The following is a 56841-nucleotide window of genomic DNA, read 5'->3' as shown; positions in this document are numbered from 1 at the left end:
TGGCGCTGCTGTTGCTTGCCGTTTCCGCCACAGCCCATGCGACGGAAGCCGGCTGGGCGCTGCTCCGCGACGGCGGGCATGTGGTCCTGCTTCGCCATGCCATGGTCACCGGCACCACCGATGCCGCCAATTTCGACCTCGGCAAATGCGCGACCCAGGTCAATCTCTCTGAGCGCGGCAAGCAACAGGCGCGCAAGATCGGCGCGCTGTTTGGCGCCCGCGCCGCACCGGTCGAGCGCGTGCTGTCCAGCCGCTATTGCCGCTGCCTCGAGACCGCCCGCATCGCTTTCGAAAGCGAGCCGGAGCCGTTCGCACCGCTTGACCTGCTGAAGACCGACGAAAAGGAAAAGGCCGACCAGATTGCCGCGATCCTTGCCGAGATCCGCGGCTATTCCGGCTCCGACAATCTGGTCATGGTCACGCATCTCGAAAACATCAAGGAATTGACCGGGATCTCGCCGCGTGAAGGCGAGGCCGTGGTCGTCGAGCCGCAGGGCGACGGCCTGCGGGTACTCGGCCGCGTTACTTTCTGATCTGCGCCGGAGCTGGTTGAAACGTTCGCTAGTGGTGAAATCTAGCGTTTGGTACCTTAAGCGGAATACCGGTTCCGACCCGCGATGAGGTCTGATCGAGTCCAAGGTCGACATTGACCCTTAGTCAGGACCAACGAGCGCTTTCAACGAAAGCCAATGCAATGGTACCGTCTCATCAGGACTTCCGAGCCGTGACAACGGGCGAGGTTTTCGTCCTTTACTTTGCCGGCCGGAGCCTCAGCGGCCGAAAAAACGCCCGGATGTCCTCGACCAGGAGTTCGGGTTGCTCAATCGCCGCGAAATGTCCTCCTTTCGGCATGTCGGTCCAGCGCTCGACACGGAAGACTCGTTCGACCCAGGAGCGAGGTGGCATAGGAAGCTCTCGAGGGAAGACTGCAACGCCGAGGGGCGGTGTTATTCGCTCCCTTGGCCCGAAGGTCAGGGGGCAGAGCCGGTTCTCTTTGTAAATCCGGAGCGAGGCCTCGATCGTGTTACCGAACCAGTAAAGCGAGATGTCGGTAAGCAGCGTGTCTAGAGGGATGGCGCGTTCGAGTTCGCCTTCGCAGTCGCTCCAACTGCGGAACTTCTCGGCAATCCATGCGGCTAGCCCGATTGGGGAATCTGTCAGTGCAAAGGCTAGCGTCTGGGGCTTGGTCCCCTGCAGAAAAGCGTAGGCCCCCTCCGTCGCGGCGAAATTCGCCGCACTGTCGAGGAATGCCTTCTCCTCCGGCGTGACAGGTGGGTCGCCGCGACCGAGGGTCGGGCGGAAACTGCCTGGAATGTAATTCAGGTGCAATCCGATAAGGTCCTCCGGGTAAAGCCGAGCGAGCCAGGTCGAGACTCCGGCGCCGATGTCGCCACCTTGTGCGGCGAAGCGATCATATCCCAGTTCGCGCATCAGCCCCCGCCACAGCTTCGCGACATGCTTTGAGCTAACGCCGGCCTGACGCGGCGGGGACGAGAAGCCGAAACCCGGAAGCGACGGTGCGACGACATCGAAGGCGTCCTCGGCATCCCCGCCGTATTTGGCAGGATCCGTGAGCAGCGGAATGACATGCTCGAACTCGGCGAAGGAGCCGGGCCAGCCATGAGTGAGGATCAACGGCAAGGGCGCTGACCCCTTTCCTTTCTGGTGAACGAAATGGATGTCGCACCCGTCTATCGTGACCCTAAACTGAGGCAACAGGTTCAGACGTTTTTCGTGATCGCGCCACCTGAAATCGTATTGCCAGTAACGTGAAAGCTTACTGAGGAAATCAACGTCAGTACCGTCCTCCCATCCGTATGCGAAGATCGACGACGGCCATCTTGTCGCTTGGATACGACGCTGTAGGTACTCGATCTGTTCATCCGGGATGTTAATGTGGAAGGAATGAATGGCCACGGGTGTTGCTCCGATCAGCGGCGAGGAATTGTCCCATCAAGGCACAGAACGAAGGAAAACTCACTGAGCGACAGCTTTGTCCGCTACTTGCTGGTTCCCATCTACGAGACGAAGGTAACATTCCACCCTTGGTGGCAATTCGTTTAAGTTACCTGGCGTCAGATTTTCACCGCTACCAGCCAAGCGTCGACACGGAGCTTCCATCCCTCGATCATGTCCGCGAACGCGTCCTCCGTCAGTTCGGACAGATTCGATGCTCCTGCCGGGCTCAAGGCCGTGAACGCATAGGTAATCGACGCCTCCGTGCCTCCGTTAGTGTCGGTCGGCAGGCCACCTCGACAAATCCGAAACGCGAATCCGGCGTAACGCGAACATAGCGGATGCGATGCGCCAGCCGTCCACCCAGGCTCATGTCGCGATGCTCAGCCAAGGCCTTGAGCACCTTCGCCAATCGTTTTTCCAGGCGCACCCGGTCTGCACGCGTTTCTGTAGTCATAGATCTTCGTGGTACATTGGTACACGCAATGACCAGAGATGGGACGGTTTGGGCATATCGCCGGGAGGGGTTGCCAGCGACCCCTATTGCTCTGCCAGAACATCAATCCCAGCTGCCGTCGGCGCATCAGGCCTTTTCCTGCCCGGAAAAACCGATTAGACAGCGCCAAACACATGCGGACAGATTCCGCCCGCAATCGAAGGAAAAGCCCTTGTCCACCACGTTCGACAAAGTCGCCAAGATCATCGCCGACACCAGCGAGATCGATATCGAGACGATCACGCCCGAAAGCCACACCATCGACGATCTCGGCATCGACAGCCTCGACTTCCTCGACATCGTCTTTGCCATCGACAAGGAATTCGGCATCAAGGTGCCGCTGGAAAAGTGGACGCAGGAGGTCAACGACGGCAAGGCTTCGACCGACGACTATTTCGTCATGAAGAACCTGTGCGCCAAGATCGACGCGCTCGTCGCCGCCAAGAACGCCGCGTGAACACAGCGCCTGACGCGCCCGACCCACAACAGCCCCCAATGAACCCCCACGACGTCGTCATATCAGGCATCGGCCTTGTCTCGTCGCTGGGCGAGGGTCCGGATGCGCATTGGCAAAAGCTTGTCCAGCCGCGCCTTGAGCCGGTTCTGGAGGCCTCGCGCTTCTCGCCCTATACGGTCCATCCGCTGCCGGAGATCGACTGGAACCTGCAGATCGCCAAGCGCGGCGACCAGCGGCAGATGGAGACCTGGCAGAGGCTCGGCACCTATGCGGCCGGCCTTGCGCTCGACGATGCCGGCATCAAGGGCAATGACGAACTCTGCGCGACCATGGACATGGTGGTGGCCGCCGGCGGCGGCGAGCGCGACGAGGCGGTCGATGCGGCCATTCTCGCGGCATCGGAAAGCCGCAATGACCGCGACGTGCTGCTTAACGAGAAGCTGACCACGGAATTGCGCCCGACGCTGTTTCTGGCACAGCTTTCCAACCTGCTCGCCGGCAACATCTCGATCGTCCACAAGGTGACGGGGTCGTCGCGCACCTTCATGGGCGAGGAAGGTGCGGGCGTTGCCGCGGTCGAGACGGCGACCGCGCGCATCCGCTCCGGCCAGTCGACGCATATACTGGTCGGCGGCGCTTTTCAGACCGAACATTCCGACATGCTGCTCGGCTATGAACTGGCCGGCTACCTGCATCGCGGCGCGTGGCGGCCGGTCTGGCAGAGGCAAGGCGCCGAAGGCGGCGGTGTGGTGACCGGATCCGGCGGCGCGTTTCTCGTCCTGGAGCAGCGCGAGCACGCGGAACGCCGTGGCCGGAAGATCTACGCGGAACTCGGCCCGGTCCTGTCCGGTCGTGCCAGGCGCCGACGGGGCGAACTCGACGGTGAGATCGCCGCGCTGTTGAAGCAAGCCGCATTGCCGGACGGCGAACTGCTGGCGATCTCCGGCGCTTCGGGCGCCCATGCCGCGACCGCCGCCGAGAAATCGGCACTCGAGGCCAATCCGGCGATCGCCGCACGCGGCTTTTCGACGCTGACCGGCCACATGAAGGAAGCGCAGTTCCCCTTTGCCGTTGCGCTGGCAGCCCTGGCTGTCGACCGCAAGGCGGCCTACCCTGTCTTCGACGCCACAGTCGAAAAACCGTTTGCCGGCGTCCCGAAGACCGTCCTTGCAACGGCGATCGGCTATCACCAATTCGAGGGCATGGCGCTGATCAAAGCCGCCTAGAGCATCGGACCGAAAGTGTGATGCGGTTTTCGGGCGATCCGATTGCTCCAAGAGAAACAGGTTTTTGGACAACAAATGGCCAATCTGAACGACCATATGGGCAGGCCTATCGTAGCGGTCACCGGCATCGGCGTGGTGACGTCGCTCGGTGTCGGCAAAGCCGAAAATTGGGCGGCACTTACGTCGGGCAAATCCGGCATCCATCCGATCACCCGCTTCCCGGTCGATCATCTCAACACCCGCATCTCCGGCATGGTCGATTTCCTGCCGTCGAGTTCCAAGGGCGCCAGTCTCCTCACCTATGAGCTTGCCGAAACCGCCGCCCAGGAAGCGATGTCGGAGGCCGGCCTCGATGCCGGCGATTTCGGCGGACCGCTCTTCCTCGCTTCGCCGCCGGTCGAGCTCGACTGGAGCGAGCGCTTTTCGCTCTACAATTCCGACACGCACGACACCGGTGCAGAAAGGCTGCTGCGGGTAGCGCGCGGCCTCAGGGAACTCGACATCTTCGAGACCACCCAGTTCGGCTCGATCGCCGACCGGCTTGCCGACCGTTTCGGCACGCGTGGCCTGCCGATCACGCTGTCGACCGCCTGCGCTTCGGGCGCCACGGCGATCCAGCTCGGTGTCGAAGCGATCCGCCGCGGCGAATGCGACAGGGCGCTGTCGATCGGCGCCGACGGCTCGGCGACCGCCGAGGCGCTGATCCGCTTCTCGCTTCTGTCCGCGCTCTCCACCCATAACGACATCCCCGAAAAGGCCTCAAAACCCTTCTCCAAGGACCGCGACGGCTTCGTGCTGGCCGAGGGCGCGGGCGCCCTTGTACTGGAATCGCTGGAGGCAGCACTTGCCCGCGGCGCCACCGTTCTCGGCATATTGCGCGGCTGCGGCGAAAAGGCCGACGACTTCCATCGCACCCGCTCCAAGCCGGACGGTTCGCCGGCGATCGCGGCGGTGCGCGCCGCTCTTGCCGATGCCGGCTTGAGCGAGGACGGGATCGATTATGTCAATGCCCATGGCACCTCGACGCCTGAAAACGACAAGATGGAGCACTTGTCGCTGTCGACGGTATTCGGCGAGCGGATCTCATCAATGCCGGTCTCGTCGAACAAGTCGATGATCGGCCATACCCTATCGGCTGCCGGTGCCGTCGAGGCCGCATTTTCGCTGATGACGATGCGCGAAAGCGTCATTCCGCCGACCATCAACTATGACAATCCCGACCCGGCGATCGTGCTCGACGTGGTGCCGAACGCCAAGCGCAACGCCGAGGTCGGCACGGTCCTGTCGAACTCCTTCGGCTTCGGCGGCCAGAACACCTGCCTTGTCATGGCGCGGGAACCGGTCTAAGCGACCTTTTTCAGCCGGACTGAACCGACAGGCACCATGCGCGCATTGCAACTTATCGAGGATCGCCGGCTTGAAACGGTGGACCTGCCGCCACCGCCGCCGCCGTCGCTCGGCGAGGTGACACTGCGCATCAAGGCCGTGGCGCTGAACCACATCGATGTCTGGGGCTGGCGCGGCATGGCCTTCGCCAAGCGCAAGCTGCCGCTGGTCGTCGGCGCCGAGGCCTCCGGCGAGGTCGAGGCGGTCGGCCCCGGCGTTTCCAGCCTCCTGCCCGGACAGTTGGTGTCGATCTATGGCGCCCGCACCTGCGGGCTTTGCCGCGCCTGCCGCGAAGGCCGTGACAATCTCTGCGAGCATGTTTCGGGCGTTCACGGCTTCCATCTCGACGGCTTTGCGCAGGAAAAGATCAACCTGCCGGCGCGCCTTCTGGTCCCCGCCCCGCCAGGCGTGAGCGAAATCGGCGCGGCGGTGGCGCCTGTCACCTTCGGCACGGTCGAGCACATGCTGTTCGACAACGCCCGGCTGCAGCCCGGCGAGACGATACTGGTTCATGCCGGCGGCTCCGGCATCGGCTCCGCCGCTATTCAGCTGGCCAAGAAGATGGGCTGCACGGTCATCACCACCGTCGGCTCGAACGACAAGATCGACAAGGCCAAGGCGCTCGGCGCCGACCACGTCATCAATTACCGCGACGACCGCTTCGAGGGCGTCGTGCGCAAGCTGACCAAGAAGAAGGGCGTCGACGTGGTGTTCGAGCATGTCGGCGCCGACACCTTTGCCGCGTCCATGCTGTGCCTCAAACGCGGCGGCCGGCTGGTCACCTGCGGCTCGACCTCCGGCGTGTCGACGCAGATCAATTTGATGCAGTTGTTCCAGCAGCAGCTGAAGCTGCTCGGCTCGTTCGGCTGCCGCATGGAAAACATGGCCGACGCCATGCAGAAGATGGCAGCGGGCCTGGTCGCGCCGGTGATCGACACCGAGGTCGGCTTCGACGGCATCGATGCGGCGCTGAAACGCATGGAAGGCCGCGACGTCTTCGGCAAGATCATCCTGCGCGTCGGCTGAGAATGATCGGCAACGCCTTCAAGAAGATCCGCAGGGACCTGGGATTCCGCTATGGCAGGCGGCTTCGCCAGTTCAACTACTGGCTGGTCGCGCGGGTCGCGATGATCATCATCTCCGCGCTGCGCCTGCTGCCGCCCGACAGCGCGCTCAATTTTGCCGACCGCGCCGCCCGCCGCATCGGCCCTTGGGTGGCGCGCCATCAGGTTGCGGTCGACAATCTGCGCCAGGCCTATCCGGAAAAAAGCGATGCCGAGATCGAAGCGATCGCTTCCGACATGTGGGGCAACATGGCCCGCCTGGCCGCCGAATACATCTTTCTCGATGCTTTGTTCGACTACGATCCCGCTGCGACGAAGCCGGGCCGTGTCGAGGTCAAGGGCGTGGAGCATTTCGTGCGCATCGCGAGCGAGGACAAGCCGCATATCGTCTTCACCGGGCATCTCGGCAATTTCGAGCTGCTGCCGGTGGCGGCGGCGACTTTCGGCATGAACATCACGGCGCTGTTTCGCCCGCCCAACAACCCTTACCTCGCCGACTACATCCTCTCGACCCGCCGCTCGAGCATGGGATCGCTGCTGCCGTCTTCGACCGGTGCCTCGTTCGCGCTTGCGGCCGTCCTGGAGAAGGGCGGCAATATCGGCGTGCTGGTCGACCAGAAATTCACCGGCGGGCTCGAGACGACATTCTTCGGCCGCCCCTGCGAGAGCAACCGGGTCCTCGGCACCCTGGCGCGGCACTACGATTGCGATGTCTACCCGGCGCGCTGCGTGCGCTTGCCGAACAATCGTTTCCGGCTCGAGATCGAGGACAAGCTCACCTTGCCGCGCACCGTCGGCGGCAGTGTCGACGTCCCCGCCACCACCCAGCTTCTCAACGACGTGGTCGAGCGCTGGGTGCGCGAAGACCCCGGCCAGTGGATGTGGTTCCACAAGCGCTGGGAGATCAGCGGCCGCAAAAAGCGTCGGCCGGCGACAATGCCCCACAAAGCCGCTTGAGCGCACCATCTTTTTTGGGCACAAGCCTTATTTTGTTCTTGCTTTGTGCCGGCAGCTATGCTAGAAATTTCGCTATGGTGCTATTTGGCTCCGACGAACCCGCCGCTCCGGCGGGTTTTTTGTTGCGGGCCGAGGAGCAGACCCTAATTCGTCACGAGGATCCGCGTATTGCCGAAGCCGGCTTTGCGCACCATCGAATAGAATGCGGCCGCGTTGCTGGGGTGAAGACGCACACAGCCATGCGATGCCGGGCGCCCCAATTGCCGGATCGCGCCGGTGCCGTGGATGGCATAGCCGCCGCGGAAGAACACCGAATAGGGCATCGGCGACATGTCGTATTTGCGCGAATACCACATCCGGGCCGTCCGCTGTGGACGATAGCTGCCGCGTGGCGTGATGTAGCCTTTGCGGGCGGTGGAAACGCTCCACCGGTAATACGATAGCCCGTATCTTACCGTCATCGTCTGCGAGGAAATATCGATGTTCGCGACCAGGCTGGCCGCACGGCTCTCGAACGACGAACCGAACAGCATCGCTACTAATGCCGCTGCCATGAGAACAGTGTTTTTCATGCAATCAAACCCCTTTGATGCCCCTTGCCTGCCTGCCCTCACGCTGTTCTCCAGCGTTTTGATGGCAAGCCAGCGAGCTAACACTTACTCCCTGACGATTTCACCAATCCCAAGCAGCGAATTTGAACGATTTCCCGCAATAGTTGCCGTAACGACACGCAATCGCCTGGCAATTCGCCATCGGGCTTGCAAAACCCCCTCATCCGCTGCTCAATTCGCCGAATGAACGAACCGAACGAACGGCTCCTCAAGGCTATCGATGACCGAGCCGATGATCTGGTTGCACTGACTGCGGATCTGATCCGCTTTCCGACCATCAATCCGCCCGGCGAAGCCTATCGGCCATGTGCCGAATATATCGGCGCGCGGCTGAAGAAGCGTGGTTTTGAGACCGAATTCATCCGTGCCGAGGGCACGCCTGGCGACACTGACCGTTACCCGCGCGTCAACGTCGTCGCCCGCTTCGATGGCCGGGCGCCGGGTGCTTGCGTGCACTTCAATTCGCATATCGACGTCGTCGAGCCCGGCGACGGCTGGAGCCTCGATCCGTTCGCCGGCATCGTCAGGGATGGCAAGGTCTATGGCCGCGGCGCTTGCGACATGAAAGGCGGGCTTGCCGCCTCGATCATCGCCGCTGAAGCCTTCATGGAGGTCTTTCCCGATTTTCCCGGCGCCATCGAGATTTCAGGCACGGTCGACGAGGAGTCCGGCGGCTTTGGCGGCGTCGCGCATCTGGCCAAGCTCGGCTATTTCTCCAGGCCGAAGGTCGACCACGTCATCATTCCCGAGCCGCTCAACAAGGATCGCATCTGCCTTGGCCATCGCGGCGTCTGGTGGGCGGAGATCGAGACCAGGGGCGAGATCGCGCACGGCTCGATGCCGTTCCTCGGCGACAATGCGGTGCGCCATATGGGCGCCGTGCTGCGCGCCTTCGAGGACGAATTGTTTCCGGCGCTCGACCGCAAGATGACGCGCATGCCGGTCGTGCCCGAAGGCGCAAAACGCTCAACCATGAACATCAACTCGGTCCATGGCGGCCAGACGGAGGATTTCCGGCCCGGCCTGCCCTCGCCCAACGTGCCCGATTCCTGCCGGCTGACCATCGACCGCCGCTTCCTGCTCGAAGAGGATCTCGCTACGGTCAAGAGCGAGGTGACCGATATCCTCGAACGGCTGAAGCGCGAGCGCAAAAAGTTCGACTACGAAATCCGCGATCTGATGGAGGTGCTGCCGCTGATGACCGAGCGCGACGCGCCGGTGGTTAAGGCGGTCGCGCAAGGCATCATGGAGATATTCGACCGCGAACCGGATTACGTGATTTCGCCCGGCACTTACGACCAGAAGCACATCGCCCGTATCGGCCACATCTATGACTGCATCGCCTATGGCCCGGGCATCCTCGATCTCGCCCACCGGCCCGATGAATGGGTCGGCATTGCCGATATGCTGGACTCGGCAAAGGTGATGGCGATCGGCCTCGACGTTCTGCTGAGGGACGCCGGCCCGCGATGATCCGGCCATGGGCGAAAAAACATTCCTCCCGGCGACCGCCGACGGGACGAAACGCAATTTACTCGGCGGCGAATTCACGCTTCTATCCGGCCGGGTTTGAGCACGTGTTTTAGACATGGGGAGTTGCACGATGAAATTGTGGAAAACCATTCTGGCCGCCGCGGCGCTGGTGTTGGGCGCCGGAACCTCGGCGATGGCCGCGCGCACCGACCTTGTCATCGGCATTACGCTCGAACCCCCGCATCTCGACCCGACCGCGGGTGCCGCCGCGGCAATCGACGAGGTACTCTATGCCAATGTCTTCGAGGGCCTGACCCGCATCGGCCCGAACGGCGAGGTGCTGCCCGATCTCGCGGAAAGCTGGAGCATTTCCGACGACGGCAAGGTCTACATTTTCAAGCTGCATACCGGCGTGAAATTCCATGACGGCACCGACTTCAACGCCGACGACGTGAAATTCTCGCTCGACCGTGCCCGCGCCGAAAATTCCGTCAACGCGCAAAAGGGCCTGTTTGCCGCCATCGACAAGGTCGAGGTTGTCGATCCCGCGACGGTAAAGGTCACGCTGAAGAACCCGCAAGGCTCGTTCCTCTACAATATGGGCTGGGGCGACGCGGTTATCGTGGCGCCTGAGACAGCCGACACCAACAAGGAAAAGCCTGTTGGCACCGGCCCATTCAAGTTCCAGAACTGGGCCAAGGGCTCATCGATCACGCTGGTCAAGTCGGACAATTACTGGGGCGCCCCGGTATTCCTCGACAAGGCCGAGTTCCGCATCATTCCGGATGCCGCCGCCGCCGTTCCGGCGCTGCTTTCCGGCGACGTTCAGGCCTTTCCGTTCTTCGACCCCGACAGCGTCGCCCAGGTCAAGGACGACCCACGCTTCAAGGTGGTGATCGGCTCGACCGAGGGTGAAACCATCCTGTCGATCAACAACAAGAAGCCGCCGTTCGACAAGCTACAGGTCAGGCAGGCGATTTCCTTTGCGCTCGATCGCAAGGCGATCATCGACGGCGCCTCGGCCGGCCTCGGCGTGCCGATCGGCTCGCACATGTCGCCCGCCAGCAAGGCCTATGTCGACCTCACCGGCCTCTATCCGCACAATGTGGAGAAGGCCAAGGAATTGCTGAAGGAAGCCGGCCTGGAGAATGGCTTCAAGGCGACGCTCAAGCTGCCGCCGCCCTCCTACGCGCGGCTCGGTGGCGAGATCATCGCCTCCGAGCTTCGCGAAATCGGCGTCGATCTCGAGATCATACCGGTTGAATGGGCGCAATGGCTGGACCAGGTCTTCACCAAGAAGGATTACGACCTGACCATCGTTTCCCATACCGAGCCCAACGACATCGATATCTATTCGCGTAAGGACTATTACTTCAATTACGACAATCCGGCCTTCGACAAGATCATCGAGGAGCTGAACCTTACCTCCGATGAGGCCAAGCGCACGACGCTGCTCGGCGAGGCGCAGAAGGTCCTGGCAGATGACGCCGTGGTCGGCTTCCTGTACGAATTGCCGAAGGTCGGCGTCTGGGACGCCAAACTGCAGGGCCTGTGGGAAAACGCCCCGATCCAGGCCAACGACCTGACCAAGGTGAAGTGGACGGATTGAGGCGCTGACAGAAGGGGCGAAAGTTGCACTCCGTCATACCCCCCTCTGTCCTGCCGGACATCTCCCCCTCAAGCGGGGAGACTGGCCGTTTCCACGCTGCCACTGCCCTTGCAACGCCAGTGGTTAGCGAAGAGGGCTCAATCTCCCCGCTTGAGGGGGAGATGTCCGGCACAGAGGGTGGGCGGGAACGCAAGCTTCGCCCGGTTTCTGCGTTCGCCAACACAGCGGTTCCTCAACGTCCATGACCGCCTACCTCCTCAAGCGGCTCGCCATCGCCGTCGTCACGCTGGTTCTGGCCTCGATGGTGGTCTTTGCCGTGCTGGAAATCATTCCCGGCGACCCGGCGCGGCTGATGCTTGGCCTGAACGCCAGCGCCGACCAGATCGAATTGCTGCGCAACCAGATGGGTCTCAACGCTCCCGTCGTGCTGCGCTATCTGCATTGGGCCGGCGGCTTGCTGAGCCTCGATTTCGGCCGTTCCTACACCTATTCGGTGCCGGTCATCGATCTGGTCCGTGAGCGCCTCGTCGTCTCGCTGCCGCTGGCACTGATGGCGCTGGCGCTGTCCACCATCATTGCCATTCCGGTCGGACTGTTTTCCGCCAGCCGGCACGGCCGGGCCGGCGACACGATCGCGATGGGTGCCGCCCAGCTTGGCGTCGCCGTGCCCAATTTCTGGTTTGCGCTCATGCTGATTTATCTGTTCGCCGTCTGGCTGCGGCTGGTGCCGGGCGGCGGCTTTCCCGGCTGGAGCGCCGGCGTCTGGCCGGCACTGAAATCGCTGCTTCTGCCGGCGGTCGCCCTCGCTCTGCCACAGGCGGCGATCCTCGCCCGGGTCACCCGCTCGGCGCTGATCGAAGTGCTGAACGAGGACTACATCCGAACCGCCCGCGCCAAGGGCCTGCCCTATCGCCTTGTCTTGTGGCGGCATGCGCTGCGCAACGCCATGATCCCGGTGGTCACCATTCTAGGCCTGCAATTCGCTTTCCTGCTTGCCGGCACCATCATCATCGAGAACGTCTTCTACTTGCCCGGCCTCGGCCGGCTGGTGTTCCAGGCGATCAATCAGCGTGACCTGATCGTGGTCGAGAGCGTCGTCATGTTGCTGGTCGCGGCGGTCATCATCGTCAATTTCGTTGTCGATCTCTCCTATGCGGTGGTCGATCCGCGCCTGAGAGGCCGGCAATGACGCTGCACATCGACATCCCCGACGAGAACCTTGCCGGCATCCTGGCCAAGGCGTTTCGAAACCGTTCGTTCCTCGCCGGCTTCGTCGTCACCGCACTGGTGGCGGCGGTCGCGATCTTGTCCTTCTTCTGGACGCCTTACGATGTCACCAATCTGGTCATTTCCGACAAGACCCAGGCGCCGTCGCTGGCGCACTGGTTCGGCACCGACCATTTCGGTCGCGACATCCTGTCGATGATCATGGTTGGCGCCCGCAACTCGATTGCCGTGGCGCTGGTGGCGGTCGGCATCGGCATGGGCGTCGGCGTACCGCTCGGCGCCTTTGCCGCGGCGCGCGGCGGCTTCGCCGACGACGTGCTGATGCGGTTGAACGATTTGGTCTTCGCCTTTCCGGCGCTGCTTTCGGCAATTATGATCACCGCCATCTTCGGGCCGGGCGCGTTCAACGCCATCATTGCCATTGGCATCTTCAACATCCCGGTGTTCGCGCGCGTCGCCCGGGCCGGCGCCCTGGCGATCTGGCCGCGCGAATTCATCCTCGCCGCCCGCGCCGCCGGCAAGAGCAGGACGCTGATCAGCATCGAACATGTGCTGCCCAACATCGCCACGCTGCTGCTGGTACAAGGCACCATCCAGTTCGCGCTGGGCATATTGGCCGAAGCCGGGCTTTCCTATGTCGGGCTGGGCACCCAGCCGCCGATGCCGAGCTGGGGCCGCATGCTGTTCGACGCCCAGACTCGCATGGTGGTGGCGCCCTGGATGGCGATCTTTCCGGGCATGGCGATCGTCGTCACCGTGCTTGGCCTGAACCTGCTTGGCGACGGCATTGCCGACATTCTCGATCCGAAATCGCGGCGGCAGCGATGAGCCTGCTCGAAATCGAGAAGCTGTCGCTGACCATCGGCAGCACCCGTATCCTCAGAGACATCGAACTTTCCGTCGCGCCGGGCGAAGTGATGGGGCTGGTCGGCGAATCCGGCTCCGGCAAGTCGATGACGGCGCTCACCGTCATGCAGCTTCTGCCCTGGGCAGCGCATACCAGCGGACGCATCACCTTCGACGGCATCGACATCCTTGCCGCCAGCGAGGACCAGATGTGCGCGCTGCGCGGCGACGACATCGGCATGGTGTTCCAGGAGCCAATGACGGCGCTCAATCCGGTCAAAACCATCGGCGAGCAGGTCGCCGAGGGTATTCGCTGGCACACCAGGGCGAGCCGCGCCGACGCCGAGGAACGGGCGCGAAAAATGCTGGACCGGGTCGGCCTGCCGGCAGCACAATTCCCGCTCTCGCGTTATCCGCACGAACTCTCCGGCGGCCAGCGCCAGCGCGTCGTCATCGCCATCGCCTGTGCGCTGAAGCCCAAGCTGCTGATCGCCGACGAGCCGACGACCGCGCTCGACGTGGTGCTGCAGGCGCAGATTCTCGACCTGCTGCGCGACCTCGTAGCGGAAAACCGCATGGGTCTTCTGCTGATCTCGCACGACCTCGCAGTGGTGACCGAGATGGCGGACCGCATCATCATCCTGCGCCATGGCGAGGTGATGGAGGCCGGCGATACCGCGCGCACGCTGTCCGAACAACTTCATCCCTACACGCGACAGCTGGCGCAGGCCTCCATGCATGTGCCGGCGCGGGCCCGCACACATGACAGCGGATCGGCCAAACCGCTGCTTCAGGTAGAGAACGTAACGCGGGATTATCCGGGACGGCGCACCTCCCTGTTGAAACGCGCGGCTCCAATCCGCGCCGTCGACGATGTCTCCTTTGCGATGGCGCCCGGCCAGTCGGTGGCGCTCGTCGGCCGTTCCGGCTGCGGCAAGTCGACGCTCGCCCGCATGGTCCTGGCGCTGGACGGGCCGACATCGGGAGCGATCCGCTTCCGCGGCGATACCCTCACCGGCAAGAGCGAGGCGGAGCTGAAGCCGGCACGGCGCAACATGCAGGTCGTGTTCCAGGACCCGTATGGTTCGTTCGACCCACGCCAGAAGGTCGAAAGATTGGTGGCCGAGCCGCTGCATGTGCTGGAGAAGAAGCCGGCGCCCGCCGCACGGCGCGAGATGGTGGCGCATGCGCTACACGAGGTCGGCCTCTCGCCAGGCGACATGGACAAATATCCGCACGAGTTTTCGGGCGGCCAGCGTCAGCGCCTGTCGATCGCCCGCGCCATCATCACCCGGCCGAAGCTGGTCGTCGCCGATGAGCCGGTCTCGGCGCTCGACGTCTCGATCCGCGCCCAGATCCTCGATTTGTTCGCGGAGCTCAACCAGAAGCTTGGTATCGCCTATCTGTTCATCACCCATGATCTGACCGTCGCCCGCGCCATCACCGACGAAGTGATGGTCATGCATGACGGCAAGATCGTCGAGCGCGGCAGGACAAGCGAAGTGCTCGACCACCCGCAATCCGCAGCGGCCAAGGCGTTGGTCGCCGCCGCTCCAGATTTGCACCGGGCAATCGCGAAAAGGCTGCAGGAACAGGGGTGAGCGGCGACCGTTAGCCTTGCGGCTTCACCACATCGGCAGGGCTGATTTCAAGCAGGTCGAGGGTGCGGCGTAGCAGCTGCATCTCACTCCCGGCAAGTTGCGAATCGGCCTTGGCGATCTCGGCCATATGGCGGGCGAGCAGCTTGCGCCGTTCGACATCGAGGTCGCGGAACTGCGCGATGGCCTGCGAGCCGTTGGTCTCGTAGCCGAATTCGTTGAGGTATTCGATGACGCTGTCGACGCTGGTTTCGGGAATGCCGAAGGCGTCCCTGCAGATACGCCTGAAGGCGGTCATTTCGCTTTCGCTGACCGACCCATCGGCCAGTATCATGCGGAACAGCATCAGTAGCTCCGCCGACAGCACCGGATCGTCCGCCACCTTGCGCACGCCGGGGCCGCCGTCGAAAATCGAGCGTATCTGGTCCAGCAATCCCATCGCCATCAGCCCCTTCCGATTCGTTCGGAAGGTAGCGCGGAATCGGCCTGGCGCAAACGGGGATGCGCGTGCTGGAGCCGCATGTTTTCTCGCCGGAAAGCTGCAAGCCGCTGCGCTCATTGGTGTGTGACCGTGCGACTGATACTATGCCGCTGTACGAATCATGTTGAGGAGGGACGGACATGAATCTCAGTGCACCTACCCAGCTTATTTTTATCATATCCCTTGTCATCGCCATCATCGGCGTTCTCGCCGCGCTTGGCGTTCTTGCGTTTATCCCTTTGGCTTCCGTGTGGATTGTCGTCATCGCCTACATCGTGCTGGCCGCCGGCTGTCTGATGCGCGGCGCTTAACACGTCCAGACAATTCGGAATCTCAGGCAACTCGCAATCTCAGGCAACTCGGGGCGCCCGGCCAAAAGCCGGGCGCTTTTGATTCTGCAGGATGGTCTGTTAGAATTCCTGGACCAGGGAAAGCACAATGCCCACCAGCGAAGACGGCAGCCGCCACGACGGCCCGGAGCTCGATCGGTTCGAGATGGTGCGGCGCGCGCCGAGCCATCGGCTTCAGGGCGCCGTCACTGACATGTGCGGCTTTCGCGAAACCATGCCAGGCCATTTCCGCGCGATCGAATATGCCTCGCTGACCGTGCCGCTGGTCATCAGCTTTGCCGAACCCTTTGCCATCGGGCTCGGCAGGAACCCCAGCGACAATGACCGCTTCGCCAGTTTTGCCGCCGGCCTTTATGCCGGGCCGGTGGTGATCGAATCCTTCGGCGGCGCCTGCTGTGTGCAGATCAATTTCACTCCGCTCGGCGCTCGTCGCTTCTTCGGCCGCCCGATGAGCGAACTGACCGACCGCATGGTCGGCCTGGATGACGTGCTCGGCGTCGAAGGCATCGCGCTTCGCGAAAGGCTTGGCAATGCGCCGGATTGGAGCTCACGCTTTGCCATCGCCGAGGCCTTCGTCGGCGATCGGTTGGCAACCGCAGACCGCACTCAGGCCGAAATGGTCTGGGCCCATGAGAAGATCGTCTCGACGCGTGGGCGGACCCGCATCTCGACGCTGGCCGAAAAGCTTGGCTGGAGCCGCAAGCATCTTGCCGGAAAATTTTCGGACGCAGTCGGCACCGGCCCAAAAACGCTGTCGCGCATCGTCCGTTTCAACCATGCGCTTGGCCTGTCGAGACAGGCCAACAGTGATTGGGCCGACATCGCCGCCGACTGCGGCTATGCCGACCAGGCGCATCTGGTGCGCGAGTTCCGCGACCTCGCAGGCGTCACGCCGACCACTGTCGCCGCGAGGTAACATTTCTTCAAGACGCGCAACCAGCCTTCGCCCAGACTGGGTTGATCGACCAACCCGCTGAAGGAGATCAGTCATGCCGAACATCACCGAGCCACCGCGGTTTTATCCGGCGCTGCGCTACAGGAATGCCGGCAGGATGATCGATTGGCTGTGCGAGGCCTTCGGCTTTAGCGTTCGCGCCCGCTATGGCGAAGGCGACGTGGTGCACCATGCCGAACTCGCTTTCGGCTGCTCGATCATCATGCTCGGCACGGCCCGCGACGATGCCTATGGCAAGATGGTCGGCGCGCCCGGTTCGGGCGGTGGCAAGTCGATCTACGTTGCGGTCGCTGACGCAGATGCGGCATACGCGCGGGCAAAGACCGCTGGCGCCCAGATTCTGGAAGAACTCACCGACCGCGACTATGGCAGCCGCGAATTCATCTGCCGCGATCCGGAAGGCAATGTCTGGTCGTTCGGCACCTACTGGCCGAAGGCTGACGAGCCCGCCAGCTAACGCGCCAGCCCAAAGATGGCGTCGCAGTCGAGGTGGGTTTCCAGCTCGGCGGCGATCTCGTCCAGTGCCCGTTCGACCTCGGCGCGGTAGTCGATGCCGCCGCCCTTGACGCCGAGGCTTTCGAGGAATTTCGCCCGGAAGGAATCGGCGGAAAACAGCCCGTGCATATAGGTGCCCAGCACCTTGCCGTCGGCCGAGATAGCGCCGTCATCGATGCCGTTGATAACGGCGGACGGCCGCAGCGTGTCCGGACCGGTGGTGCGGCCGAGATGGATTTCGTAGCCCTCGAGCGGCAGATCGAACGGCACCGAGCGCGCGCTGACATTGCGCACCGTCTTTTCCGGCTCCATCACCGTTTCGACGTCGAGCAGCCCGAGGCCTTGCGTCTCGGTAACGCTGCCCTCGATACCATCGGGATCGCGCACGACATGGCCGAGCATCTGGAAGCCGCCGCAGATGCCCACGATATGGCCACCGCGTTTCCTGTGCGCGGCAAGGTCGCGGTCCCAGCCGTTCTCGCGGAATTTCAGGAGATCGCCGATCGTCGACTTCGAGCCGGGAATGACCACCAGCCCTGCATCCTGCGGCAGGCGCTGGCCAGGCGGCACGAACACCACCTCGACCTGCGGTTCGGCCTTGAGCGGGTCGAGATCGTCGAAATTGGCGATGCGCGAGAGCACCGGCACGGCGATCTTCAGCGCGCGCTTCTCACCGGACGCCAACCGTTCGAGCACGACGGAGTCTTCCGACGGCAGCCGCGCCGCCGCCTTCAGCCACGGCACCACGCCAAAGCAGCGCCAGCCGGTGAATTTTTCGATCGCCTCGATGCCATCGTCGAACAGCGAGACATCGCCGCGGAACTTGTTGATGAGATAGCCGACGATCATGCGCCGGTCCTCGTCCGGCAGGATCAGGTGGGTGCCGGCGACCGAGGCGATGACGCCGCCGCGATCGATATCGCCGACCAGGATCACCGGCACGCCGGCGCGCGTCGCAAAGCCCATATTGGCAATGTCGCGGCTCCTGAGGTTGATCTCGGCCGGCGATCCCGCGCCCTCGACAATGACCAGGTCCGCGCCCTCGCCGACCGTCGCCCAGGAGTCCAGCACCGCATCCATCAGCCGGCCCTTCAGCGCCTGATAGTCGCGCGCCCGCGCCTCGCCGAACACCTTGCCCTGCACCACGACTTGGGCGCCGACATCGGTCTGCGGCTTGAGGAGCACCGGGTTCATGTGGATGGTCGGCGGCACGCCGCAGGCGATCGCCTGCAGCCATTGGGCGCGGCCGATTTCACCGCCGCCTGAAGCGCCTGGGATATCGGCGACAGCGGCGTTGTTCGACATGTTCTGCGGCTTGAACGGCCGAACTTTCAAGCCGCGCTTCTTCGCCGCGCGGCAGAGGCCGGCGACGAGCACCGTCTTGCCGACATCGGAACCCGTGCCCTGCAGCATGATCGCCTTGGCCATATCAGTCCCTGCCCTGCGCAACGGTTGCGGTGATCGTCGACTTGGCTGCCAGTGGCCCGCCGCGCCAGAGATAGAGCGCCAGCAGCGGCTCCTTGCCGGTGCGCATGGCGTGGCTGACGTCAGAGGCATGGTGGATCACCTCGCCCGGCGCTCGAAGGCGAAAACCGCCATCGCCCATGCGCCATTCGGTGCCGCCGGTCAGCGGGATGTAGATCTCCTCCGCGACATGGTGGTGATCGGGGTAGACGATGTCGGGTCCAAGGATCAGCAGGCCGGCCGCGACCTCTTCATTGACGAAATAGCCGCGCGTACCGAACACCTCCAGCCAGCCGTAATTGTCGATGAAAACCTTGCCGAAATCCGCTTCGCCATAGGTCTGGCCCCAGCGCAGATCGCCGCGACGCACCGCAACCAGCCGCGCCAGCGGCTTGGCCGCAACGGGAGCGAGTTCGACGATACGGTCGAGCTGGACGAGACAAGGCAGTGCATGCGGTTCGAGCGGCCGGCTTGGCATGTCCCAGCCGATCCGGGCCACGGCGTCGCGCACCAGCGCATCGTCGAACGTCTGGAGATAGGCATGGAAGCATCCAAGCAGTTCGTCGAATGTTGTCGTCACACTTTGCTCCAAAGCGCATTCGCGCACAGCGGCTGCGCAGACGGGTCGGGTTGCGCGGCGGCATCATTGGTCTAGATTGAACGGCGCGCAAAGCCAAAAACGACAGGCCAGCAGGCCGGAAACGTCAGGGAGCACGCCATGGACGCCGCTGTCGATGCTGGCACCAGCCAGTTCGAACTCAACGAGGACCAGCGCGCCATCCAGGAGATGGCCGAGGCCTTCGCCGCCGACCGTGTGGCGCCGAACGCACTCGACTGGGATCGCAACAAGTATTTCCCCGCCGACGTGATCCGCGAGACGGGCCCGCTCGGCCTTGGAGGCATATATGTCCGCGAGGATGTCGGCGGCTCGGGGCTCGGCCGACTCGACGCCGTGCTGATCTTCGAGGCGCTTTCGCGGGCCGATCCGGCGTTTTCCGCCTTCATCTCTATCCACAATATGGCGGCATCGATGATCGACCGCTTCGGCAGCGACGAACAGCGCCGGCGCTTCCTGCCGAAGCTGACCTCAATGGAATGGCTGGCAAGCTATTGCCTGACCGAGCCCGGATCGGGCTCGGATGCGGCGGCGCTGAAGACGCGCGCGACAAAGAGCGGCGGCGACTATGTGCTGAACGGCGCCAAGCAGTTTATCTCCGGTGCCGGCGACAGCGACCTCTATGTCGTCATGGCGCGCACCGGCGCCGACGGGCCGAAAGGCATTTCCACCTTCGTCGTGCCGAACGATGCGCCGGGCCTTTCTTTCGGCGCCAACGAGCACAAGATGGGCTGGCACATGCAGTCGACGCGCCAGGTCGTCTTCGAGGACTGCAAGGTGCCGGCGGAAAATCTTCTGTCTGCAGAAGGCGCCGGCTTCGGCATCGCCATGGCCGGGCTTGACGGCGGCCGGTTGAACATCGCCGCCTGCTCGCTCGGGGGCGCGCAATCGGCACTCGACAAGGCGCTCGCTTACACGGCCGAGCGCAAGGCTTTCGGCTCGAAGATCAACCAGTTCCAGGCGCTGCAGTTCAAGCTTGCGGACATGGAGACCGAATTGCAGGTAGCGCGCGTCTTCCTCTACACCGCCGCCTCGAAGCTCGACCGCAACACGCCGGATGCCTCAAAATGGTCGGCGATGGCGAAGCGCTTCGTCACCGACACCGGCTTCAATGTCGCCAACGACGCCCTGCAGCTGCACGGCGGCTATGGTTATCTGCACGATTACGGCATCGAGAAGCTGGTGCGCGACCTGCGTGTCCACCAGATTCTCGAAGGCACCAACGAGATCATGCGCGTCATCATCGCTCGCGCGCTGATTGGACGGTAGAGAATTTAGTGAGTAGTGAGTAGTGAGTGGTGAATGGTGAATGGTGAACAAATCATATAGAACATGACTAACCCATGATCCCTGATGACTATTCACTATTCACTATTCACTATTCACTATTCACCACCCCACCCACGGAGCGCCATCATGACCACCATCGCCTTCATCGGCCTCGGCAATATGGGCAATCCGATGGCCGCCAACCTGGTCAAGGCCGGGTATGCCGTGCACGGCTTCGACCTGGTGCCGGAGAACCTCGTCATCGCCAGGGAACACGGCGTCGTCATCATGGCCAACGCCGTTGCAGCGGTGAAAGACGCCGATGCGGTCATCACCATGCTGCCAGCCGGTAAGCATGTTCTGTCGGTTTACGCAGACATAGTGTCCAAGGCAAAAAAAGGCGCGCTGTTCATCGATTCCTCGACCATCGATGTCGAGTCGGCTCGAAAGGCCCATACCATCGCCGCCAAGCACGGGTTGCTGTCGATCGACGCGCCAGTCTCCGGCGGCACGGGCGGTGCGGCGGCCGGCACGCTGACCTTCATGGCCGGCGGTTCGAAGGATGCCTTCGCCAAGGCCGAACCAATCCTCAAGCCGATGGCCGGCCGCATAGTTCATTGCGGCGACGACGGCGCCGGACAGGCGGCGAAGATCTGCAACAACATGATTTTGGGCATTTCGATGATCGGTGTTGCCGAGGCCTTCGTGCTGGCGGAAAAGCTCGGCCTGTCGCACCAGGCGCTGTTCGACGTCGCCTCGACCTCGTCCGGCCAGTGCTGGTCGCTGACCACCTATTGCCCGGTGCCCGGCCCGGTGCCGACATCGCCCGCCAACAATGGCTATAAGCCTGGCTTCGCGGCGGCACTGATGCTGAAGGACCTGAAACTGTCGCAGGAGGCCGCACAGAGCGTCGGTGCAGCAACGCCGCTCGGCGCCGAGGCAGCTCAGCTCTATGCGCTGTTCAACGCACAGGGGAATGCCGGTGCCGATTTTTCCGGCATCATTAATTTCCTCCGTGGTAACCCCGCGTAAGCTCCAAGTTCACAGGTTTTCGATCTGCCCAAAGCGGAAAGTCGGCAAATTTAGGTTTGCTTAAGCTCTTGCTAACCCTGCAGTAACGATATGCGTTTAAAACGGATTGCGAGGCGGACATCCGCCCGGCGCTCCGGATCAGGTCTCGCGTACCGGAGCCCGTAAGTTTCGCCTTTAGTTTCGCAAGTGTATTGTTGGCGAAGCGCCGTGCGTATCTGGCAAAGCCGCGTTCCGATGGAGCGCGGTTTTTGCGTCTCGCTTCCTCGCCCGGCAAGCGCTCGGTCGATCGCCGGGCGTCCGACATGGAGCGCCCGGCGGTCGTTCACCGCTTGCGCAGATCTGCTTCGGCCAGATCGAGCGCCTTTGCGATACGATCGCAGGCCATGTCGATCGTCTCGCGCGTCCAGATCAGCGGCGGCGACAGGATCATCGTGTCGCCGGTGGCGCGCAGCATCATGCCCTGGGCAATTGCGTGGTCGCGAACGGTCACCGCCGCGTTGCCGGCCGGCAGGAAGCGTTCCTTGGTTGCCTTGTCCTTGACGATCTCGATCGCTCCCATCAGCCCGAACGAGCGCACCTCGCCGACCAGATCGTGCTCGCCGAGACGTTCCTGCAAAGCCCTGGCGAAGTAAGGCCCGGTGTCGTTCCTGACGCGCTCGACCAGCCCCTCGCGCTCGATGATCTCGAGGTTCTTCAGCGCCACCGCGCAGGCCACCGGGTGCCCGGCATAGGTGTAGCCGTGATAGAATTCACCGCCCTTTTCGACCAGCGTCGCCGCGATGCGGTCGCCGACCAGCAGCGCCGACAGCGGCTGATAGCCAGAGGTCAGCGCCTTGGCCGTGGTGATGGTGTCGGGCTCGACATCGAAGGCTTGTGCCGCGAACCACTCGCCGGTGCGGCCGTAGCCGGTGATGACCTCGTCCAGCATCAGCAGGACGTCGTATTTGCGGCAGATGCGCTGCACTTCCGGCCAATAGCTCATCGGCGGGATCTTCACCCCGCCTGCCCCCATCACCGGTTCGCCGATGAAGGCGGCCACCTTGTCGGCGCCAGCTTCGAGGATCGCGTCCTCGACCGCTTTTGCCGCGCGCAGGCCGAAATCATGGTCGCTTTCGCCGGGCAGTGCGAGCTCATAGGCATAGGGCATCATTACATGGACGATGTTGGGCACGGCGCCGCCGAGCTGCTTGTGCATCAAATCCATGCCGCCGAGCGAGGCGCCGGCGATGGTCGAGCCGTGATAGCCCATCTTGCGCGAGATGATGCGGTTCTTCTCCGGTTTGCCTTCCAGCACCCAATAGTGACGGACCAGGCGCAGCGCCGTGTCGTTGGCCTCCGAACCGGACGAGCCGTAGAACACCTGGTTGATGTGCCTTGGCGCGATCTCCGCCAGCTTTTTCGACAGCAGAACCGGCGTCGGCGTCGAGCATTTGAAGAAGGAGTTGTAGTAGGGCAATTCCTTCATCTGGGCGTAGGCGGCGTCGGCCAGCTCGTCGCGGCCATAGCCGACATTGACGCACCACAGCCCTGCCATGCCGTCGAGGATTTCCGTCCCTTCGGAATCGTAGATGAACGGCCCGTTGGCGCGAGTGATGATCCGCGAGCCGGTCTCGCGCATCTCTTTGTGGTCGGTGAACGGATGAAGGTGATGCGCGGCATCGATCTGCTGAAGCTGCTTCAGCGAATAATTCTGGTAGGTCATGTCTGATCTTTCCTCTTGAACCAATCCGGCAGCTTTTGCGCCGGGGCGGATTCGTCAGAGGACAGCGGGCGGCGAATAGCCGATGCGGGCGCACAGCCGCAACAGCTCGGCGCGAAGCGTGCGCGGCGACGGCGTCACCGCGACCCCAAATGCGCAACCCGATTTCGCCAGCCGAGCCATGCATGTACCTTAGGCTGCCTCGAGCCCTCAGTTCAAGCCGTGCCGGTCAAGCGACGCCGGTCAATTGGTGCCAGTCAATTGGTGCCAGTTAGGGCCCGCTGCAGGAAGACATATTTCATCGCCGCCTGGGCTGCTTGCGGCCGCCGATCGCCGCGTCCGCCATGGCCGCCCTCGGTCTCCTCGAAGAACAGCGTCTTGCCGTGGCCGGCCGCCTGCAGCCGTGCCGCCATCTTGCGCGCGTGCCCGGGATGGACGCGATCGTCGGCGGTCGAGGTCGTCAGCAACACCGGCGGATAGGCTGCGTCCGTGTCTACATGCTGGTACGGCGAATAGGCGGCGAGCCAGGCTGCCTCTTCCGGCTTCGCCGGATCGCCATACTCGGCCATCCACGACGCGCCGGGCGGCAGTTCGGTGTAGCGCAGCATATCGAGCAGCGGCACCTCGATGATCACGGCACCGAACAATTCCGGGTGCTGGGTCAGCGAGACGCCGGTCAGCAAGCCACCATTCGATCCGCCTTGGATGCCCAGCGTGGCGGGCGTAGCGATGCCGCGCTTCACCAGATCTTGCGCGACCGCGGCGAAGTCGTCGAAGGCATTCTGGCGATTGGCCTTGAGCGCCGCCTGATGCCAGTTCGGGCCGAACTCGCCGCCGCCGCGTATGTTGGCCTGCACATAGGCATTGCCCTTCTCCAGCCACAGCCTGCCGCGCACGCCGGCATAGCCGGGCAGCAGCGGCACTTCGAAGCCGCCATAGCCGTAAAGCAATGTCGGCACGGGTCCATGCAAGTCGCGCCTCCTGACGACGAAGTACGGGATCATCGTGCCATCCTTCGAGCGCGCTTCGAACTGTTCGGAGACCAGCGACGACGCATCGAAACGCGCCGGCTGCGACTTCACCGTTGCGAGGCCCGCGGCGTTGTCGTCCGACCAGATGATCGAGCTCGGCGTCAGGAAATCGGTGAAGGAGAAGGAGACGCTGGAACCGAAATGCTCGGCATGGCTGATGCCGACATTGCCGTTTTCGGGCAAAGCCACGGGCTTGAACTCCCAGCCGCTGTCGCTGCGCTTGCCGGCGACGACCTTGCCGCGCACATTGTCCATCAAATTGATGAACAGCCGGTCCTGCGTGCGGGCAATACCGGCGATCGAGACACGATGCGCCGGCTCGAGCACGGTATCGAGGGATCCGAATAGCCCGGTTTCGATCCAGCGCTCGAAATCGAGTGAATAGAGCCCGTCGGGCTTGCATAGCGTGCCGTCCGGCGCCGTCCATGGCGTACGCACGCCGAAGACAAGCTGGCCCTTGAACACCGCTGTATCGGTGACGTCGTCCGGCAGCGGGATGCGCCTGTTTTCGCCCGATGGCAGCCGCAGGAAACTGTGCGAGGCGAAGAAGTCGATGGTCCGGGCGAGGAAGACATGACGCTTGTCGCCGTCGAATTCGACGGACCCGCCGGCGGCAAGATCCTGCTTCAGCGCCTCAAAGATCGGCATCGCCTCGTTCAGTGGCGTGCCGCGCCGCCAAAGCTTGACCACGCGCGGATAACCGGACTGGGTCTTGTCGTCCTCCTCGAAGGCGGCGGAAACGATAACCGTGTCCTCGTCCAGCCAGCTAAAGCTCGACTTCGAGGCAGGAGCACGAAAGCCGCCATCGACGAAGGACCTGCTTTCGATATCGAATTCGCGCATCTCGCTGGCATCGCCGCCATCCGGCGACAGGCTGAGCAGGCAGCGGCTGAAGTCGGGATAAAGTCGGCTGGCGCCGCTGAACACCCATTTCACTCCCTCTTTCGCCGCCAGGCTGTCGAAGTCGATGATCGTCTGCCATTCCGGCTTGTCGGTCTTGTAGGACGCGACCGTGGTGCGCCGCCAGAGGCCGAGTACGTTCGTTCGGTCCTGCCAGAAATTATAGACATAGCCGTTGATAGCGGCCCCGACGGCGATGTTATCCTCGGCCGTCATCAGGTCGAGCGCCGTCTGGAACGACGTCTGATAGGACGGATCACCCTGCAGCTCCCCGACCGTGATCGCATTTTGGCGATGCACCCAGTCGAGCGCCTGCTTGCCCCTCCTGTCCTCCAGCCAGAGAAACGGGTCTTCGGCCGCCGAACCCGGCTGGCCCTTGGTATTCGATTTGGTCATGAGGTCTCCGGTTGAGTCGGGCGGCGGCATAGCCAAGATCGACATGGGGCCGCTTATATTCAAGTCGTTCGTCAGAAACGGCGGCTTTCTGGCATTCACGCCATCCGTCTTCGAATGACCGTTACAACTGCCAGCGCCAGGCAAATGGCACCGAGCGTCATTGGCAGGCCGCCGGCGCCAACAACATCCATGGCGCTGCCCGCCAGCGGCGGCACGGCGATGCCGCCGATGCCCCACATCAAAGAGAAGGCGGCATTGCCGGCGACCAGTGCCGAGCCGGTGAACCGCTCGCCGAGCTCGATGATCGACATCGTGTAGATACCGTACGAAACCGCACCCCAGACGAAGACGCACGGCCAGATCAGCGGCGTCTCGATGAGAACCGGCAGCAGCGCGCATCCCAGCACCGTCATCGAAACACAGATGAACCGCACCAGCCGCGCCGTCAGTCGTTCCGCCAACAGGCCGAGCGGCACCTGCATAGCGATATTGCCGGCGATCATCACTGACAGCAGCGCCGACATGTGCGCTTCCGCAATGCCATAATGTGTTCCGTAGACCGGCAGCAAGGCGAGCACCGCCTGTTCGAAACCGGCGGCCACAATCACCGCCGACAACAGCAGCCACGCCTGCGGCACGAACCCCAGCACCGAAACCCGGTGCCCGCTCTCGTCGACCTTGGGCAGCCGTGCCAGCACCGAGGCGAGGCAGGCGCCGCAAAACAGGAATGCGCCGATGCCGACCAGAAACGGCGGCCATCCCACGGTGCCGACCGCAAGCAGGCACAGCGGCCCCGCCGCAAAGCCCGCCGAAATGATGGTCGAATAGATGCCCATGACGCGGCCGCGGCGTGCCGGCGGCGCCAGTGCGATCACCCAGACTTCGCTCAGCACGTAGAGCGGGTTGGTGACGGCGCCGATCAAAAAGCGCAGCGGAAACCACAGATAGACGTTTTGGGTCCAGCCGATCAGCGCCAGCACCAGCGCGGAAAGTGCCGCGCAAGTAAGCGCGGTGCGCCCTGCCCCGAAACGCCGCGCCAGCGCCGGAACCAGCGGCGACGAGACGATGAAGCCGATCGGCGTCATTGCCGCCGACAGGCCGATTATGGCCGGCGAGACACCCTGGCGCTGCAGGATGAAGCTCAACAGCGGATAGCTCAGCCCTTGCGCGATGGCGAACACCGAGACGGTGGCGATCACGCCGGTGATCGCCGCCCATTGCCCTATTTCGCCGCTGCTTTGTACCGCCCGGTCCATGATGCAGGATTAGCGTTTCGGTTCCGTCGCGGTAAGCACCGGCAAGGAAAACCGCTTGCGCCAGCCGGAACGCGATCAAGAGGCTGGCGATCCAGCCGGCTGCCCCCAGGGCATGTCGCTTCCCTCGCCCTAGTGGTCGCCGCCTCCGCAATGGCCGGACGGCCGGCGGTCCATTATGCCGCCGCATTGCCGCAGCGTACGAGGACTCTTATGACCGCCGCCCTTCAGCCCGCCGAACCGGCACTGGCAAACGACCGCGCCCGTCGCGGCGGCCGCGCGGGGAAGCGTGCCGGCGGATCGACGACGTTTGAGCAGCCGCCGTTTCGGCAGTTGAAGAACCCGCTGACGCCGACCCGGCTGGTTTCCGACGACGAGCTGGAATCAATTCACCTCGCCTCTCTGCGCGTGCTGCGGGAAATCGGCGTCGACGTGCTGCATGACGAAGCCCGGCGCATCATGAAGGCGCATGGCGCCGATGTCCGCGAAGGCAGCGAGCGGGTGCGCTTCGACAGCGACATGATCCTGGAACTGGTAGCGCACTGCCCGCCGGAATTCACCATCCACGCCCGCAACCCGGCGCACAATGTGCGCTTTGGTGGCGATAATCTGATCATCTCGATGATGGCGTCGGCACCCAATTGCTCAGACGTCGACCGCGGCCGCCGGCCAGGCAACCAGCAGGACTACCGCAACTTCCTCAAGCTTGCGCAGATGCACAACATATTGAACTGCACGGGCGGGTACCCGGTCGAGCCGATCGACATCCATCCGTCCGTGCGCCACCTCGAATGCATCCGTGACCTCGCCACGCTGACCGACAAGATGTTCCACATCTATTCGCTCGGTAAGGAGCGCAACGTCGACGGCATCGAGATCACCAGGATCGCGCGCGGCATCAGCCATGAGCAGTTGCTCGCAGAGCCGTCGGTATTCACCATCATCAACACCAATTCGCCGCTCAAGCTCGACGTGCCGATGATGGAAGGTATCATCCAGATGTCGAGCAAGGGCCAGGTGGTCATCGTGACGCCCTTCACCCTGTCCGGCGCCATGGCGCCGGTGACGATTGCCGGCGCGCTGGTGCAACAGAATGCCGAGGCGCTGTCCGGCATCGCCTTTGCGCAGATGGTGCGCAAGGGCGCGCCTGTCGGCTACGGCGGCTTCACCTCGAATGTCGATATGAAGTCCGGCGCGCCGGCCTTCGGCACGCCGGAATATATGAAGGCGCAGCTGGTCGGCGGGCAGCTCGCCCGCCGCTACAACATCCCCTACCGCACCTCCAACACCTGCGCCGCTAACACGGTCGACGCGCAAGCCGCCTATGAAAGCGTGTTCTCGCTGTGGGGCGCCATTCAGGGTGGCGGCAATCTGATGATGCATGCGGCCGGCTGGCTCGAAGGCGGCCTGCGCTGTTCCTACGAAAAGACCATCCTCGATATAGACCTGTTGCAGATGGTCGCCGAGTTCCTGACGCCGCTCGATCTTTCCGAGGAAGCGCTGGGTTTCGACGCCATCCAGTCGGTCGGCCCCGGCGGCCATTTCTTCGGCACCCAGCACACGCAGGACCGCTACAAGACCGCGTTTTACGCGCCAATCATTTCCGACTGGCGCAATTTCGAGAGTTGGGTTGAGGCCGGATCGCCGACCGCACTCGAAAAGGCCAATCGCGTGTGGAAGGAACGGCTGGCGTCCTATGAAGAGCCTTATATGGACCCGGCAATCCGCGAGGAGCTCAACGCTTTCGTCGACAAGCGCCGGGCCGAAGGCGGCGCGCCGACCGATTTCTGATCATCTGATGAGTAGTCGACCCCCACTCCGTCTTGATGGCAGGCTGGCCGAAAACATCGCCGTATTCGACCTCCGCTTTGTTTTCGCGCCCCGCTCACTCGATTCAATCTCTTCAAAAACGGAATTATCTTAATGAAATCTCATGCAAAATCGGTTGTCATCGGCGGCGGGGTCGTTGGCTGCTCGGTGCTCTATCATCTGGCCAAAGCTGGCTGGACCGACATCCTGCTGATCGAGCGTTCGGAGCTCACCTCCGGCTCGTCCTGGCATGCGGCGGGCGGCTTCCATACGCTGAACGGCGATCCCAACGTCGCCAAGCTGCAGGCCTATACGGTGCAGCTTTACAAGGAGATCGAGGAGATTTCCGGCCAATCCTGCTCGCTGCACCTGACCGGCGGCGTGATGATGGCCGATACGCCCGAGCGCATGGACTTCCTGCGGCTCGCCCACGCCAAGGGCCGCTATCTCGGCATGGACACAGAACTGATCACGCCGTCCGAGGCGAAGGCGATGTTCCCGCTGATGGACGAGACGAATTTCGTCGGCGCCATGTGGGATCCGGTCGAGGGCCACCTCGATCCTTCCGGCACCACCCACGCCTATGCCAAGGCCGCCAGGAAGCTGGGCGCCGAGATCGTGCTGCGCAACCGCGTCGTCGAACTGACGCAGGAGGTCGACGGCACCTGGAACGTCGTCACCGAGCAAGGCACGGTCAAAGCCGAGCATGTCGTCAACTGCGGCGGCCTGTGGGCGCGTGAGATCGGTCGCATGGTCGGCGTCGAACTGCCGGTGCTGGCCATGGAGCACATGTATCTCCTGACCGAGCCGATGCCGGAGGTCGAGGAATTCAACAAGTCGACCGGCCGCGAGATGATCGGCGTGCTCGATTTCAAGGGCGAGATCTATACCCGCCAGGAGCGCAACGGCATCCTGCTCGGTACCTATGAAAAGGCCTGCAAGCCGTGGTCGCCGGTCAACACGCCGTGGGATTTCGGCCACGAGCTGCTGCAGCCCGACATCGACCGCATCGCGCCGTCGCTTGAGATCGGCTTCAAGCATTTCCCCGGCATCGAGAAGGCCGGCATCAAGCAGATCATCAATGGTCCCTTCACCTTCGCGCTGGACGGCAACCCGCTGGTCGGTCCGGTGCAGGGCCTGACCAATTTCTGGTGCGCCTGCGCCGTCATGGCCGGCTTCAGCCAGGGCGGCGGCGTCGGCCTGGCGCTGTCGAACTGGATGGTCCATGGCGACCCCGGCTTCGACGTCTGGGGCATGGACGTGGCCCGCTTCGGCGAATGGGCAACGCTGCGCTACACCAACGCAAAGGTGCGCGAAAACTATTCGCGCCGTTTCTCCATCCGCTTTCCCAACGAGGAATTGCCGGCGGCAAGACCGGCGCAGACGACCCCGCTTTACGACACCATGCTCGCCAATAACGCCGTCATGGGCGACAGCTGGGGTCTCGAAACCCCGCTCTGGTTCGCGCCGAAAGGCTCGGAGGCGAAGGACGTCGTGTCCTTCCACCGCTCCAATGATTTCGGCCCGATCGGCGAGGAGGTGCGCGCCACCCGCGAGAAGGTCGGCGTCACCGAGATCGCCAACTTTGCCAAATACGAAGTCTCCGGACCAGGGGCCGAGGACTTCCTCAACCGGCTGATGACCAATCGCATGCCGAAGACCGGCCGCATCGTGCTGACGCCGATGCTGAACGAGTTCGGCCGGCTGATCGGCGACTTCACCATCGCCAAGGCGGGCGAAGAACGCTTCATGATCTGGGGTTCTTCGGCAGCGCAGAAATACCACATGCGCTGGTTCGAGAAGCATCTGCCGAAGGATGGCCCAAGGGCGTCAGAGGTGCGCATCCACCGCTTCGACCAGACGCTGGTCGGCCTCTCCATCGCCGGGCCGAAATCGCGTGACCTGCTGCAGAAACTGGTCGATGTCGACATCTCGACCAAGGCCTTCCGCTTCATGGATTTCCGCGAGATGGCGGTCGGCGGCGCGCCCTGCATGGTCAACCGCATCACCTACACCGGCGACCTCGGCTATGAGATCTGGATGGCGCCCGCCTACCAGCGCCTGGTCTACAAGGCGATCAAGGAGGCTGGCGAAGAGTTTGGCCTTATCGATTTCGGCATGCGGGCTTTGCTCTCGATGCGCCTTGAGAAGAACTTCCCGACCTGGTTCCGCGAGCTACGTCCGATCTACGGACCATTCGAAGGCTCGATGGACCGCTTCATCAAGCTGGAGAAGAACGATTTCATCGGCCGGGAGGCGGCAGCCAGGGAACAGGCGGCAGGGCCGAAGCTGCGCCGCGTTTCCTTCATCGTCGATGCCGCGGATGCCGACGTCATGGGCGACGAGCCGATCTGGGCCAAAGTCGGCGGCAAGGATTACGGCACCGTGGAAAAGCCGCATGGCTACGGTGCACCGCGCTTCGACGCGGGCGGCAAGGAAGTGCGCGGCTCGAACGCCGCCGAAGGCGCGTCTGCCGTGCGCGGCATTGTCGACGGCGACTGGCGCGTGGTCGGCTGGATCACCTCCGGCGGCTATGCGCATTATGTCGAGAAGTCGATGGCGCAAGGCTATGTACCGGCAGCGCTTGCCGAGAACGAGAGCGCCGGCCTGTTCGAGATCGAAATCCTTGGCCACCGGCGTCCCGCACGCATCAATGTCGAACCGCCGTTCGATCCGAGCGGCGAAAGGATGAGGACGTAGGCGCAGCCAGCCGGTCGCATTGTGCGGAGCATGCTCTTCATGCTAGCGCAGCCGGCAACACTCTGCTGGCAAGGGCGATGAGATTTCATTGAAGTACAATCTGAGATGGGCCGAGTGGCTGGCCGAGGGACGGATCGGCCCGTTCCCGGCGGCGATCGTCACGGTCGCGGCTTACTTCGCCTTGCAGACCATCATACTGTCCCTATTGAGCTCTTGGGCGGGAACCGGCGTCGGCATCGATGATGCGGAGCAGCTGATCTATATACCGTATCTCTGGGCTGGATATGGCGGCTCGCAACCACCCCTCTACACCTGGATCAACTGGCTGGCCGCGCATGTTTTCGGCACCAGTATCTTCACGCTGAAGCTCGTCAAATACTCCGTGCTGTTCCTCGCCGCCTGCAGCGTGTTCGCCGCCATGCGGCGGTTCGGCTACACCAAAGCGACAGCGGCGGCGGCCATGTTCGGTCTGTTTACGATCCCGCAGATCGTCTGGGAATCGCAGCGCGCCTTGTCGCATTCCGTCGCCGTCGTCGCCTTCTGCTCGCTGCTCCTGCTTGCCATGGCCTATCTTCTCGAGCGGCGAAGCATGGGCGCCTATGCGGCGTTTGGCTTGGCCACGGCGGCTGCAATTCTTGCCAAATATAATGATGTCTTTCTCGTGGTGGCCCTTGTTGCGGCAGTGCTGTCGCTGCGCGAATGGCGCAGCGTAATCCTCGATCCGAAGTTCGCCATCAGCATAGCGGTCGCGATATTGGTGCTGGCGCCAACCACCTATTGGAGCCTCATGCATCCCGCCGATTTATTGTCGAGAGGCGAGAAGTTCGGAATAGACTCGCACCGAGGGCGCATGGCGGCGGCTTTTGTCGGTGCCGGCAAGTTTATCATGGGAACCTTCAATTTCGCGGTCTTGCCGGTGCTCGTTTCCGCGCTGGCTTTCGGGCTGGCCGGGTTTCGTTTCTCCGAGTGGCACCCGAAAGGTCCGGCTCGGGAAATTCTGTTGCGGCGTGCCTTGGCGCTCGGCTTGGCCATGCTTGCAATACTTGTACTGGCCACCGGCGTGACAGTGGTCAAGGACCGCTGGCTGCTACCTGTCCTGTTCATGTTGCCGCTGGCCATCGTCGCCACTATGGAACGGCTGGCACCGCACGGCAGGAATGCGCAGCTCCTGGTAATCGCGGCTGGAGCGATCATCGCCGTGCTCCTCGCGCCCGCCACCTGGTACGTCCAGATAAACGGGACCAGTGGTCTGTCGCGGATGATCCGCGTGGATTACCCCGCCCTCTATCGCCAACTGACTGCGGACGGACCGGTCAAAACCGCAATATCTGATGGTGCATGGGTCGGAAACCTGCGGCTGGTCGACGAAAAACTGGTCGCACTTGACCAGGAAGTGCCTAATTTCGAAATGCTGATGCAGGAGCCGGCCGTACTCGTCTGGCTTGACCGCGACGATCCGCGTCCGGTCATTTTGGAGCAGCTCAAAGCGGCCGGCTATGAGCCGGACGGCCAGCCGCGGCAAATGATGGTTCCGCTGTTGCGTGGAACCGACAAGTCCACCCGTCCCGGCGCCTATGTAAGATTGAAGAGAATGGCGGTGGGAGGAGCCACAGCGCCAAAAGAAAGCGTTAGCGGAGGAGCCGAGGGTGGACAGGAACCCGACTGACCGGCCCCGTCATCACCGCAAGATCATGCCGTTCGAGCCGGACGGCTCGAACGATGTGCTGCGCAAAAAATCGCGGCTGAAGGCCGCTGAACTCAACCAGCATGCGCTGGGCTATGGAGCGCTGGCGGAAGCCGAATGGCAGGCGGCGGGAATTGCTGCCCCTGACCTGCCCGCCATGCGCCGATACCGGCTCGAGCGCATCCGCGCCGAGCTGAAGCGCCGCGACTATGCGGGAGCCTTGCTCTACGATCCGGTCAACATCCGCTATGCGACGGATGCGACCAACATGCAGCTCTGGGTCGCACACAATCGGACCAGGCACTGTTTCGTCGCCACCGATGGCCCGGTGGTGCTGTTCGACTATTTCTCCTGCGAGCACCTCTCCGACCATTCCGGCGTCGTCGACGAGGTGCGGCCGGCGGTGTCGTGGGCTTACCTCTACAGCGGCGAGCTGACCGGTCAAAAAGTCCGCCGCTGGGCAGCCGGCATCGCCGAGCTGGTATTGGAACACGGCGGGGGCAATCGCCGCATCGCAGTCGACCACATCAATCCCGAGGGCATCGAAGAGCTCGCCCGTCTCGGCATCTGGGCGGGCAATGGCGAGGCGGTGATGGAAAATGCGCGGCTAATAAAATCACCCGACGAGATCCTTGCTATGCGCCGGGCGATCGTCGCTTGCGAGGCGGCGATGGGCGAGATGGAGCAGGCGCTGAGGCCTGGCATCTCCGAGAACGAATTATGGGCCGAACTCCATCGCGGCAACATCGCGCGCGGCGGCGAATGGATCGAAACCCGGCTCCTGTCGTCAGGTCCGCGCACCAATCCATGGTTTCAGGAGTGTTCGTCGCGGACGATCGAGGCCGGCGAGCTCGTCGCTTTCGACACCGACCTGATCGGTCCTTACGGCTTCTGCGCCGACCTTTCGCGCACTTGGCTTTGCGGTGACGCGCCGCCCTCGCAGGAGCAGCGCGACCTGTTCCGAATCGCCGCCGACCAGATCGCCCACAACACGGAGCTGATGCGGCCGGGCGTATCGTTCCGCGACCTCGTCGAGCGCTCGTCAGTGCCGCCGGGGGACTGCTTCCCGGCCCGTTACGGGGTGCTCTATCACGGCGTCGGTCTTGCCGACGAATACCCGACCTTGCCGCATGCTAGCGACTGGACCGACGACACACCCGACGGAGTGCTCGAACCTGGCATGGTGCTGTGCGTCGAGAGCTATATCGGCCGGCTTGGCGGCTACGAAGGCGTCAAGATCGAGGAACAGATCCTGATCACCGAGTCCGGCAATGAGAAGCTTTCGACCTACCCGCTCGACAATCGGCTGCTTGGCGGCTGCTAATGCATGCCCCACAAAAGCATGCCGTCGGGCTTGACCCGAGGGTGTGCGGCAGTTTTGCGACAACGACATGCATAAACAGGAATCTAAAGTGCTCGCATGAGGCCGACCGAACGCGACGCGGTTATGTGAGCGCTGCGATCGCCTCGCGCATTGTGGTGACGATCGTTTCCGGCGTTGTCCTGGCCGTGATGAACGGCAAGCCTTTGCGACGCCTTGTCCAGCCGACGACCGTCACCTTCTGCGCCGCAGGCTCGAAACGCTGCGCCAGCGCCCAGCTCTCGCAGTCGATCGCCGCGACGTCGGCCCTGCCCTCGGCAACGGCAACGATCGAAGCACGGTGCCCACAGCTTTCGCTCAGCGCGGAAAAGATGTCCAGACTCTCGCCCAATGCTTGCAGGTCGCGAGTTGGCGCGATGATGCCCGACATGGAATCCAGGCTGTTAAAGGTGAAACGCTGGCCGCGCAGCAGATCGAGCGGAATGACGGCACCGCCGTCGGCCGGCGACCTTGCCTGCGGTGCCTCGCCCGCTCTCATGATGAGGGCGCTCGAATAGAGTTCGCCCTGTCCACCCTCGAAGGCATCGTAACGCGGCTGACCGACGAGCTGGACACGTTGCGACAGGCCGAGTTCCATCGGTCCCCAACAGGTTTGCGCAAGGAGCAGCGCCGGGTGCAGCCAGAGCCGGTGAAAATCCAGCTCGTCCGGCGGCAATGTCGCCGGATCTGGCGCGACGGGTTTTCCCTGATCGTCTCGGATACCGCCAGGCACTGGAGGCAAATCGCCATTGCGGCGGATGATCGTCTCCGGCGCATCGATGCCTCTTTGTCTGAAAGTATCGCGCAACCGCGCCCATTGCGCGTCGACCTCGTCCCGCGCTTCCGGCCAGTCATACATCGGCAAAGCCGCAATGAATTCGCTCATGTCGGGGATTTGACCGTTATGCGGGGAAATTGACAAGTTCAGGAAAGCGTCGTCCGCGCGGAACCGCCTGCAACAACGCAAGAATCACTCTTTCGGCGGCTCGGCGGGTACCGGTGCGCTGCCAAGCCCATTGAGGCTGCGTGCCCTGACACGCGGCTTGAATGCGCGTCCCGGTTCCGGCATGCGCCGCAGCACGGGATGGACGACCGGCTCCTTCGCCTTGAAGGCATAGGCCTTGAGCAACGCGAAATAGTTCGGATAGGCGTAGCCATTGTTCATCCGCAGCCACTCGTCGCGGCGGTCGCGAAACAGCTTCGGCAGCCTGTACCAGGCCACCGTCGGACTCTTATGATGGACGAAATGCAGATTGTTGTTGAGGAACAGGAAGGACAGCGGCGAGCGCTCGACGATGATCGTGCGGCCTTCCGGATGTTCCGACCATTGGTGCTCGGCGTAGGTGCGGATCGAAATCAGCGATTGTCCCAGCCATACCGGCACCAGAACGTAAAGCCACAACGGCATGCCGAAGCCGAACTGCACGATGGGCAGCACGATGGCGAGGCCGATCGCGTGCAGCAGCCAGGCCTTGCGGACGACCTTGTCGCCCGCGGCAACCTGCCTGGCGTCGTCGATGAAGAACCCTATGCAGGAAAGCCACGGGCCCAGCACGAAACGGCCGAGCATTGTGTTGTTGATCTTCAGCAGGAATTTCATCGCCGACGGCAGTCCCTCGTGCTGCCAGAGCGCCTTGTAATAGCTTTCGGGATCGTCGAGCGGATCGGTCAGGCGCTCGTCTGCATGGTGGCGCAGGTGAATGGTCTTGAACCGGCGAAACGGCCAGACAAGACCAATCGGCAGGAACACAAACGCTTCGTTGAGCCGCGCGTTCCGGGTTGGATGGCCGTGCAGGACCTCGTGCATCAGTGAGGATTGCAGCGCCGTAATCAGGGTCAGAAAGACGAGTGCCAGTAGCGGGTAGGATGGCCAGAGCAGAAAGCCGGCAGCGAGCCAGCCGCCGTAGCAGAGAAGTGCGAGAAACACGGTCGGCCATTCGATGGCCGCTGCGCCGTGTCGCCTGTTACCCATGCTCGTCATGCTATCGACCACTGCCTTCCAGTCGCCGGAACCCGATTTGATTCCTGACAGCATTGTGTCAGGAGCGTTGCATCGCTGCAACGCGATAAAGCGCACAAACTGTTGCGATTGCGCATTTTCAGCTGCAGATGTTATCTGTTGTAAACAAGCTCGTAGATTCGTTTGCGCTCGAAACGCCATATAGACCGCTTCGGCGCAAATTTTTGCTCACTTCAGGGAGAGTAGAGATTTGGACAAACGCGACCTGTCGACGATCTTTCGCGAGCGCCTGAAAATGCTCTTGACAAGGTCCGATTTGAACCAATCAGCGTTCGCCGGTGCGGTTGGCATCGACCGTTCGGCACTGTCGCAGCTGCTCTCCGGCGGCTCGACCCGCCTTCCCCGTGCTGAAACGCTGCTTAACATCGCCGCCGAATTCAAAGTCTCGCTCGACTGGCTGCTCGGCCTCAGCCACGACGAGGGCGTCACCGGTGAAATCCGCGAGAGCCTTGAGATCGAGGAGGCGCCGGACGGCTTCGACCGCACGCTGCTGGCTCGCTGGCATGCCGAGGCGGCGGGAACGAAAATCCGCTACGTGCCGGCCGGCATTCCCGATCTTCTGCGCACCGAGGCGCTTGTCGACTATGAAGCCGTCATCGCCAACAAGAGCCGCGAGGCACAGGCCGGCGAAACGCAGTATCGCATCGACTACAACCGACGGCCCGAAACCGACATGGAAGTCTGTATGCCGCGCCACACGCTGGAGATCTTCGCGCGCGGGCTGGGCGTGTGGGACCGCTTTCCGGAGGCCGACCGCCACCAGCAACTCCTGCACATGGCGACACTGCTCGACGACCTCTATCCCACCTTCCGCCTGTTTCTCTATGACGGGCGGATGCGCTATTCGATCCCCTACACGATCTTCGGACCTTATCGCGCTGCCATTTACGTCGGCGACATGTATCTGGTGCTGAACGCCACGCAGCCGATCCGCATCCTGACCAGCCATTTCGACAATCTGATCCGTGCCGCGGACGTCAACGCGCATGAGGCGGCCAGCTTCACACGAAAGCTGGCGGAGATGCGATTTTGACCGGTTGTTTCCCGCACCGACATTGACGTCACATAAAGAATTCTTTATATCGTTATCTCAATAATTCTCCGGGAAGGCGTATTCCACAATGACCAATCCGATCGACGCGCTGCTTGCCGAAAAGGGCGTCCTGCTCGCCGATGGCGCCACCGGCACCAATCTGTTCGCCATGGGCCTTGAGGCCGGCGAGGCTCCCGAGCTCTTGAACGAGACCGCTCCCGACACCGTCACCAGCCTGCACCAAAACTTCGTCGATGCCGGCGCCGACATCATCCTGACCAACTCTTTTGGCGGCACCCGCCATCGGCTCAAGCTGCACCATGCGCAGGACCGGGTCTATGCGCTGAACAGGCGCGCCGCCGAGATCGCAAGCGCCGTTGCAAAAAAAGCCGGCCGCAAGGTGATCGTGGCCGGCTCAGTCGGCCCGACCGGCGAGCTGCTGGTACCGCTCGGCGCCATGACCTATGACGAGGCGGTCGAGGCCTTTGCCGAGCAGATCGAAGGCCTGAAGGCGGGCGGCGCCGAAGTCGCCTGGATCGAGACCATGTCGGCGCCCGACGAGATCCGCGCCGCCGCCGAAGCCGCCATCCGCGTCGGCCTGCCGTATACCTATACCGGTTCCTTCGACACCGCCGGGCGTACCATGATGGGGTTGCTGCCAAAGGACATTCACGGCGTTGTCGATGGCCTGTCGCAGACCCCGCTCGGTGTCGGCGCCAATTGCGGCGTCGGCGCCTCCGATATTCTCGCTTCGCTGCTCGACATGACCGAGGCGAAGCCGGAGGCAACGGTGATCGTAAAGGGCAATTGCGGCATCCCCGAATTTCGCGGTGCCGAGATCTACTATTCCGGCACACCCGAGCTGATGGCCGACTACGTGCGCCTAGCCGTCGATGCCGGCGCCAAGATCGTCGGCGGCTGCTGCGGTACCTCGTTCCAACACCTTGCCGCCATGCGCAAGGCGCTCGATGCGCACACCAAGTCGGATCGCCCGACCGTCGAGCAGATCGTCGAACGCATCGGCCCGATGCGCAACAAGCAGGCTACGGTCAACGTCGCCGAGACCAGCGAAGCCCGCCGCGAGCGGCGCCGTGGACGCGCCTGACGGCTTCAGCTGTTCGCTGTTTTGCTCTAGCGGCACCAATGCGAAGTCCTGGCGAGACGCGGCCTGTCGCAGCATTTCGTCATCACCGCAACCTATTAGCGCGGAACGGCGCTGACTGGTTATCAATTCTACTTGCCTTTCGCATAGACGTCTTGAATATTTCCGTCTCGATCATATCGAAAGCCAAATATAATGTCAGGCCTAAATTCGAAAACAGTACTACCGTCGGCTGAAACACGATATGCCCCATCCGGCATAGACGATTTCACTTCCGCCAAGCAAACGGCATTAATGCGATCGGGCAGCCGATCCTTAATCAATTTTGTCGCTTCAATGAGGTTTGCTACACCATTGTGGTAAAAATTCTCAGGATTTTGCATATAGTCGATTGCCGCCAGGATTTGATTTTTACTCTTGTCGCACATTGAGGCGCTCCTTGCCTCTTCCAAGCAGGCTATGCTGACTAAGATCGCGGTACCAAAGCCAAGAAAGATACGGCGCAAGTATATTGGGTCCATGCCTCGATACCTCATTCATTAACAACTGGATCGAAGAGATATGATAAAACCCGCAGGCAGTTGTTGTCTTGGACAATCGGTCTTCGCGTTTGAAGCACGAGAACTCAAATCGATCAACAGCCTGAACCTAAGCGCATGTCTCCGAAATTGGAACCGGAGCGGCGCTTGTAGAAAAAAGGCCGGCAAGGTTTCCCTCGCCGGCCTGCCTCACCCGCCCGTAGGCCGGCTCCCCCTATCAGAACGATCCCATCTGAAAGAACCCGGCCGTCATTGCCACTACCGGTTGCCGCCGAGCGCCGAGGCAAGGCGCACAAGCGAGAGGAACTCGGACCGGTATCCAAATGGGTCGGCTCCTCTGGCGGCGGTGGCAATCTGCATGATCTTGTCGTAGCCGAACTTCGCGGTCGCATCCTCGTCGCGCAGCTTCTGGCCGAAGGCAGCAACGGCAACGGAGAAACGCTGGTCGGTGCTGGCCTGGTCGAACGACGCCACCTCGTTGGCTGACGTCACTGGCGTGGTGATCAGCTTCGAAGTGTCCTCGTTCGGCAGCTTGTAGCGGATCTTGACGAAGGCATATTCGTCGGCATTGGCAACACCGCCATTGTTCACCGAGGCCTGGCCATAGCGCAGTTGATCAATCTGTTCGCCGCCGCTGCCCTTAGGCGTGATTTCGTAGATCGCTGTGACCGAATGGCCTGAGCCGATCTCGCCGGCGTCGACCCGGTCATTGTTGAAATCCTCGCGATTCAAGGCGCGGGTCTCGTAGCCGATCAGCCGGTACTCCGAAACCTTGTTCGGGTTGAACTCGACCTGGATCTTCACGTCCTTGGCGATGGTGAACAGTGTCGAGGAGGCATCCTCGACCAGTACCTTCTCGGCCTCCGCCAACGTATCGATATAGGCAGCGGTGCCATTGCCGTTCTGGGCGATGGTCTGCATCATCTGATCGTTCAGATTGTCGCGGCCGAAGCCGAACACCGACAGGAATACGCCTGTCTTGCGCTCCTTTTCGATCAGCCGCTTCAGATCGTCGTCGTCGGTCTGGCCGACATTGAAATCACCGTCGGTGGCGAGCATCACCCGATTGATGCCGTCCTTGACGAAGGATTTCTGCGCCAGCCGGTAGGCTTGCCTGATGCCGGCCTCGCCTGCCGTCGAGCCGCCGGATGTCAGATTCTCGATGGCAGCGAGGATCTTGTCCTTTTCCGAAGCCTTGGTGGGCTCCAGCACGGTACCGGCATCGCCCGCATAGGTGACGATCGAGACGGTGTCGTCAGGTCTCAGCTTGTTGACCAGCAGTCGGAAGGCCGACTGCAGGAGCGGCAGCTTGTCCTGCTCGTTCATCGAGCCCGACACATCGATCAGGAAGACCAGATTGGCCTTGGGCTGCTCGGCCGGCTTCACGTCGAAGCCCTTGATGGCGACGTGCATCAGCTTGGTGTGCTCGTTCCATGGCGTCGGCATGACGCTGACGGTCGAGTTGAACGGCGCCGAGGCGGAGTCCGGTCCCTTCCAGTCATAGGGGAAGTAGTTGACCATCTCCTCGACGCGCACCGTATCGGCTTGCGGAATAAAACCTTCCTTCAGCGAGCGCCGCACGAAGGAATAGGAAGCGGTGTCGACATCGATAGAGAACGTCGAGACCGGATCTTCCAGTGCGGCATGCACCGGATTGGTCTTGAAATTCTCGATGCGATCGCGGTTTTCCTCTTGCGGCAGCATCTGGTCTGCCGGCGCAGCGGCAGGCTGCTGTGCCATCAGCTTGGGCTCGGCGACCGTGCCAGGCATGCGTCCGACCCGCGCGCCGCCATCGACGGCCGGAGCCGCGGTGCTGGTGCCGCCATTCAGCACAAACTCGCCACTCTGCGCCGGTTCGGGAGCATTGCGGGTGAGCACGTCCTGCTGGGTCAACCCGCCGACTGCGGTCGATTCCGCTTTCGGCGGCGATGTCGGCGCCACAAGCGCCTCGCCGGCGTTACGGCTTTGGCTGTCGGCGTCCGCCTTCTTCTGCTTGTCTGCTTCGGCCACGACCGACGGTTTGACGGTCGCCGGCTTGTCGGCCAGTGTCTCGGTGATCTTATCGTCCCCGCCGAATTCGGGCCCGCTGAATTTGGATTCCCCAAGCATGTACATGGCAGCGTATCCGGCGATCGGCAGGGCAACGAGCCCGGCGATGGCCGGCGTGGCGAAGAGTTTCTTTTGCATGATTTCGCTCCAGAGCCTTTGTGCTCGCTCTGTGAGACGAAGCCCGCTTGCCGATCCTTGGGCGGCCGGTAAAGTTTTTTCTTCCATGTCATAGGCGCGCAGCGCGGCCTGGAGGGCACGCGCCTTTGCGTCCGCGTCCGGCGCCGGTGCCGCGATGTCGCGCAGTTTGTTGAGTTCGTTGTCGTCGACCATGGTCACACTTCCCCGGCTGAACGCATCAGCGTCTTCAGCCGTTTCTTCGCTTCATGGATGTGCCAGGAAACCGTCGTCTCCGAGATCGCCATCGCCTCGGCGGCGGCTGCATGGCTCAGCCCTTCGCCATAAACCAGCAGCACCGCATCGCGCTGCTTGTCCGGCAGCTTGCGCACCGCTGCCCAGAGCGCCTCGGCCGGGTCTTCCGGCTCAGCCGAGATTTCCCCCGAAATCAGGACATAGGCGCCATAGGCATCGGTCTTGACCGTCTCGCGGGCGGTCTTGCGCATCATGTCACGCGCTGCATTCAGCGTCATGGCGTAGAGCCATGTCGTGAAGGCGCCGCTGCCATGATAGTCGCGGATCGCCCGGCCAAGCCGGACGCAGACTTCCTGGGCGATATCCTCGGCGTCGGCCTTTTTCCCGCACCAGCGATAGGCGGCGCGATAGACGAAACCGTAGTGCCTTTCGAGCAACTTGCCGAAAGCACCCCGATCTCCGCCCTTCGCCCGCCCGATCAGTTCAGCGTCGGAGGCTTCGCTTTCGTCCAGCATCATCGCCATCATTGCCTGTTGGACGAAGGCTAATGGCTGTTCCTTGGGGCGATGGAAAGAATTTTCTGGCGCGCCGTCACGTCGTAACGGTTGGCGTGCCCTGACCGAGCGTCTCCGCGAACAGCGTCGTCAGCCGCTTCCATTGGCGCTCGGCGCCGGCTGCATCGAAGGCGCTGTGGTCCGGCACGCACCAGCCGTGCGCCATGCCGGCATAGTTCTCGATGACATGGTCTGCCTCGGCCGCGCGCAGCGCTTCGGCCAGCCGCGCGGCTTGCGCGGGCGGAAAGCTGCGATCAGTGCCGGCCGTACCGATATAAACCCTTGCCTTGAGCGAAGCGGCCTGCCGGTGCGGACTGTCGGCAGCGTCACCAGCCAGATTGCCGCCGTGGAAACTGGCCGCCGCGACGATGCGGCCGGGATAGCTGGCCGCTGCGTTCAGCGCCCGCGCTCCACCCATGCAGTGGCCGACAATGCCGACCGGCCCGACGTGCGATAGATACCGGCGGTGACCGTCGCCGCAAGCTGTAGTGAGGCGATCTGCTTCAAGATTTCGTGCGGCATTCGGCGACGCTACAGACGCGCGAATGCTGCCATGTGAAAGGCCTGAACTTCGGCCGGATAGCGATAGTCGGTGCCGTAAGGACAGGCGTTGCGATCAAGGCAGCCGCCGGTCCGGCAGGGCGCGCCGTTTTGCCCGCGCACATGGGCCAGACAGGTTTCATGTGCAAAACCATCCGCAGAATAAGCCTCTACCGGACAGGATTTCAGGCAAGGTTTTTCCAGACATGTATCGCAAAGGTGAATCATGTCGCGGGGTTCTTGGAGCGCAATTTCGTCTTCGAACAGCAGCGCGCCGCGATAGGCATGCCAGAGCCCATATTGCGGATGCATGAGAATGCCGAGCGGTGACGGCTTCAGCCCCTCCGCACGCATCGCCCATTGCTGGAATGGCAGATAAGGCCTGTCGGACGGCGACACCGCGCGCGCCCCGAATCTTCCGGCCACCGCGCCGATCACTTCGCGCGACCATCTGTCGAGCGGATCGTCGATCGGCTGTGACTGTTTCTCCAGCCAGCGCATGAAGTGCGGCCAAGGTGCGGCACCCGCCTGGCCCACCAGCAGGACGGATTTGGCGGTAGTGCCGGAGAGATCGGAAGGCGCCTTCTCAGCGCCTGCAAAATTGAAGCCGCCGCGAAGCACGAGACCGTGTGCGGAAAGTGCCGCCGCGATGGTTTCGACCATGCTGCGCTCGAGGATCATCCCTTCTTGTCCGGGTCGGAGAAGGCGCTCCGCCAGACTTCCTTGTGGATGATGTTGGCGACTTTAGCCCCGCCTGATTCGGGCTCCTTTCAGGTGAAGGCGTCGGCCATCGACGCCTTCTTCCTGGCAATGAAGTCCTTCAGCCCGTCGTCGATACCCGGATCGAGATGCGGCGCCTCGTAGCTTTCCAGCCAGCGGCGGGCGAGCTCGTTGGCGCGCTGCGGCGCGGTTTTTTCGCCTTCGGCCAGCCATTGCTCGTAAGAATTGTTGTCGGCGATGTTGGAGCGGTAGAACGCGGTCTGGAAATTGGCCTGGGTGTGGTCGCAGCCGAGATAGTGGCTGCCCGGGCCAACCTGGCGGATGGCGTCCATCGCCTGGCCGTTTTCCGACAGGTCGACGCCTTGGGAGAACTTCTGCGTCATGCCGAGCTGGTCGATATCCATCATGAACTTTTCGTAGCAGGAGGCGAGACCGCCCTCGAGCCAGCCGGCCGAATGCAGCACGAAATTGGTGCCGGCGAGGATCGTCGAGTTCAGCGTGTTGGCGCTCTCGTAGGCGGCCTGCGCATCGGGGATTTTTGAAGCACAGAGCGAACCGCCGGTGCGGAACGGCAGGCCGAGCCTGCGGGCAAGCTGTGCGGCGCCATACGAGACCAGCGACGGCTCCGGCGTGCCGAAAGTCGGCGCGCCCGACTGCATCGAGATCGACGAGGCGAAGGTGCCGAACAGAACCGGCGCACCCGGCCGGATCAGTTGTGTGAACGATGCACCGGCCAGAACCTCGGCCAAAACCTGTGTCAGCGTGCCGGCGACCGTCACCGGGCTCATCGCACCGGCAAGGATGAACGGCGTGACGATACAGGCCTGATTGTGGCGCGAATAGACCTTCAGCGCTCCCAGCATGGTCTCGTCGAAGACCATCGGCGAGTTGGCATTGATCAGGCTGGTCAGCACCGTGTTGTTCTCGACGAAATCGTCACCAAACACGATCTTGGCCATCGCCACCGTATCTTCGGCGCGCTCGGGCGCGGTCACCGAGCCCATGAACGGCTTGTCCGAATATTTGATATGGCTGTAGACCATATCGAGATGCCGTTTGTTGACCGGCACATCGACCGGCTCGCAAACCGTGCCGCCCGAATGGTGGATCGACGGCGCCATATAGGCGAGTTTTACGAAATTCCGGAAATCCTCGATCGTCGCATAGCGCCTGACGCCGTCGAGATCGCGCACGAAGGGCGGTCCATAGACTGGCGCGAACACTGTCGCGTTGCCGCCGATCTGCACCGAGCGCTCGCCGTTGCGAGCGTGCTGGGTGTAGACGGACGGAGCGGTCTTCAACAGCGAGCGGCAGAGGCCCTTGGGGAAATGCACCCGCTCGCCCTTGACGTCGGCGCCCGCCTCTTTCCAAAGCTTTAGCGCCTCGGCGTCGTCGCGGAAGATGATGCCGATCTCCTCCAGCACCGTGTCGGTGTTCTTTTCGATCAGCGCCAGCCCTTCCTCGTCCAGCACTTCATAGACGTTGATCTTGCGCTTGATATAGGTGAGCTGTGTGCCGGGGCCGCCGCCCGAACGTGCAGCCCGTCGGGCTGCGGCGCCACCGCTGGCAGCGCGTCCGCGCCGCGCGTTTGACGCTTCCTGATCGACCGGCGCGTTCTCACTCATAATCGTTCTTCCCTGGCTTTCGTTCTGGCCTTGATTTACTCCGGCCGGGCTCTTGTACCGGCCTGAAATCCGTTTGCGGCCGCATATTGCGGTCTCTGGCCGGATCGTAGCCATGCACCCTATTCGAAACGGCCCGCCAGCGCCAACGCCTGTCGCAAAATCGACAAGAATTCCAAGAGATTTACGGTCGCTTTCGTTTTGCGGGAAGTCGCAAATCAGCTATGGACAACCGGCCCATGCGGGTTAGGTATTGGCGCGATATTTTTAAGCTGCCGCGATAGTTGTAGCCGGCAAGGAGCCTGAGAAAAAATGGCCGACGACGAGATCATCCTTTCGGAACTCTCCGACGACGAGTTGGTGCAGCAGATGCACGACGATCTTTATGACGGGTTGAAGGAAGAAATCGAGGAAGGCACCAATATCCTTCTCGAACGCGGCTGGGCGCCTTACAAGGTGTTGACCGAAGCTCTGGTCGAAGGCATGCGCATCGTCGGTGAGGATTTCCGCGATGGCATCCTGTTCGTTCCCGAAGTGCTGCTGTCGGCGAACGCGATGAAGGCCGGCATGTTCATCCTGCGTCCGCTGCTTGTCGCCACTGGCGCACCAAAGCAGGGCAAGATGGTGATCGGCACCGTCAAGGGCGACATCCACGATATCGGCAAGAACCTGGTCGGCATGATGATGGAAGGCGCCGGCTTCGATGTCATTGACCTCGGCATCAACAATGCGGTCGAAAAATATCTCGATGCTATCGAAAAGCACCAGCCCGACATCATCGGCATGTCAGCGCTACTGACGACGACCATGCCTTACATGAAGGTCGTCATCGATACGATGAAGGAAAAGGGCATTCGCGACGACTATGTTGTGCTGGTCGGCGGTGCGCCGCTCAACGAGGAATTCGGCAAAGCCGTCGGTGCCGACGCCTATTGCCGCGACGCCGCGGTGGCAGTCGAGACCGCCAAGGACTTCATGAAGCGCAAGCACAACGTCCGCGCTTCGGCGTGAGTCAATAAGTCCGGCACCAACGAGAAAAGCCGCGCCTTGCAGTGCGGCTTTTTTATTCCCAAATGTTTAGAGCCGTGCGGATCAGGGTTTCTTGACGGTATCGTCAACAGCCTTAGCAGTGGATTTGATGTCCTTACCGACGCCGCGCACCGTGTTGGCGCAGGCCGAAACAGCCAAGGCGCAGGCGAGAATAGTGATTGGCGCAACGCGGAACAATTTCATGATTGGTGTCTCCCTCAGCATATAAATTCGCTGGACAGCAACGAAGATGGATTAGACTGGTTCCATGACTACCGCGCGAAAACAACAATCCGATCAGGGCGACAGGCTGCTCGTCATCGCCTGTGGGATGATTGCGCGCGAGGTTTTGGCGGTCAAGGAGCAGCTTGGGCTCGACCATCTCGACCTGACCTGCCTGCCAGCGGAGTTCCATTTCTATCCGGACCGCATCGCGCCGGCCATGGACAAGGCTATCGAGAAGGCCAAGACCGACGGCTACAGACACATTTTCGTCGGCTATGCCGATTGCGGCACGGGTGGCTTGCTCGATCGGGTCTGCGAGAAGCATGGCGTCGTGCGCATGGCCGGGCCGCATTGCTTTGCCTTCTACCAGGGCATGGATGCCTATGCGAAAGTCGCCGATGACGACATGATGTCGTTCTACATGACCGACTTCCTCTGCCGGCAATTCGATGCCTTCTTCATGAAGCCGCTCGGCCTCGACAAGCACCCGGAGCTGATCAAGGACTATTTCGGCAATTACGAGAAGCTGATCTATATCGCTCAGACCGACGACCCGGAACTCGACAAGGTCGCCGAAAAGGCGGCGAAAATGCTCGGCCTCGCCTATGAGCGCCGCTCGACCGGCTATGGCGACCTGACGAAGGAGCTGGCCAGCGCTGCAATCCTGGCTTGACGGTACTTCTAGGCAAGGCCTTCTTCAGCTTCGAGCCCGGCGAGCACATCGGCAAAGCTCGTCTTGCAGACGAAACCTAGCCGGTCCCTCGCTCGCGACGCGTCGTAGACCCGGTCGATCGACGAAAAAATCGTCCAGCCTTTCTTCGCGTAGAGTGCCCGATAATCCGGAAAATAGCGTGCGACGAGCGACGGTGCATCGGCGATCAATGCCGCGCAATCCTCGGGCTGGAACGGTGTCGGTGCCGAAATGATGAAGATGTCGAAGCCCAATTGCGGTGCTTTCTCCAAGGCAGCGATATGGGCATCGGCAGCATCCTCCAACGTCAGCCGGCGAAACAAAAGCTCATTGGCTTTGGTGTTGGCGTCCGACTGTTCGATCACGTGCGCCATATCGTCTGCTTCGGGAAAGAACCGAGCGGTGCGCAGTACGATCGACGGAAGGCCGAACTGGAGCTGGTAAAGGCGACAAAGATGTTCCGCGGCAAGCTTGGTGACGCCATAGATGTTGCGTGGCTCCGGCGACATGTCTTCCGTCAGCCATGCCGCCTTGCGCGCGCCTCCTGTGAAACCGGCGCGTATGGCCTCGGAAATCATCAGCGATGTCGTCGATGTAAACACGAAGCGCTGAACGCCAAAAGCTGCCGCCGCATCGAGCAGGTTGAGCGTGCCGCGCACATTCGTCTCGACGAAATCCTCGTTGCGATAACGTTCGATGTCGGGCTTGTGCAGCGCGCCGCTGTGGATGATGGCCTCGATGCGGTTCTCCTCGACCGCCTGCATGACCAGGTCGCGATCGGCGACTGAGCCGACGATTGGAGTTTCCGAAGACGGAACGGGATCGAGGCCGGTGACGTCATGGCCGAGGGCCCGCAAGCGCGGTGCCAAGGCGCTGCCCAGCCAGCCCGACGATCCCGTCAGCAAGATCCGCATTCTTTCCACCTCGTTTCCGCTGTCGATGCCCAAGCACGGATGACAGAACGTGGCGAAACATTAAGGTATGCGCCAGACAAGAAAACGGGCTGCTCCAGCCATCAACAGGGAAACGCCACCGATGATCGCTCGCCTCATGTTTGCCGCAGCAACTGTCCTCTGCTTGACCATGCCCGCGTTCGCCGACGGCGAGGTGCAGAAGTTGATAACGGCTGCCGACAAGGCGCGGCTCGACAAATATGGCGAGACGCGCAAGGCAGCGCTTGACGAGGCGAAGGCCGGCGATCCAGCCGAGGTCAAGCAGCTCGACGCCTTGCTGGCAAAGCCGCTGGTTTCCTTCTCCGACAACGACCTGACCGGCAAGTGGCAATGCCGCACCATCAAGGCCGGCGGATTGAGCCCGCTCGTCATCTATGGCTGGTTCAAATGCAAGGTGAGCGACGACGGTTCCGGCTGGAGACTGGAAAAGATCACCGGCTCGCAGCGCACCAAGGGCCGCTTCTTCGACGATGGCGAGAAACGCGCGATCTATCTTGGTTCCTTCTACGTCAACGACGATCCGGCAAAGCCCTACGGCAGCGGTCCGGAAAGCGATCAGGTCGGCTATGCCTTCCGCAACAGCGCCAGCGAATGGCGCATCGAGTTCCCGGCGCCCTATTACGAATCGAAGCTCGACATCCTCGAACTCAAGCGCTGAGCCCCGATCACCAAGGGTTAACCCGGTCAGCCTAGCATTCGCGCGCAAAGAACAGGTCTTTGCGGAGGTCGCGAACCATGGCACGGTCGAAACCAAACCAACGACCGATCGTCGTCGTCACCGAAGGCGGCTCGCATATCTGGGCGATCGTCAACACCATCGCTGACCACCTCGGGCCTGTCAGTGTTATCCTCGAAGCACCTGAATCCAAAAAGCAATTGCTTCTCGGACGGGCGCGACGGCAAGGCTGGGCCTCGGCCATCGGTCAACTCGGCACGATGATGCTGACCCGGCAAAACCGCAGCCGGGCGACACAATTTCAAGCTACGCGTTGCGGCAGGCGGCGTTCTCGCGCGACATCTGCGTCGAGGCGGTCAGAGATGCGCTGGCCGGCAAGCTCGGCACGGTCGAGCCCGGCCTGCCTTCGAAACAATGGTATCACCCGACGGTCTGGTCCTATCTCTGGACCGGGATAAGGAACGGCGTCTGGTGACGCGCCGATTTACCGGATGCCCACCCGCCGCTAACATTGCATCATGAGCGACATCGATCACCGCACCATCATTGCCGGCCTTTCGGTCGAGGACCGTCGCGACCTCACCGCCAGGCTTGACCGGCCAGGCATTGTCCGGCTGGCCGCCCATGGCGGGCTGGTTATCCTGCTGGGCGCGTTGATCGCCGCCCGCATCCCGTTCTGGCCGCTTCTCGTCTTGCCGCAGGGAATCCTGATCGTCTTCCTCTTCACGCCGCTGCACGAGACCATCCATGAAACGGCGTTCAGGACGGCGTGGCTCAATCGCGCTGTTGCCGCCGTGGCCGGCTTCCTGATCCTGCTGCCGCCGGCATGGTTCCGCTATTTCCATTTCGCCCATCACCGCCATACGCACGACCCGGAAAACGACCCCGAACTGAGGGCGCCGAAGCCGGAGACCGTCAGCCAATATCTGCGCTATCTGTCGGGCGGCCCCTATTGGATCGCCATGGGCCGCGTGGTCGCAACCAATGCGGCTGGCCGCAATCGCGACGGCTTCGTACCGGAAAAGAGTCGCGGGAAGGTGGTTGCCGAAGCACGGCTGTTCCTTATCGGTTATGCCGTGTTGCTGGCCGCATCTCTCGCCATACAGTCGGCGCTGCTGTTGTGGGTCTGGATCGTGCCGATGCTGGTAGGACAGCCGTTTTTGCGGGCCTACCTGCTGGCCGAGCACGCGTTGTGCCCGCATGTCGCCAACATGCTCGAGAACACCCGCACCACCTTCACCAACAGGCTGGTGCGCTTCGCGGCCTGGAATATGCCATACCATTCGGAGCACCATTCCTATCCGGCCGTTCCCTTCCACCGCCTGCCGCGCTTCCATGAGATCGTCGCGGAGCATCTAGGCACGACCGAACGAGGTTACGTGCGCTTCCACAGGAAGCTGGTCGGCAGCTTCGATGGCCGCGCCGGCTGACCTGTGCTGAAAGACTCCGCTTTCAACCGCGGCCGTCGATTGCGTCGCTTTTGAAGGCCCCCGCGTCGTCCCATAACAAGCAGCCCAACAGCGCTTCCGGCAATGCTCGAAATCACTGCATCGGCCCAAAACATCGGAATCGATCTTCGGAGGGCACGATGCAGCGAAGTTACGTGGCAGAGCATCGTTTGTGCGTTCGATTTGGACGCGCGGCGCTCTGCAGGAGCAGGAATTCATGGCCGATCTGATCGTCGTCTACTGGCGCGACATTCCCGCCCAGGTCATCGTCAAAAAGGGCCGGCAGAACGCCAAGCGCGAACTGCCGCTGCGCTTCACCGAGGCGATCGACATGTGCGCCATGCGCACCGGCGCCGGCGGCACCGACGACTATCTTGCCGAATGGCGCAAGGCAGAACCCATCCTAGTCGGTGACGATCTTGAAGCCGAGGCGGAGAAGGCTCTTCAGGAAATCGATGCGAAATACGACCGTGAGCGGCTGGTCGCTCTGGTCAAGGCGGGCGGCAAAGAAAATGTCTGATCCCCAATCAATGCCGGCGACGACGGCTCAGACCGGCCTGACGCAGGCGACCATCGTCAGGAAGGCGGCGCCGAAATCCGACTACAAGCCGGCCGACGTGTCGCCGCAGCGGCGCGTGCAGCGCTCGTTTGCAGTGCGGCTTTGGTCAGTCCGGCATTCGCGGCTGCTCGAATGGTTTTACGCCAAATTCGCCGACATGTTTCTGCTCCTCCACCCGCTGTGGAAGGGCATCGGCTACAGCCGCGTCGAAGGACCGGTGAAATTCGTCGAAAAGCGCGTCAAGGGTTTCATGTTCGACTGCCGCATGTGCGGCCAGTGCATCCTTTCCTCGACCGGCATGTCGTGCCCGATGAACTGCCCCAAGCAATTGCGCAACGGCCCTTGTGGCGGTGTCCGCGCCAACGGCAATTGCGAGGTCGAACCTGATATGCCCTGCGTCTGGGTTAAGGCCTGGGAAGGCTCGCGGAACATGGTGCATGGCGACAAGATTTTTGACGTGCAGAAACCGGTCGACCAATCCTTGCGCGAGACCTCCGCGTGGCTGCGCGTCACGGCGCAGGCGGCGGCCGCCCGCGATGCGGCCCGGAACGCTACCAACACTGGAGTGTCGGCATGATTGGCCGCCAGCCCGACGAGAATCCGGCCGGCATCCATTTGCCGCTCGATCCCCTGCCCGGCCACACCTCACGTGGTCGCCTGGAGCGCGTATTGAGACGCGGCGAATTCGCAGTGACGACCGAGCTCAATCCGCCCGACAGCGCCGATCCGGAAGACGTCTACAACCGCGCCAGGATTTTCGATGGCTGGGTCGACGCCATCAATGCCGTCGACGCTTCCGGCGCCAACTGCCACATGTCGTCGGTCGGCATCTGCGCCCTCCTGACCCGCATGGGCTATGCCCCGATCATGCAGATCGCCTGCCGCGACCGGAACCGCATCGCCATCCAGGGCGACGTGCTTGGGGGTGCTGCGATGGGTGTCGCCAATATGCTCTGCCTGACCGGCGACGGCGTGCAGGCCGGCGACCAGCCCGGCGCCAAGCCGGTGTTCGATCTCGACTGCATGTCGCTGCTCGAAACCTGCCGTATCATGCGCGACAACGGAAAATTCCTGTCCGGCCGCAAATTGACGACCCCGCCGCAGCTTTTCCTTGGCGCGGCCATCAACCCGTTCGCGCCGCCGATCGATTTCCGGCCCTATCGGCTTGGCAAGAAGATCGCTGCCGGCGCGCAGTTCGTGCAGAGCCAGTACTGCTTCGACGTGCCGATGTTCCGTACCTACATGCAGAAGGTCCGCGACCTCGGCTATACCGAGAAATGCTTCATCCTGTGCGGCGTCGGGCCGCTGGCCTCGGCCAAGACGGCCAAATGGATCCGCTCCAACGTGCCGGGCATTCACATTCCCGATCAGATCGTCAAGCGCCTGGAAGGCGCTCAGGATCAGAAGAAGGAAGGTAAGCAGCTCTGCATCGACATCATCAATGAGGTGAAGGAAATTCCCGGTGTGTCCGGCGTTCATGTGATGGCCTATCGCCAGGAAGAATACGTCGCCGAGATCGTCGACGAATCCGGCGTGCTGAAGGGCCGCCGGCCGTGGAAGCGCGAAATCCGCCGCGACGACCAGCTCGTTGCCGACCGGCTCGACCACATACTGCATGACGACCTCACCGAAACCCAGGTCGACATGGTCAAAACCGCGCATTGACAGCGCGAATCGTCAGCATTCGCTTGATCACAAACAGATAACGATATAAAGAACTCTTTATATCACGATGGAGAGATTTCATGACCCGCACCATCGTCGCCTCGGCGACACGAGAAATCATCATCGGCTTCGATCAGCCCTTCTGCGTGATCGGCGAGCGCATCAATCCGACCGGCCGCAAAAAGCTGGCCGCCGAAATGATCGCCGGCAATTTTGAGACCGTCATCAAGGATGCGCTGGAGCAGGCCGCCTGCGGCGCGACCATGCTCGACGTCAATGCCGGCGTTACCGCAGTCGATCCCAACGCCACTGAGCCGGCGCTGCTGGTGCAGACGCTGGAGATCGTGCAGGGCCTGGTCGATCTGCCGCTGTCGATCGACTCCTCGGTGACCGCCGCGATCGAAGCGGCGCTGAAGGTCGCCAAGGGCCGGCCGCTGGTCAATTCCGTCACCGGCGAGGAGGAAAAGCTCGAAGCCATCCTGCCGCTGATCAAGAAATACAACGTTCCGGTCGTCGCCATTTCCAACGACGAGACCGGTATTTCGATGGACCCCGATGTGCGCTTTGCCGTCGCCAAGAAGATCGTTCAGCGCTGTGCCGACTTCGGCATTCCGGCGCATGACGTGGTCGTCGACCCGCTGGTCATGCCGATCGGCGCGCTGGGCGATGCCGGCCGCCAAGTGTTTGCCCTGCTACGCCGGCTGCGCGAGGAGCTCAAGGTCAACACCACCTGCGGCCTCTCCAACATCTCGTTCGGCCTGCCGCACCGTCATGGCATCAACGCCGCCTTCATTCCGATGGTGATTGGCGCCGGCATGACCTCGGCGATCATGAACCCGGTGCGGCCGCAGGAAATGGAAGCGGTGCGCGGCGCCAACGTGCTGAACGGCACCGACGAGAACTGCACCAACTGGATCAGGACATACAAGGACTACAAGCCTGCTGAAGGTGGCCAGGCCGTTGCCGCCCGGACGCAGGTCAACGCGCCGGGCGATGGCAATGGCAATGGCGGACGCAGGCGCGGCGGCCGCGAAGCGCGGATGGCCCGGGGTTGAGCCATGGCTTGGCCGACACGATATGGGTTTACGACTGGGGAGGAACCGAAACACAGCGGCATCGCTGCCGTGGCCAAGACCCGAGCAGCGTAGAAAGTAAAGTCTGGAAACGAATGAACTCTCCCGTCAACATCACTGATCCGCTCGTGCTGTTCATGCCGTCGGGCAAGCGCGGGCGGTTTCCGGTCGGCACGCCGGTTCTGGATGCCGCGCGCCAGCTTGGTGTCTACGTCGAGAGCGTGTGCGGCGGGCGTGCCACTTGCGGGCGTTGCCAGATCGAGGTGCAGGAAGGCAATTTCGCCAAGCACAAGATCGTCTCCTCCAACGATCACCTCTCGCCCAAGGGCGCCAAGGAAGAGCGGTACGAGCGCGTTCGCGGGCTCCCCGAGCGGCGCCGCCTGTCCTGCTCGGCACAGATCCTCGGCGATCTCGTCGTCGACGTGCCGCAGGACACCGTTATTAACGCGCAGACTATCCGCAAGGACGCCGATACCAGGGTCATCGCCCGCGATGCGGCTATCCGCATGTGCTATGTCGAGATCGAAGAACCCGACATGCACAAGCCGCTCGGCGACCTCGACCGTCTGAAGATCGCGCTGATGAAGGACTGGGGCCTTAAGAGCCTCGATTTCGATTTCCATCTGTTGCCGCAGGTGCAAGGCATTTTGCGCAAAGGCAACTGGACCGCGACGGCCGCCATCCACAAGGACACCGACAGCGAGACCGCGCGGGTCATCGCTCTGTGGCCTGGCCTGAAGAACGAGGCGTATGGGCTTGCCTGCGATATCGGCTCGACCACGATCGCCATGCATCTGGTGTCGTTGCTGTCGGGTCGGGTCGCCGCCTCGTCGGGCACCTCCAATCCGCAGATCCGCTTCGGCGAGGATCTGATGAGCCGCGTCTCTTACGTGATGATGAACCCGGACGGCCGCGAAGGCATGACGGTCGCCGTGCGCGAGGCCATTTCGGGCCTCGTCGACAAGGTCTGCGCCGAAGGCAACGTCCAGCGTAACGATATCCTGGATTCCGTTTTCGTCGGTAATCCGATCATGCATCATCTGTTCCTCGGCATCGATCCGACCGAGCTCGGCGGCGCTCCCTTCGCGCTAGCCGTCTCCGGCGCCGTGCACATCAAGGCATCGGATATCGGCTTGAAACTCAACCAGGGCGCCAGGCTTTACATGCTGCCTTGCATTGCCGGCCATGTCGGCGCTGATGCGGCTGCAGTGACGTTGTCGGAAGGCCCGCACCGGCAGGACGAGATGATGCTGATCGTCGATGTCGGTACCAATGCCGAGATCGTGCTCGGCAATCGCCAGCGGGTCGTGGCGGCCTCCTCGCCAACCGGCCCGGCCTTCGAGGGTGCGGAAATCTCCGGTGGCCAGCGCGCCGCACCGGGTGCAATCGAGCGCGTCCGTATCGATCCCGAAACGCTGGAGCCGAAATACCGGGTTATCGGCTCGGAACTCTGGTCCGACGAGCCGGGCTTCCTCGACAGCGTGCAGGCGACCGGCGTCACTGGTATTTGCGGCTCCGGCATCATCGAGGTGGTCGCCGAGATGTACCTCGCCGGCATCATTTCCGAGGACGGCGTCGTCGATGGATCGCTGAGCGGCCACTCGCCTCGCGTCGTCGCCAATGGCCGCACCTTCTCCTATGTGCTGAAGGAAGGCGAGCCCAAGATCACCATTACCCAGACCGACGTGCGCGCCATCCAGCTTGCCAAGGCGGCGCTTTATGCCGGCACCAAGCTTTTGATGGAAAAGCAGCACACCGATCACGTCGACCGCATCCACTTCGCCGGCGCCTTCGGCTCGTTCATAGACCCGAAATACGCAATGGTGCTGGGCCTGATCCCGGATTGCGACCTCGACAAGGTCTCGGCCGTCGGCAATGCGGCCGGCGCCGGTGCCCGCATGGCGCTCTTGAACCGCGGCTATCGCCGCGAGATCGAGGAAACCGTCAGCAGGATCGAGAAGATCGAGACGGCGCTGGAGCCAAAATTCCAGGAACATTTCGTTTATGCCATGGCGCTCCCGAACAAGATCGACCCGTTCCCCAAGCTGTCGGCGGCGGTGAAACTGCCGCCGCGCAAGACGGTGAGCGAAGACGGCATTGCCGGCGACGCCGCCCCGAGGCGCCGTTCGCGCGAAGGCCACGCCGCGCGGCGCGGGCGGGGATGACTTGCCTCCGCTAGGCTGTCAGCCTTTCCATTTTCATTTGTATGCAAATGTTTCCAGATCGCGCCGATCTGGAAACGAAATCGCGTTTTCGTGAAATCCGCCAGATACATGTGCGGAGCATTTAACCGGCATCGAACGGCAGGCAGAAACAGTTTTCGGCCACCGCAACGCTCCAAAGGAGATCAAGATGTCGATGTTCGGAAGCCTCGGCCGCTATGGTGCGGCCTTCAAGAAAACACGTGAAGCGCGCAAGTCGCTGCGCATCCTCAACAGCTTGCCGCCTGAGATCCAGAAGGACATTGGCTGGCCGGTGTCGCCGCGTTCGAGCGAAAGGCAGCTTTCGGTCGGCTGGGGCATGCAGCGCGGATGAACTTCATCGACAAATGCAAGCTGCTTGGTATTCGCCGGGGCCGCAATGCGGCTCCGGCTGCACCCAGCAATTGGCTGCGCGCCGCACTGCCGCCGCGGCGCTGAGCTGCCCAGGTGGGCTGGCGACTTCACGGACCGGAGGCTTTATCGCCAGCTGGAGTCAAACCACCGTGTTGAGATTGCATAAATATTGACTTTTTTGGTGGCGACACAATCTTCAAAATAGTCGGGGGTTCTCTTAGTCGGCTCAGCCGAAGTCCGTGTATCTGCATGCCCAGTCTCAAAAGCCACGTCGTTTCGTTCGTGCTCAGGTACAGCCGTAAGAAGGCGTTTTCCAGCCCGGAGAACCTGCAGCGCTGGATCGCCTATGCGCGCAAGACGGAAAACCATCGGCCGCCTGCGTCGCTGCGGTCGCGCCTGGAGATCACAACCCGCACGATCAACGGCTTTCCCGTCTACGAGATCGCGCCCAAGGCTGGTGAGCGGAGGCGGATTCTCTACCTGCACGGCGGCGCTTACGTCTTTGAAATCACCCCCTATCATTGGCGGCTGATCGCCGACATGGCCGACCGCCTCGGGTTCGGTATCACCGTGCCGATCTATCCCATTGCTCCCGAACACGATTTCCACGCCATGTTCGGAATGGTCGGCGCCGTCTACCGGCTGATGTTCGGCGAAACCAGGGCAAATGACATCATCTTCATGGGCGATTCCGCCGGCGGAAACATGGCTGTCGTGCTGACCATGATGGCTGCGCAAGAGGGCCTGCCCTTGCCATCACGCCACGTGCTGGTTTCGCCCGGCCTCGACGTATCGCTCGCCAACCCAGAAATGTATGAGGCTGAACGCAACGATCCATGGCTGGGCATTGCCGGCGGCCGCGAGGCGATCCGGCTTTACAGCGCCGGCATAGATCCCACCGACTGGCGCATCAGCCCGGTTTACGGCGACCTGTCGGTGCTGCCCAAAACGCTGCTGCTGACCGGTTCACGCGATCTGCTTACACCCGACAATCTGATCTTCGCGGAAAAGGCACGCGC

51 protein-coding genes and 2 pseudogenes (2 of these 53 only partly in view) are annotated in these 56841 nt (G+C 62.4%); 34 read left to right on the top strand and 19 right to left on the bottom strand.

All coding sequences use genetic code 11. The features are described 5' to 3' along the window. On the top strand, positions 1-533 hold the 3' portion of the coding sequence (locus NKJ72_RS14220) for a histidine phosphatase family protein (protein ID WP_254818209.1). It extends 16 nt beyond the left edge of the window; the window shows 533 of its 549 coding nt (coding positions 17-549); the start codon falls outside the window, past its left edge; the stop codon is at positions 531-533. Positions 534-750: 217 nt separating this feature from the next. Here the strand turns inward: NKJ72_RS14220 and NKJ72_RS14215 are convergent, their stop codons facing one another. Further along, entirely contained in the window at positions 751-1917 is a 1167-nt protein-coding gene (locus NKJ72_RS14215) for an alpha/beta fold hydrolase (RefSeq protein ID WP_352477638.1), read from the bottom strand. A gap of 707 nt (positions 1918-2624) precedes the next feature. Between NKJ72_RS14215 and NKJ72_RS14210 the strand changes: the two genes are divergently transcribed. The 5 genes from NKJ72_RS14210 (at position 2625) to NKJ72_RS14190 (ending at position 7542) form a co-directional block, all read left to right on the top strand. After that, the gene (locus tag NKJ72_RS14210) at positions 2625-2909 is read left to right on the top strand and encodes an acyl carrier protein (protein WP_254818207.1); all 285 of its coding nucleotides are present in this window, start codon (positions 2625-2627) and stop codon (positions 2907-2909) included. Positions 2910-2947: 38 nt separating this feature from the next. After that, positions 2948-4135: a beta-ketoacyl-ACP synthase gene (locus NKJ72_RS14205; RefSeq protein WP_352477637.1), complete on the top strand. Its 1188-nt coding sequence runs from the start codon at positions 2948-2950 to the stop codon at positions 4133-4135. A gap of 75 nt (positions 4136-4210) precedes the next feature. Continuing rightward, the gene (locus NKJ72_RS14200) at positions 4211-5482 is read left to right on the top strand and encodes a beta-ketoacyl-ACP synthase (RefSeq protein ID WP_352477636.1); all 1272 of its coding nucleotides are present in this window, start codon (positions 4211-4213) and stop codon (positions 5480-5482) included. A 36-nt stretch (positions 5483-5518) separates the two neighbouring features. Continuing rightward, positions 5519-6547 carry a zinc-binding dehydrogenase gene (locus NKJ72_RS14195; protein ID WP_352477635.1) on the top strand — a complete coding sequence of 343 codons (1029 nt, stop codon included), beginning with the start codon at positions 5519-5521 and terminating at the stop codon, positions 6545-6547. Positions 6548-6549: 2 nt separating this feature from the next. Continuing rightward, on the top strand, positions 6550-7542 hold the full coding sequence (locus NKJ72_RS14190; protein WP_352477634.1) for a lipid A biosynthesis lauroyl acyltransferase: 993 nt from the start codon (positions 6550-6552) through the stop codon (positions 7540-7542). 143 nt (positions 7543-7685) lie between these two features. Here NKJ72_RS14190 and NKJ72_RS14185 read toward each other — a convergent pair whose 3' ends face one another. Then, complete coding sequence (locus NKJ72_RS14185) at positions 7686-8114, bottom strand: L,D-transpeptidase (protein WP_254818202.1); 429 nt, start codon at positions 8112-8114, stop codon at positions 7686-7688. Between the two features lie 222 nt (positions 8115-8336). Here NKJ72_RS14185 and NKJ72_RS14180 point away from each other — a divergent pair, with 222 nt between their 5' ends. From NKJ72_RS14180 to NKJ72_RS14160, 5 genes are all read left to right on the top strand, one after another. Further along, positions 8337-9626, top strand: coding sequence for an acetylornithine deacetylase/succinyl-diaminopimelate desuccinylase family protein (locus NKJ72_RS14180; RefSeq protein WP_352477633.1), 1290 nt, complete (start codon positions 8337-8339; stop codon positions 9624-9626). Positions 9627-9756: 130 nt separating this feature from the next. Continuing rightward, on the top strand, positions 9757-11235 hold the full coding sequence (locus tag NKJ72_RS14175) for an ABC transporter substrate-binding protein (protein ID WP_352477632.1): 1479 nt from the start codon (positions 9757-9759) through the stop codon (positions 11233-11235). Between the two features lie 241 nt (positions 11236-11476). Further along, complete coding sequence (locus NKJ72_RS14170; RefSeq protein WP_352477630.1) at positions 11477-12424, top strand: ABC transporter permease; 948 nt, start codon at positions 11477-11479, stop codon at positions 12422-12424. Further along, positions 12421-13290 carry an ABC transporter permease gene (locus NKJ72_RS14165; RefSeq protein ID WP_352477629.1) on the top strand — a complete coding sequence of 290 codons (870 nt, stop codon included), beginning with the start codon at positions 12421-12423 and terminating at the stop codon, positions 13288-13290. Before NKJ72_RS14170 ends, NKJ72_RS14165 begins: the two co-directional genes overlap by 4 nt. Beyond that, positions 13287-14909, top strand: a complete 1623-nt coding sequence (locus NKJ72_RS14160; RefSeq protein ID WP_352477628.1) for an ABC transporter ATP-binding protein — start codon at positions 13287-13289, stop codon at positions 14907-14909. Before NKJ72_RS14165 ends, NKJ72_RS14160 begins: the two co-directional genes overlap by 4 nt. 10 nt (positions 14910-14919) lie before the next feature. Here the strand turns inward: NKJ72_RS14160 and NKJ72_RS14155 are convergent, their stop codons facing one another. Beyond that, positions 14920-15351 (bottom strand): tellurite resistance TerB family protein, encoded by a 432-nt coding sequence (locus NKJ72_RS14155; protein WP_352477627.1) that lies wholly within the window; start codon positions 15349-15351, stop codon positions 14920-14922. Between the two features lie 176 nt (positions 15352-15527). On the opposite strand from NKJ72_RS14155, the gene NKJ72_RS14150 reads away from it, so the two are divergent. From NKJ72_RS14150 to NKJ72_RS14140, 3 genes are all read left to right on the top strand, one after another. Continuing rightward, entirely contained in the window at positions 15528-15698 is a 171-nt protein-coding gene (locus tag NKJ72_RS14150) for a hypothetical protein (protein WP_254818195.1), read from the top strand. Between the two features lie 127 nt (positions 15699-15825). Beyond that, a complete protein-coding gene (locus NKJ72_RS14145) occupies positions 15826-16653 on the top strand; it encodes a helix-turn-helix domain-containing protein (RefSeq protein WP_352477626.1) in 828 nt (275 codons plus the stop codon). A 73-nt stretch (positions 16654-16726) separates the two neighbouring features. After that, a complete protein-coding gene (locus tag NKJ72_RS14140; RefSeq protein WP_352477625.1) occupies positions 16727-17149 on the top strand; it encodes a VOC family protein in 423 nt (140 codons plus the stop codon). On the opposite strand, the gene NKJ72_RS14135 is transcribed toward NKJ72_RS14140, so the two are convergent. Further along, complete coding sequence (locus NKJ72_RS14135; protein ID WP_352477624.1) at positions 17146-18615, bottom strand: cobyric acid synthase; 1470 nt, start codon at positions 18613-18615, stop codon at positions 17146-17148. The two genes, NKJ72_RS14140 and NKJ72_RS14135, sit on opposite strands and share 4 nt — an antisense overlap. A 1-nt stretch (position 18616) precedes the next feature. Continuing rightward, entirely contained in the window at positions 18617-19231 is a 615-nt protein-coding gene (locus NKJ72_RS14130; protein WP_352477623.1) for a dimethylsulfonioproprionate lyase family protein, read from the bottom strand. 138 nt (positions 19232-19369) lie between these two features. Between NKJ72_RS14130 and NKJ72_RS14125 the strand changes: the two genes are divergently transcribed. Together NKJ72_RS14125 and mmsB are read left to right on the top strand one after the other, a co-directional pair. After that, the gene (locus tag NKJ72_RS14125) at positions 19370-20536 is read left to right on the top strand and encodes an isobutyryl-CoA dehydrogenase (RefSeq protein WP_352477622.1); all 1167 of its coding nucleotides are present in this window, start codon (positions 19370-19372) and stop codon (positions 20534-20536) included. Between the two features lie 147 nt (positions 20537-20683). After that, positions 20684-21568, top strand: a complete 885-nt coding sequence (gene mmsB, locus NKJ72_RS14120; RefSeq protein WP_352477621.1) for a 3-hydroxyisobutyrate dehydrogenase — start codon at positions 20684-20686, stop codon at positions 21566-21568. A gap of 322 nt (positions 21569-21890) precedes the next feature. Here the strand turns inward: mmsB and NKJ72_RS14115 are convergent, their stop codons facing one another. From NKJ72_RS14115 to NKJ72_RS14100, 4 genes are all read right to left on the bottom strand, one after another. Beyond that, positions 21891-23270, bottom strand: coding sequence for an aspartate aminotransferase family protein (locus NKJ72_RS14115; protein WP_352477620.1), 1380 nt, complete (start codon positions 23268-23270; stop codon positions 21891-21893). Positions 23271-23324: 54 nt separating this feature from the next. Then, entirely contained in the window at positions 23325-23450 is a 126-nt protein-coding gene (locus tag NKJ72_RS14110) for a hypothetical protein (protein WP_031194280.1), read from the bottom strand. A gap of 74 nt (positions 23451-23524) precedes the next feature. Then, positions 23525-25594 carry a prolyl oligopeptidase family serine peptidase gene (locus NKJ72_RS14105; protein WP_352477619.1) on the bottom strand — a complete coding sequence of 690 codons (2070 nt, stop codon included), beginning with the start codon at positions 25592-25594 and terminating at the stop codon, positions 23525-23527. A gap of 95 nt (positions 25595-25689) precedes the next feature. After that, a complete protein-coding gene (locus NKJ72_RS14100; protein WP_352477618.1) occupies positions 25690-26850 on the bottom strand; it encodes an MFS transporter in 1161 nt (386 codons plus the stop codon). 210 nt (positions 26851-27060) lie between these two features. Here NKJ72_RS14100 and NKJ72_RS14095 point away from each other — a divergent pair, with 210 nt between their 5' ends. From NKJ72_RS14095 to NKJ72_RS14080, 4 genes are all read left to right on the top strand, one after another. Then, positions 27061-28638, top strand: a complete 1578-nt coding sequence (locus NKJ72_RS14095; RefSeq protein WP_352477616.1) for a trimethylamine methyltransferase family protein — start codon at positions 27061-27063, stop codon at positions 28636-28638. 132 nt (positions 28639-28770) lie between these two features. Then, on the top strand, positions 28771-31356 hold the full coding sequence (locus NKJ72_RS14090) for a GcvT family protein (protein WP_352477615.1): 2586 nt from the start codon (positions 28771-28773) through the stop codon (positions 31354-31356). 88 nt (positions 31357-31444) lie between these two features. Next, a complete protein-coding gene (locus tag NKJ72_RS14085) occupies positions 31445-33022 on the top strand; it encodes an ArnT family glycosyltransferase (protein ID WP_352477614.1) in 1578 nt (525 codons plus the stop codon). Between the two features lie 25 nt (positions 33023-33047). After that, the gene (locus NKJ72_RS14080; RefSeq protein ID WP_352477741.1) at positions 33048-34364 is read left to right on the top strand and encodes a M24 family metallopeptidase; all 1317 of its coding nucleotides are present in this window, start codon (positions 33048-33050) and stop codon (positions 34362-34364) included. Positions 34365-34485: 121 nt separating this feature from the next. On the opposite strand, the gene NKJ72_RS14075 is transcribed toward NKJ72_RS14080, so the two are convergent. Together NKJ72_RS14075 and NKJ72_RS14070 are read right to left on the bottom strand one after the other, a co-directional pair. Continuing rightward, positions 34486-35286: a phosphate/phosphite/phosphonate ABC transporter substrate-binding protein gene (locus NKJ72_RS14075; RefSeq protein WP_352477613.1), complete on the bottom strand. Its 801-nt coding sequence runs from the start codon at positions 35284-35286 to the stop codon at positions 34486-34488. Positions 35287-35370: 84 nt separating this feature from the next. After that, a complete protein-coding gene (locus NKJ72_RS14070) occupies positions 35371-36381 on the bottom strand; it encodes a fatty acid desaturase (RefSeq protein WP_352477739.1) in 1011 nt (336 codons plus the stop codon). Positions 36382-36610: 229 nt separating this feature from the next. On the opposite strand from NKJ72_RS14070, the gene NKJ72_RS14065 reads away from it, so the two are divergent. Together NKJ72_RS14065 and bmt are read left to right on the top strand one after the other, a co-directional pair. Continuing rightward, positions 36611-37453: a helix-turn-helix domain-containing protein gene (locus NKJ72_RS14065; protein ID WP_254818179.1), complete on the top strand. Its 843-nt coding sequence runs from the start codon at positions 36611-36613 to the stop codon at positions 37451-37453. Between the two features lie 88 nt (positions 37454-37541). Next, the gene (gene bmt / locus NKJ72_RS14060; RefSeq protein ID WP_352477612.1) at positions 37542-38558 is read left to right on the top strand and encodes a betaine--homocysteine S-methyltransferase; all 1017 of its coding nucleotides are present in this window, start codon (positions 37542-37544) and stop codon (positions 38556-38558) included. Positions 38559-38686: 128 nt separating this feature from the next. On the opposite strand, the gene NKJ72_RS14055 is transcribed toward bmt, so the two are convergent. The 6 genes and pseudogenes from NKJ72_RS14055 to NKJ72_RS14030 all read right to left on the bottom strand — a co-directional run bounded on the left by NKJ72_RS14055 (position 38687) and on the right by NKJ72_RS14030 (position 44951). Further along, complete coding sequence (locus NKJ72_RS14055; RefSeq protein WP_352477611.1) at positions 38687-39076, bottom strand: hypothetical protein; 390 nt, start codon at positions 39074-39076, stop codon at positions 38687-38689. A 276-nt stretch (positions 39077-39352) separates the two neighbouring features. Then, positions 39353-41473, bottom strand: a complete 2121-nt coding sequence (locus tag NKJ72_RS14050; RefSeq protein WP_352477610.1) for a vWA domain-containing protein — start codon at positions 41471-41473, stop codon at positions 39353-39355. Positions 41474-41475: 2 nt separating this feature from the next. After that, entirely contained in the window at positions 41476-42036 is a 561-nt protein-coding gene (locus NKJ72_RS14045) for an RNA polymerase sigma factor (protein WP_254818176.1), read from the bottom strand. Positions 42037-42103: 67 nt separating this feature from the next. Beyond that, positions 42104-42511 (bottom strand): annotated as a pseudogene (locus NKJ72_RS14040) (dienelactone hydrolase family protein); the annotation flags it as partial. An 86-nt stretch (positions 42512-42597) separates the two neighbouring features. Further along, positions 42598-43287, bottom strand: a complete 690-nt coding sequence (locus tag NKJ72_RS14035; protein ID WP_352477609.1) for a hypothetical protein — start codon at positions 43285-43287, stop codon at positions 42598-42600. An 89-nt stretch (positions 43288-43376) separates the two neighbouring features. Further along, entirely contained in the window at positions 43377-44951 is a 1575-nt protein-coding gene (locus NKJ72_RS14030) for a trimethylamine methyltransferase family protein (RefSeq protein WP_352477608.1), read from the bottom strand. A 309-nt stretch (positions 44952-45260) separates the two neighbouring features. Between NKJ72_RS14030 and NKJ72_RS14025 the strand changes: the two genes are divergently transcribed. After that, positions 45261-45959, top strand: a complete 699-nt coding sequence (locus NKJ72_RS14025) for a cobalamin B12-binding domain-containing protein (RefSeq protein WP_023676506.1) — start codon at positions 45261-45263, stop codon at positions 45957-45959. Positions 45960-46040: 81 nt separating this feature from the next. Here the strand turns inward: NKJ72_RS14025 and NKJ72_RS14020 are convergent, their stop codons facing one another. Then, on the bottom strand, positions 46041-46181 hold the full coding sequence (locus NKJ72_RS14020; protein ID WP_352477607.1) for an EncA/B family entericidin: 141 nt from the start codon (positions 46179-46181) through the stop codon (positions 46041-46043). A 64-nt stretch (positions 46182-46245) separates the two neighbouring features. Here NKJ72_RS14020 and NKJ72_RS14015 point away from each other — a divergent pair, with 64 nt between their 5' ends. Continuing rightward, positions 46246-46875 carry a DUF1638 domain-containing protein gene (locus NKJ72_RS14015; protein WP_352477606.1) on the top strand — a complete coding sequence of 210 codons (630 nt, stop codon included), beginning with the start codon at positions 46246-46248 and terminating at the stop codon, positions 46873-46875. 8 nt (positions 46876-46883) lie between these two features. Here NKJ72_RS14015 and NKJ72_RS14010 read toward each other — a convergent pair whose 3' ends face one another. Continuing rightward, positions 46884-47807 (bottom strand): NAD-dependent epimerase/dehydratase family protein, encoded by a 924-nt coding sequence (locus NKJ72_RS14010; RefSeq protein WP_352477605.1) that lies wholly within the window; start codon positions 47805-47807, stop codon positions 46884-46886. A gap of 121 nt (positions 47808-47928) precedes the next feature. On the opposite strand from NKJ72_RS14010, the gene NKJ72_RS14005 reads away from it, so the two are divergent. The 10 genes and pseudogenes from NKJ72_RS14005 to NKJ72_RS13960 all read left to right on the top strand — a co-directional run. After that, positions 47929-48504 carry a DUF4893 domain-containing protein gene (locus NKJ72_RS14005; RefSeq protein WP_352477604.1) on the top strand — a complete coding sequence of 192 codons (576 nt, stop codon included), beginning with the start codon at positions 47929-47931 and terminating at the stop codon, positions 48502-48504. 77 nt (positions 48505-48581) lie between these two features. Then, positions 48582-48997: pseudogene (locus tag NKJ72_RS14000) on the top strand (hypothetical protein). A gap of 43 nt (positions 48998-49040) precedes the next feature. Then, a complete protein-coding gene (locus NKJ72_RS13995) occupies positions 49041-49952 on the top strand; it encodes a fatty acid desaturase family protein (protein WP_352477603.1) in 912 nt (303 codons plus the stop codon). Between the two features lie 235 nt (positions 49953-50187). Further along, positions 50188-50490, top strand: a complete 303-nt coding sequence (locus tag NKJ72_RS13990) for a virulence factor (RefSeq protein ID WP_352477602.1) — start codon at positions 50188-50190, stop codon at positions 50488-50490. Further along, entirely contained in the window at positions 50483-51106 is a 624-nt protein-coding gene (locus NKJ72_RS13985) for a methylenetetrahydrofolate reductase C-terminal domain-containing protein (protein ID WP_352477601.1), read from the top strand. Before NKJ72_RS13990 ends, NKJ72_RS13985 begins: the two co-directional genes overlap by 8 nt. Next, positions 51103-52194, top strand: a complete 1092-nt coding sequence (locus NKJ72_RS13980; RefSeq protein WP_352477600.1) for a methylenetetrahydrofolate reductase — start codon at positions 51103-51105, stop codon at positions 52192-52194. The genes NKJ72_RS13985 and NKJ72_RS13980 overlap by 4 nt, the downstream gene beginning before the upstream one ends. Positions 52195-52274: 80 nt before the next feature. Continuing rightward, complete coding sequence (locus tag NKJ72_RS13975) at positions 52275-53249, top strand: methyltetrahydrofolate cobalamin methyltransferase (protein ID WP_023676516.1); 975 nt, start codon at positions 52275-52277, stop codon at positions 53247-53249. 113 nt (positions 53250-53362) lie between these two features. After that, positions 53363-55432 carry an ASKHA domain-containing protein gene (locus tag NKJ72_RS13970; RefSeq protein ID WP_254818165.1) on the top strand — a complete coding sequence of 690 codons (2070 nt, stop codon included), beginning with the start codon at positions 53363-53365 and terminating at the stop codon, positions 55430-55432. A 187-nt stretch (positions 55433-55619) separates the two neighbouring features. Beyond that, positions 55620-55802, top strand: coding sequence for a hypothetical protein (locus NKJ72_RS13965; protein WP_352477599.1), 183 nt, complete (start codon positions 55620-55622; stop codon positions 55800-55802). 269 nt (positions 55803-56071) lie between these two features. After that, positions 56072-56841: the 5' portion of an alpha/beta hydrolase gene (locus tag NKJ72_RS13960; protein ID WP_352477598.1), read on the top strand. The gene runs 214 nt beyond the window's last position; 770 of the gene's 984 nt are visible here — the first part of the coding sequence; its start codon is at positions 56072-56074; the stop codon falls past the right edge of the window.

This window comes from Mesorhizobium sp. M0045, from assembly GCF_040323385.1.
In the GTDB taxonomy this organism is placed as follows: domain Bacteria; phylum Pseudomonadota; class Alphaproteobacteria; order Rhizobiales; family Rhizobiaceae; genus Mesorhizobium.
This window is presented reverse-complemented; position numbering and strand designations above follow the sequence as displayed.

What these genes read in the sequence shown, in the direction of transcription:
- NKJ72_RS14105 (WP_352477619.1), bottom strand. Translation starts at nt 25,594, where the DNA reads ATGACCAAATCGAATACCAAGGGCCAGCCGGGTTCGGCGGCCGAAGAC.
- NKJ72_RS14005 (WP_352477604.1), top strand. Translation starts at nt 47,929, where the DNA reads ATGATCGCTCGCCTCATGTTTGCCGCAGCAACTGTCCTCTGCTTGACC.
- NKJ72_RS14075 (WP_352477613.1), bottom strand. Translation starts at nt 35,286, where the DNA reads ATGAGCGAATTCATTGCGGCTTTGCCGATGTATGACTGGCCGGAAGCG.
- NKJ72_RS14115 (WP_352477620.1), bottom strand. Translation starts at nt 23,270, where the DNA reads ATGACCTACCAGAATTATTCGCTGAAGCAGCTTCAGCAGATCGATGCC.
- NKJ72_RS14090 (WP_352477615.1), top strand. Translation starts at nt 28,771, where the DNA reads ATGAAATCTCATGCAAAATCGGTTGTCATCGGCGGCGGGGTCGTTGGC.
- NKJ72_RS14025 (WP_023676506.1), top strand. Translation starts at nt 45,261, where the DNA reads ATGGCCGACGACGAGATCATCCTTTCGGAACTCTCCGACGACGAGTTG.
- NKJ72_RS14100 (WP_352477618.1), bottom strand. Translation starts at nt 26,850, where the DNA reads ATGGACCGGGCGGTACAAAGCAGCGGCGAAATAGGGCAATGGGCGGCG.
- NKJ72_RS14170 (WP_352477630.1), top strand. Translation starts at nt 11,477, where the DNA reads ATGACCGCCTACCTCCTCAAGCGGCTCGCCATCGCCGTCGTCACGCTG.
- NKJ72_RS14150 (WP_254818195.1), top strand. Translation starts at nt 15,528, where the DNA reads ATGAATCTCAGTGCACCTACCCAGCTTATTTTTATCATATCCCTTGTC.
- NKJ72_RS14200 (WP_352477636.1), top strand. Translation starts at nt 4,211, where the DNA reads ATGGCCAATCTGAACGACCATATGGGCAGGCCTATCGTAGCGGTCACC.
- bmt (WP_352477612.1), top strand. Translation starts at nt 37,542, where the DNA reads ATGACCAATCCGATCGACGCGCTGCTTGCCGAAAAGGGCGTCCTGCTC.
- NKJ72_RS14165 (WP_352477629.1), top strand. Translation starts at nt 12,421, where the DNA reads ATGACGCTGCACATCGACATCCCCGACGAGAACCTTGCCGGCATCCTG.
- NKJ72_RS14155 (WP_352477627.1), bottom strand. Translation starts at nt 15,351, where the DNA reads ATGGCGATGGGATTGCTGGACCAGATACGCTCGATTTTCGACGGCGGC.
- NKJ72_RS14180 (WP_352477633.1), top strand. Translation starts at nt 8,337, where the DNA reads ATGAACGAACCGAACGAACGGCTCCTCAAGGCTATCGATGACCGAGCC.
- NKJ72_RS13995 (WP_352477603.1), top strand. Translation starts at nt 49,041, where the DNA reads ATGAGCGACATCGATCACCGCACCATCATTGCCGGCCTTTCGGTCGAG.
- NKJ72_RS13975 (WP_023676516.1), top strand. Translation starts at nt 52,275, where the DNA reads ATGACCCGCACCATCGTCGCCTCGGCGACACGAGAAATCATCATCGGC.
- NKJ72_RS13990 (WP_352477602.1), top strand. Translation starts at nt 50,188, where the DNA reads ATGGCCGATCTGATCGTCGTCTACTGGCGCGACATTCCCGCCCAGGTC.
- NKJ72_RS14140 (WP_352477625.1), top strand. Translation starts at nt 16,727, where the DNA reads ATGCCGAACATCACCGAGCCACCGCGGTTTTATCCGGCGCTGCGCTAC.
- NKJ72_RS14030 (WP_352477608.1), bottom strand. Translation starts at nt 44,951, where the DNA reads ATGAGTGAGAACGCGCCGGTCGATCAGGAAGCGTCAAACGCGCGGCGC.
- NKJ72_RS14185 (WP_254818202.1), bottom strand. Translation starts at nt 8,114, where the DNA reads ATGAAAAACACTGTTCTCATGGCAGCGGCATTAGTAGCGATGCTGTTC.
- NKJ72_RS14015 (WP_352477606.1), top strand. Translation starts at nt 46,246, where the DNA reads ATGACTACCGCGCGAAAACAACAATCCGATCAGGGCGACAGGCTGCTC.
- NKJ72_RS14010 (WP_352477605.1), bottom strand. Translation starts at nt 47,807, where the DNA reads ATGCGGATCTTGCTGACGGGATCGTCGGGCTGGCTGGGCAGCGCCTTG.
- NKJ72_RS14080 (WP_352477741.1), top strand. Translation starts at nt 33,048, where the DNA reads ATGCCGTTCGAGCCGGACGGCTCGAACGATGTGCTGCGCAAAAAATCG.
- mmsB (WP_352477621.1), top strand. Translation starts at nt 20,684, where the DNA reads ATGACCACCATCGCCTTCATCGGCCTCGGCAATATGGGCAATCCGATG.
- NKJ72_RS13970 (WP_254818165.1), top strand. Translation starts at nt 53,363, where the DNA reads ATGAACTCTCCCGTCAACATCACTGATCCGCTCGTGCTGTTCATGCCG.
- NKJ72_RS14195 (WP_352477635.1), top strand. Translation starts at nt 5,519, where the DNA reads ATGCGCGCATTGCAACTTATCGAGGATCGCCGGCTTGAAACGGTGGAC.
- NKJ72_RS13980 (WP_352477600.1), top strand. Translation starts at nt 51,103, where the DNA reads ATGATTGGCCGCCAGCCCGACGAGAATCCGGCCGGCATCCATTTGCCG.
- NKJ72_RS13965 (WP_352477599.1), top strand. Translation starts at nt 55,620, where the DNA reads ATGTCGATGTTCGGAAGCCTCGGCCGCTATGGTGCGGCCTTCAAGAAA.
- NKJ72_RS14020 (WP_352477607.1), bottom strand. Translation starts at nt 46,181, where the DNA reads ATGAAATTGTTCCGCGTTGCGCCAATCACTATTCTCGCCTGCGCCTTG.
- NKJ72_RS14045 (WP_254818176.1), bottom strand. Translation starts at nt 42,036, where the DNA reads ATGGCGATGATGCTGGACGAAAGCGAAGCCTCCGACGCTGAACTGATC.
- NKJ72_RS14175 (WP_352477632.1), top strand. Translation starts at nt 9,757, where the DNA reads ATGAAATTGTGGAAAACCATTCTGGCCGCCGCGGCGCTGGTGTTGGGC.
- NKJ72_RS14205 (WP_352477637.1), top strand. Translation starts at nt 2,948, where the DNA reads ATGAACCCCCACGACGTCGTCATATCAGGCATCGGCCTTGTCTCGTCG.
- NKJ72_RS14070 (WP_352477739.1), bottom strand. Translation starts at nt 36,381, where the DNA reads ATGACGAGCATGGGTAACAGGCGACACGGCGCAGCGGCCATCGAATGG.
- NKJ72_RS14095 (WP_352477616.1), top strand. Translation starts at nt 27,061, where the DNA reads ATGACCGCCGCCCTTCAGCCCGCCGAACCGGCACTGGCAAACGACCGC.
- NKJ72_RS14145 (WP_352477626.1), top strand. Translation starts at nt 15,826, where the DNA reads ATGCCCACCAGCGAAGACGGCAGCCGCCACGACGGCCCGGAGCTCGAT.
- NKJ72_RS14050 (WP_352477610.1), bottom strand. Translation starts at nt 41,473, where the DNA reads ATGGTCGACGACAACGAACTCAACAAACTGCGCGACATCGCGGCACCG.
- NKJ72_RS14110 (WP_031194280.1), bottom strand. Translation starts at nt 23,450, where the DNA reads ATGGCTCGGCTGGCGAAATCGGGTTGCGCATTTGGGGTCGCGGTGACG.
- NKJ72_RS14160 (WP_352477628.1), top strand. Translation starts at nt 13,287, where the DNA reads ATGAGCCTGCTCGAAATCGAGAAGCTGTCGCTGACCATCGGCAGCACC.
- NKJ72_RS14055 (WP_352477611.1), bottom strand. Translation starts at nt 39,076, where the DNA reads ATGGACCCAATATACTTGCGCCGTATCTTTCTTGGCTTTGGTACCGCG.
- NKJ72_RS14135 (WP_352477624.1), bottom strand. Translation starts at nt 18,615, where the DNA reads ATGGCCAAGGCGATCATGCTGCAGGGCACGGGTTCCGATGTCGGCAAG.
- NKJ72_RS13985 (WP_352477601.1), top strand. Translation starts at nt 50,483, where the DNA reads ATGTCTGATCCCCAATCAATGCCGGCGACGACGGCTCAGACCGGCCTG.
- NKJ72_RS14035 (WP_352477609.1), bottom strand. Translation starts at nt 43,287, where the DNA reads ATGATCCTCGAGCGCAGCATGGTCGAAACCATCGCGGCGGCACTTTCC.
- NKJ72_RS14125 (WP_352477622.1), top strand. Translation starts at nt 19,370, where the DNA reads ATGGACGCCGCTGTCGATGCTGGCACCAGCCAGTTCGAACTCAACGAG.
- NKJ72_RS14190 (WP_352477634.1), top strand. Translation starts at nt 6,550, where the DNA reads ATGATCGGCAACGCCTTCAAGAAGATCCGCAGGGACCTGGGATTCCGC.